General features: G+C 43.0%; 46 protein-coding genes and 1 tRNA gene (1 of these 47 running past the window's edge). 23 read left to right on the top strand and 24 right to left on the bottom strand.

Annotated elements, in window-relative coordinates; all coding sequences use genetic code 11:
* Window positions 1–270, top strand: partial view of a cysteine protease StiP domain-containing protein gene (locus tag JMY02_RS08565; RefSeq protein WP_201597186.1) — the 3' end only. Its footprint begins 912 nt before the window's first position; the window shows 270 of its 1182 coding nt (coding positions 913–1182); its start codon lies off the left edge, out of view; its stop codon occupies window positions 268–270.
* Between the two features lie 72 nt (window positions 271–342).
* A complete protein-coding gene (locus JMY02_RS08560; RefSeq protein ID WP_227678456.1) occupies window positions 343–1419 on the top strand; it encodes an HpcH/HpaI aldolase/citrate lyase family protein in 1077 nt (358 codons plus the stop codon).
* An 85-nt stretch (window positions 1420–1504) separates the two neighbouring features.
* Here the strand turns inward: JMY02_RS08560 and JMY02_RS08555 are convergent, their stop codons facing one another.
* A complete protein-coding gene (locus tag JMY02_RS08555; protein WP_201597185.1) occupies window positions 1505–2317 on the bottom strand; it encodes an alpha/beta fold hydrolase in 813 nt (270 codons plus the stop codon).
* Between the two features lie 325 nt (window positions 2318–2642).
* Between JMY02_RS08555 and JMY02_RS08550 the strand changes: the two genes are divergently transcribed.
* Entirely contained in the window at window positions 2643–3440 is a 798-nt protein-coding gene (locus JMY02_RS08550; protein ID WP_201597183.1) for an enoyl-CoA hydratase/isomerase family protein, read from the top strand.
* Window positions 3441–3559: 119 nt separating this feature from the next.
* Here the strand turns inward: JMY02_RS08550 and JMY02_RS08545 are convergent, their stop codons facing one another.
* The 3 genes from JMY02_RS08545 to acnB all read right to left on the bottom strand — a co-directional run bounded on the left by JMY02_RS08545 (window position 3560) and on the right by acnB (window position 7908).
* Window positions 3560–4003 (bottom strand): PACE efflux transporter, encoded by a 444-nt coding sequence (locus JMY02_RS08545; RefSeq protein WP_201597182.1) that lies wholly within the window; start codon window positions 4001–4003, stop codon window positions 3560–3562.
* Between the two features lie 289 nt (window positions 4004–4292).
* The gene (locus JMY02_RS08540) at window positions 4293–5102 is read right to left on the bottom strand and encodes a hypothetical protein (protein WP_201597181.1); all 810 of its coding nucleotides are present in this window, start codon (window positions 5100–5102) and stop codon (window positions 4293–4295) included.
* A gap of 202 nt (window positions 5103–5304) precedes the next feature.
* Complete coding sequence (gene acnB / locus JMY02_RS08535) at window positions 5305–7908, bottom strand: bifunctional aconitate hydratase 2/2-methylisocitrate dehydratase (RefSeq protein WP_201597180.1); 2604 nt, start codon at window positions 7906–7908, stop codon at window positions 5305–5307.
* Between the two features lie 622 nt (window positions 7909–8530).
* Between acnB and lipA the strand changes: the two genes are divergently transcribed.
* Together lipA and mtnP are read left to right on the top strand one after the other, a co-directional pair.
* The gene (lipA, locus tag JMY02_RS08530) at window positions 8531–9574 is read left to right on the top strand and encodes a lipoyl synthase (RefSeq protein WP_201597179.1); all 1044 of its coding nucleotides are present in this window, start codon (window positions 8531–8533) and stop codon (window positions 9572–9574) included.
* 303 nt (window positions 9575–9877) lie between these two features.
* The gene (mtnP, locus tag JMY02_RS08525) at window positions 9878–10771 is read left to right on the top strand and encodes an S-methyl-5'-thioadenosine phosphorylase (protein ID WP_201597178.1); all 894 of its coding nucleotides are present in this window, start codon (window positions 9878–9880) and stop codon (window positions 10769–10771) included.
* 175 nt (window positions 10772–10946) lie between these two features.
* Here mtnP and JMY02_RS08520 read toward each other — a convergent pair whose 3' ends face one another.
* From JMY02_RS08520 to JMY02_RS08490, 7 genes are all read right to left on the bottom strand, one after another.
* The gene (locus JMY02_RS08520; protein WP_201597176.1) at window positions 10947–11990 is read right to left on the bottom strand and encodes a methyltransferase domain-containing protein; all 1044 of its coding nucleotides are present in this window, start codon (window positions 11988–11990) and stop codon (window positions 10947–10949) included.
* A gap of 94 nt (window positions 11991–12084) precedes the next feature.
* Window positions 12085–12750 carry a TIGR04282 family arsenosugar biosynthesis glycosyltransferase gene (locus tag JMY02_RS08515; protein ID WP_201597175.1) on the bottom strand — a complete coding sequence of 222 codons (666 nt, stop codon included), beginning with the start codon at window positions 12748–12750 and terminating at the stop codon, window positions 12085–12087.
* A 216-nt stretch (window positions 12751–12966) separates the two neighbouring features.
* Complete coding sequence (locus JMY02_RS08510; protein WP_265087963.1) at window positions 12967–13686, bottom strand: TIGR04283 family arsenosugar biosynthesis glycosyltransferase; 720 nt, start codon at window positions 13684–13686, stop codon at window positions 12967–12969.
* A gap of 92 nt (window positions 13687–13778) precedes the next feature.
* A complete protein-coding gene (arsS, locus tag JMY02_RS08505) occupies window positions 13779–14774 on the bottom strand; it encodes an arsenosugar biosynthesis radical SAM (seleno)protein ArsS (protein ID WP_201597173.1) in 996 nt (331 codons plus the stop codon).
* An 87-nt stretch (window positions 14775–14861) separates the two neighbouring features.
* Window positions 14862–16901, bottom strand: coding sequence for a TRAP transporter permease (locus JMY02_RS08500; protein ID WP_021813882.1), 2040 nt, complete (start codon window positions 16899–16901; stop codon window positions 14862–14864).
* Window positions 16873–17415 carry a DUF1850 domain-containing protein gene (locus tag JMY02_RS08495; protein ID WP_040642128.1) on the bottom strand — a complete coding sequence of 181 codons (543 nt, stop codon included), beginning with the start codon at window positions 17413–17415 and terminating at the stop codon, window positions 16873–16875. The genes JMY02_RS08500 and JMY02_RS08495 overlap by 29 nt, the downstream gene beginning before the upstream one ends.
* Complete coding sequence (locus JMY02_RS08490; RefSeq protein ID WP_021813880.1) at window positions 17396–18406, bottom strand: TAXI family TRAP transporter solute-binding subunit; 1011 nt, start codon at window positions 18404–18406, stop codon at window positions 17396–17398. The genes JMY02_RS08495 and JMY02_RS08490 overlap by 20 nt, the downstream gene beginning before the upstream one ends.
* A gap of 653 nt (window positions 18407–19059) precedes the next feature.
* On the opposite strand from JMY02_RS08490, the gene JMY02_RS08485 reads away from it, so the two are divergent.
* From JMY02_RS08485 to JMY02_RS08460, 6 genes are all read left to right on the top strand, one after another.
* Window positions 19060–20010 (top strand): alpha/beta fold hydrolase, encoded by a 951-nt coding sequence (locus JMY02_RS08485; RefSeq protein WP_201597171.1) that lies wholly within the window; start codon window positions 19060–19062, stop codon window positions 20008–20010.
* A 148-nt stretch (window positions 20011–20158) separates the two neighbouring features.
* Window positions 20159–20980 carry a 2,3,4,5-tetrahydropyridine-2,6-dicarboxylate N-succinyltransferase gene (gene dapD / locus JMY02_RS08480; protein WP_201597170.1) on the top strand — a complete coding sequence of 274 codons (822 nt, stop codon included), beginning with the start codon at window positions 20159–20161 and terminating at the stop codon, window positions 20978–20980.
* A gap of 217 nt (window positions 20981–21197) precedes the next feature.
* Window positions 21198–21944, top strand: a complete 747-nt coding sequence (locus JMY02_RS08475; protein WP_201597169.1) for a radical SAM protein — start codon at window positions 21198–21200, stop codon at window positions 21942–21944.
* 54 nt (window positions 21945–21998) lie between these two features.
* Window positions 21999–23105, top strand: coding sequence for a multidrug resistance efflux transporter family protein (locus JMY02_RS08470; RefSeq protein WP_201597168.1), 1107 nt, complete (start codon window positions 21999–22001; stop codon window positions 23103–23105).
* Between the two features lie 15 nt (window positions 23106–23120).
* Complete coding sequence (locus JMY02_RS08465) at window positions 23121–23756, top strand: trimeric intracellular cation channel family protein (RefSeq protein WP_201597167.1); 636 nt, start codon at window positions 23121–23123, stop codon at window positions 23754–23756.
* 87 nt (window positions 23757–23843) lie between these two features.
* The gene (locus JMY02_RS08460; protein WP_201597166.1) at window positions 23844–24509 is read left to right on the top strand and encodes a trimeric intracellular cation channel family protein; all 666 of its coding nucleotides are present in this window, start codon (window positions 23844–23846) and stop codon (window positions 24507–24509) included.
* A 39-nt stretch (window positions 24510–24548) separates the two neighbouring features.
* Here JMY02_RS08460 and recJ read toward each other — a convergent pair whose 3' ends face one another.
* On the bottom strand, window positions 24549–26375 hold the full coding sequence (recJ, locus tag JMY02_RS08455) for a single-stranded-DNA-specific exonuclease RecJ (protein ID WP_201597165.1): 1827 nt from the start codon (window positions 26373–26375) through the stop codon (window positions 24549–24551).
* A 308-nt stretch (window positions 26376–26683) separates the two neighbouring features.
* Between recJ and JMY02_RS08450 the strand changes: the two genes are divergently transcribed.
* Window positions 26684–27199, top strand: a complete 516-nt coding sequence (locus JMY02_RS08450; RefSeq protein ID WP_021813976.1) for a DUF697 domain-containing protein — start codon at window positions 26684–26686, stop codon at window positions 27197–27199.
* Between the two features lie 188 nt (window positions 27200–27387).
* The gene (locus tag JMY02_RS08445; RefSeq protein WP_201597163.1) at window positions 27388–27777 is read left to right on the top strand and encodes a hypothetical protein; all 390 of its coding nucleotides are present in this window, start codon (window positions 27388–27390) and stop codon (window positions 27775–27777) included.
* A 148-nt stretch (window positions 27778–27925) separates the two neighbouring features.
* Here JMY02_RS08445 and JMY02_RS08440 read toward each other — a convergent pair whose 3' ends face one another.
* Both JMY02_RS08440 and uvrB read right to left on the bottom strand, forming a co-directional pair.
* A complete protein-coding gene (locus tag JMY02_RS08440; protein ID WP_201597161.1) occupies window positions 27926–28291 on the bottom strand; it encodes a hypothetical protein in 366 nt (121 codons plus the stop codon).
* 184 nt (window positions 28292–28475) lie between these two features.
* Entirely contained in the window at window positions 28476–30587 is a 2112-nt protein-coding gene (gene uvrB, locus JMY02_RS08435) for an excinuclease ABC subunit UvrB (protein WP_201597159.1), read from the bottom strand.
* Between the two features lie 428 nt (window positions 30588–31015).
* Here uvrB and dps point away from each other — a divergent pair, with 428 nt between their 5' ends.
* Window positions 31016–31498 (top strand): DNA starvation/stationary phase protection protein Dps, encoded by a 483-nt coding sequence (dps, locus tag JMY02_RS08430; protein ID WP_201597157.1) that lies wholly within the window; start codon window positions 31016–31018, stop codon window positions 31496–31498.
* Window positions 31499–31794: 296 nt separating this feature from the next.
* Here dps and JMY02_RS08425 read toward each other — a convergent pair whose 3' ends face one another.
* The 6 genes from JMY02_RS08425 to JMY02_RS08400 all read right to left on the bottom strand — a co-directional run bounded on the left by JMY02_RS08425 (window position 31795) and on the right by JMY02_RS08400 (window position 38318).
* A complete protein-coding gene (locus JMY02_RS08425) occupies window positions 31795–32340 on the bottom strand; it encodes an acyl-CoA thioesterase (RefSeq protein ID WP_201597156.1) in 546 nt (181 codons plus the stop codon).
* A gap of 118 nt (window positions 32341–32458) precedes the next feature.
* Window positions 32459–32869, bottom strand: coding sequence for a DUF2177 family protein (locus tag JMY02_RS08420; RefSeq protein ID WP_201597155.1), 411 nt, complete (start codon window positions 32867–32869; stop codon window positions 32459–32461).
* Between the two features lie 37 nt (window positions 32870–32906).
* On the bottom strand, window positions 32907–34379 hold the full coding sequence (locus JMY02_RS08415) for an SAM-dependent methyltransferase (protein WP_201597154.1): 1473 nt from the start codon (window positions 34377–34379) through the stop codon (window positions 32907–32909).
* A 93-nt stretch (window positions 34380–34472) separates the two neighbouring features.
* Window positions 34473–35468, bottom strand: coding sequence for a DUF1365 domain-containing protein (locus JMY02_RS08410; protein WP_201597153.1), 996 nt, complete (start codon window positions 35466–35468; stop codon window positions 34473–34475).
* 329 nt (window positions 35469–35797) lie between these two features.
* Window positions 35798–37507, bottom strand: coding sequence for an NAD(P)/FAD-dependent oxidoreductase (locus JMY02_RS08405; protein ID WP_201597152.1), 1710 nt, complete (start codon window positions 37505–37507; stop codon window positions 35798–35800).
* A 73-nt stretch (window positions 37508–37580) separates the two neighbouring features.
* Window positions 37581–38318, bottom strand: a complete 738-nt coding sequence (locus JMY02_RS08400; protein ID WP_201597150.1) for an SDR family NAD(P)-dependent oxidoreductase — start codon at window positions 38316–38318, stop codon at window positions 37581–37583.
* A 364-nt stretch (window positions 38319–38682) separates the two neighbouring features.
* On the opposite strand from JMY02_RS08400, the gene JMY02_RS08395 reads away from it, so the two are divergent.
* Together JMY02_RS08395 and JMY02_RS08390 are read left to right on the top strand one after the other, a co-directional pair.
* Window positions 38683–39885 carry a pyridoxal phosphate-dependent aminotransferase gene (locus JMY02_RS08395; RefSeq protein ID WP_201597148.1) on the top strand — a complete coding sequence of 401 codons (1203 nt, stop codon included), beginning with the start codon at window positions 38683–38685 and terminating at the stop codon, window positions 39883–39885.
* A 275-nt stretch (window positions 39886–40160) separates the two neighbouring features.
* Window positions 40161–40236 (top strand) — tRNA-Asn (locus JMY02_RS08390).
* A 106-nt stretch (window positions 40237–40342) separates the two neighbouring features.
* Here JMY02_RS08390 and icmH read toward each other — a convergent pair.
* The 4 genes from icmH to JMY02_RS08370 all read right to left on the bottom strand — a co-directional run bounded on the left by icmH (window position 40343) and on the right by JMY02_RS08370 (window position 44673).
* Complete coding sequence (gene icmH / locus JMY02_RS08385) at window positions 40343–41155, bottom strand: type IVB secretion system protein IcmH/DotU (protein WP_201597146.1); 813 nt, start codon at window positions 41153–41155, stop codon at window positions 40343–40345.
* 400 nt (window positions 41156–41555) lie between these two features.
* Window positions 41556–42902, bottom strand: coding sequence for a type VI secretion system baseplate subunit TssK (gene tssK / locus JMY02_RS08380; protein WP_201597143.1), 1347 nt, complete (start codon window positions 42900–42902; stop codon window positions 41556–41558).
* A 9-nt stretch (window positions 42903–42911) separates the two neighbouring features.
* Window positions 42912–43589, bottom strand: a complete 678-nt coding sequence (locus JMY02_RS08375; protein ID WP_201597142.1) for a hypothetical protein — start codon at window positions 43587–43589, stop codon at window positions 42912–42914.
* Window positions 43590–43632: 43 nt separating this feature from the next.
* Entirely contained in the window at window positions 43633–44673 is a 1041-nt protein-coding gene (locus JMY02_RS08370; protein WP_227678454.1) for a M15 family metallopeptidase, read from the bottom strand.
* A gap of 460 nt (window positions 44674–45133) precedes the next feature.
* Here JMY02_RS08370 and JMY02_RS08365 point away from each other — a divergent pair, with 460 nt between their 5' ends.
* The 7 genes from JMY02_RS08365 to JMY02_RS08335 all read left to right on the top strand — a co-directional run.
* On the top strand, window positions 45134–46783 hold the full coding sequence (locus tag JMY02_RS08365) for a hypothetical protein (RefSeq protein ID WP_201597140.1): 1650 nt from the start codon (window positions 45134–45136) through the stop codon (window positions 46781–46783).
* 70 nt (window positions 46784–46853) lie between these two features.
* Window positions 46854–50864, top strand: a complete 4011-nt coding sequence (gene tssM, locus JMY02_RS08360; RefSeq protein WP_201597137.1) for a type VI secretion system membrane subunit TssM — start codon at window positions 46854–46856, stop codon at window positions 50862–50864.
* Window positions 50861–51841, top strand: a complete 981-nt coding sequence (tagF, locus tag JMY02_RS08355; RefSeq protein ID WP_201597129.1) for a type VI secretion system-associated protein TagF — start codon at window positions 50861–50863, stop codon at window positions 51839–51841. Before tssM ends, tagF begins: the two co-directional genes overlap by 4 nt.
* Before the next feature lie 85 nt (window positions 51842–51926).
* The gene (locus JMY02_RS08350; RefSeq protein ID WP_201597127.1) at window positions 51927–52763 is read left to right on the top strand and encodes an OmpA family protein; all 837 of its coding nucleotides are present in this window, start codon (window positions 51927–51929) and stop codon (window positions 52761–52763) included.
* A gap of 74 nt (window positions 52764–52837) precedes the next feature.
* Window positions 52838–55516, top strand: coding sequence for a DUF2345 domain-containing protein (locus tag JMY02_RS08345; protein WP_201597125.1), 2679 nt, complete (start codon window positions 52838–52840; stop codon window positions 55514–55516).
* Window positions 55517–55525: 9 nt separating this feature from the next.
* Window positions 55526–56578: a DUF2515 family protein gene (locus JMY02_RS08340; RefSeq protein WP_201597123.1), complete on the top strand. Its 1053-nt coding sequence runs from the start codon at window positions 55526–55528 to the stop codon at window positions 56576–56578.
* Window positions 56579–56638: 60 nt separating this feature from the next.
* Window positions 56639–57671: hypothetical protein (locus JMY02_RS08335; protein WP_201597121.1), on the top strand; the 1033-nt coding region annotated here is incomplete at its 3' end.

Here is a 57671-nt window from a genome sequence, read left to right as displayed (position 1 = left end):
CGCTACCAAACCGCTGACTTAATAGATAAGCTGGCAGCAGAGTACGATATCACCAATCGCAACCGCATCAAGCCGACGATTGCAGAGGCAACACGAGCCATATTACGCCGCGATCCGGAACGTATCCTACTGGCCACTGCCAATCATCCTGATACCATACTGCTAAGACATTTATGTGCGCAGCGAAATATCACTATGAGTGTATTAGGTGATAAAATACTGCCTTATCAAGCCATCACGCTTATCAAACAGCGTACCAAAGACCATTAGTTTTTGCTATATTAAAATCAATGATACATATATTTTACCTTTTATAACCACTCACTATTCACGATGCCGACTATGTCAGATATGCTAAACCACGAATCAAACCTTTATCATTATACTCAGTCTTATGCACATCTGATTACTGAGCGTCATGAGATGGTCAAACTGCACACTCATCATCCTTATCAGCTTGGTGCTAGCCTTTATATGCCTGCGACTCGCCAAGACATTTGGCAAGTCGTTAAGCGTGACAAACTTCCGACGATTAATAGTATTATTATCTGTCTAGAAGATGCTGTCAGTCATAATGATGTCAATTTGGCACTTGCGCGCTTACAGACGCTGCTCCATACGTGGGCCGATCACGCCGACAGTATCAATGTGCCGTCGAGAAAAGCTGGACTTCAGCCAGAGCAGCAAGCCCACAATCCGACCCGTCCGTTAGTATTCATACGCCCACGCAATCCCGCAATGCTACAGCAACTGGCTGACTATGCCCACATTGATCTTATCGATGGTTTCGTCATGCCAAAAGTTGATATGTGCAGTTTATCTGATTGGCGAATGGCGTGTCAGAATCTAAGTAATGATCAGTTGCTCATGCCGACACTCGAGACGGCTGCATTCTTTAATCCGCATCACAACCAAGAGCTGGCCATTGGCTTTAAAGAAGCTTTTAGTCAGCCAATCTTTGCACTGCGTATTGGCGGCAATGACTTGTTTGCTACTCTGCGTTTGCGACGTCCTAAAAACAGCATCGTCTATGACACCCCTATCGGTACGCTTGCCTACCAGCTACTTGGCTGTTTTGTGCCGCATGGCTTTTATTTAACCGCGCCAGTTTTTGAATACTTAGATCAGCCCACGTTATTTATGCAAGAATTGACTCGTGATGTCAGCTTGGGGCTGGTCGGTAAAACCGTCATTCATCCCAGCCAAATCGCATTGGTACAACAAGCGTATTGTGTCCCATTAAGTACCTTAGACGAAGCGCAAGCAATCCTCCACAGTGAGGCCAAAGCGGTATTCAAATACAACAACACCATGCTAGAGCCAGCCACGCATCGCGCTTGGGCAGCAGAAATTGTCAATCGAGCGGAAGTGTTTGGAACCATTGATGATGGTAATAGTGATTACAGCTCACTATTGTAACGACCCCATAGTTAGTCACTATAATGACAAAAATTGTGCAAAAAAGACCGCCATCATGATGTGATAGCGGTCTTTTCATGTAAGGCTAAACGCAATTTTCTAAAAACTGACGTATCACTCGATTGACTTGTTCTGGCTCCTCGACTGTCGACGTATGACCAGCGCCTTTGATAACCGCAAGCTTTGAGCCTGCAATCGCAAAATGCATACGCTCAGACTTCGCGTAAGGCGTGGCTGCATCTTCATCACCCACGATGATGAGGGTCGGTGTGGTGATATCACCCAGCTGCTCATAAGTGCCTGACCGCTCAATGACACCCATCGTCGCCTGAATCACGCCACCTTTGCGATTGCCTTGTAGCATCGTGAGCCATTGTTTACGATCAGATTTACGCAAGTTATCTGCTAAAAAAGTACTGCCGAACATAATAGGCATAACCTTACTGCTCACGCGCTTAATACCCAACCAGCGAATGGCTTTGACCAGCTTGCGATATTGCGGCACGTTTTTGGGATCTTCGGGGTCAGCGGACGTTTCTAAAAGCGTGAGCGACAGCAGCAACTCAGGACGCTTAATTGCAATGCGCTGTGCGATAAAGCCGCCCATGGATAATCCAACAAAGTGACATTTATCGATCTCAAGTGCTTCCAGCAACCCCAGCGCATCCTCCGTTAATGTCTCCATGTCATAACCTGATTTGGTAATCTGCGACTGTCCTTGTCCGCGGAAATCAAAAGCGATACAACGATAGTCCTCTTGAAAATGCGCAACTTGCTTATCATACATCCGCGTGTTCCATAACAGGCCATGGGCAAACACCATCACTGGCTTTTGCAGCTCATTTGGCGCGCTGTCTTCATAATAGATATCGACATCGTTAATTTTTATCGTTGGCATAACCACTTCCTTGTTTGATTAAAGATTGACGCATTGCATGATGTCATTCTGTCACGCTCAGCTTGTCTATTAGCATAATCCATTAATACGCTACCGAATACCCTTTTTGTGACTCATCCGCCTTTAGTCAATTAATCACTATAATCTGTACTGCGATTTAAAGCATTTAAACAGCATTTTGATGTGCCTCAAGCGCCCACAAAACTCACTTTTATAATCATTGCAAGCTGCTATAGTAATCAGCATTGCGTTCTTTATTACCATCATTTTTTATAAAATTTAACACACGCATTTAAAACGGTCTTTCAAAATAAGGAAATCTACGATGTCACTCTCTCTAGTCGAGTATCAAAGCGAAAACCATATTGCCACCATTACCATGAACGATCCCAAGACGCTGAACGCCTTTAGCACGCCATTAAAAAATGCAATTATGGATGCCCTCGATCAAGCTGACAAAGATGCAGACGTGCGGGTTATCGTGCTACAGGGATCAAACAATAATTTCTCTAGTGGCGGTCATATCGGTGAAATGCTTGAAAACGGTATGTCGTCTGAGGCATTGGTGGCGAAGCTTGATTTTATGCTGCGTCAAGTAGCTGAAGTGAGCTTAAAGCTACGGCATATTCATAAACCGATTATTGCAAAATTGGAAGGTGCTGTCGCTGGTGCAGGTATGAATTTGGCATTGACTTGTGACTTTCGTATCGCTGCGGACAATGCAAAATTTGTCCAAGCCTTTGTCAATATTGGTCTGATACCAGATGCTGGTGGTATTTATTTATTGAATCAACTGGTTGGCGCTGCCAAAACGACTGAACTCGTCATGCTCGGTGACAAAATTAAAGCAGATGATATGGCACGCTTAAACTTAGTAAATACTGTCGTGAGCGCAGATGAACTAGACGCAACTGTCCAAGCATTAGCAACGCGCTTAAGCCAACTACCCGGTAAAGCCTTGGCATCAATGAAACATATGATTAATGTTCATGCCTTTGGTGGATTGAATGAAGCGCTGGACATGGAAGTTGAACAACAAAACATGATGGCGGCCACGGATGACTTTAAAGAAGGCATTACGGCGTTTATGGAAAAGCGAAAGCCAGTTTATCAGGGGAGATAACTGGGTAATAGGCTGTTCAATTTGGCCGCTGAACCTATTCTTAACCAGATAATTCACTATTCATAGCATCAAAAAAAGGGCTGCCAATATGGTAGCCCTTTTTTCGTTTATGTCTGTGGTTAAGAAGCAGATGCTGACTTATAGTGATAAGGTAAGGTAAATACCTTGTCAAAGATAAAGGTAAACACAAAGTTATAAATCAAGAAAAATACGAGTAAAGCGGCTTCCATTATAAATGCTTGGATCAAGCCAACATCATACCAAATCATGTATAGCGGTAAGCAGATCAACACCAGACCGACTTCAAATATCAACGCATGAACACTACGAATCAGCAGTGTACGCTCTGCTATCTGCCTGCGCTCTTCCCAAGTTTCAAAAGCGGTGTTGTATACAAAGTTCCAAATGATGGCAGCCAGCGATACCATCATAGCAACAGGTAAGGATTCTGCTGCATCACTATCGCTGAGCTTCATTAATACAAAGGTAGAAGAGATAATTGCGATAATCTCGAATACAATCACGTAGACAATACGACGTTTGAACGGTGATAAAGTAATCATCAACCAAAACTCCAAAGCACCTGTATTTAAACAAAAAAGTGCATATCAAAGTATCGGTCCGTCCCGAGATAGAAAAGAGAGGTAAAATGCAGAGCCACGGTTTCCGCCTGCATTTATATTATACAGAAGATCGCGTATACAATCAGCTTATAGCAGGCTACCTATTGAGCAAATAATTTTTAGTATTTCCATTTTCTATGGTGTTTCGTTACTCACTCTTACAAATTAAGATGAATATAAATTTTTTAGATGCTAACTATTAAAGTCAGTATTTCTGTCTCTAGCACTGCTAAGATTCGTTTAATTCTTTTATCGTTATATGGTTTGATAGCATTCTATTAAATATATTAAATCGGTAAGCCCTTTTGCTCTTATTACCATCAATATGGCATAGTAGTCTTTCGAAAGGTGGCTTTAATGAACTATAAGTAAATCCAATCATTGCAATAAAAACAATTGCGTAAACTACAAAAGTCAAATAGGTTATCGGATTCTCTACCGAGAACTCTTCAAAACTAATCCCATTTAAAATATTGACAGATATTATGATTGGGAATACTGATAAGATAACTTTAAAAAATGCGCTAAAGTGAGAGCTTTGAAATATCTTTCCTGTTGTGTGAAATTCGTTGCTATAAAATAGCAATAATCTATGAGTATTTTCCCAGTCAACTATTTTATCAATCAATATTTTTTTATTTATATTAGAAGGAAGGTTTTCTTTAATCCAAACCTGTTGGATGTCAACTAGTTTTTCTTTATTGTACCTCCTCTTCAGGATACCAAGTTTTTTATCTTCAATATGGATGAAGCATCCAACATACAACAGAAGAGATAAAATATAAACAACCCATATAATATAGCTTGATGCCAGAATATGAGTATTACTACCTGCTTCTAATAGGTTCATTGCATTTAAAATTATAATAAAAATACTCGATACAGCTAAAAAAGCACAAAAAATCAGAGCTAAACAGCTCCATAACCTTCCTTGTCTTAGCTTCCATATCCTAAAAGTACCAAAATATATTTTACTTGACTCAATATCATAATAATACTGGTTAACAATCTCATAAACCTTTCTGTCTTCATTGTTCACACAAGTATCCTTTGCAAAAATTTGGCTGTTTATTATTTTCCGAGTAGATGAAACATTTTGGCTCTAATCTTACTAATTTACTTCTTACCTAACAAGCAAACTAATATCTAATTTTTTAATAATTGACAAAAAACCCCGCATCACTATGATACGGGGTTTATTTTTAAGACTTAAAAACGTTTAACTTAAGCATCAATCAGGATTAGGTCAACTGAGCAACGTTAATTTTATCTGCTTCTTCAGTATAGTCTTCCATACGATCGAAATTCATATACTGATACACTTCCTCGCCCATGCTATCAAGCATGCCAGCGTACTGTTGATATTCTTCGTTGGTTGGCAATTTACCAAGTACCGCTGCTACGGCTGCAAGCTCTGCAGATGCTAGGTATACGTTAGCGCCTTGACCGAGACGGTTCGGGAAGTTACGAGTTGAGGTCGATACCGCAGTAGACTTCGGTGCGATACGTGCTTGGTTACCCATGCATAGTGAACAACCTGGCATTTCAGTACGAGCGCCGGCTTGTGCATAGATGTTGTAATAGCCTTCTTCCATCAACTGACGTGCATCCATTTTGGTTGGTGGCGCAATCCATAGACGAGTCTTGAGGCTTCCTGCTGGTACGTCTTGTAGCAATTTACCAGCAGCACGGAAATGACCGATGTTAGTCATACATGAACCGATGAACACTTCATCAATGGTATCACCAGCGACATCAGCCAAGGTTTTTGCATCGTCTGGATCGTTCGGGCAGCAAAGAATTGGCTCTTTGATCGTGCTCATATCAATCGTCATATCGATAGCGTATTCTGCATCTTCGTCAGCACGTAGTAGGCTTGGTTTTGCTAGCCACTCTTGCATTTGCTCAATACGGCGGCTGATCGTACGCGCATCGCCATAGCCTTCTGAGATCATCCACTTGAGCAACGTGATGTTTGAGTTTAAGTACTCAGTCACTGACGCTTCAGATAGCGTGATCGTACAACCAGCCGCACTACGCTCAGCTGAGGCATCAGATAGCTCAAATGCTTGCTCAGCGGTCAAGTCTTCTAGACCTTCGATTTCAAGAATACGACCATTGAACTCGTTGATTTTGCCTTTTTTATCAACGGTCAATAAACCTTCTTTGATCGCTTGATAAGGAATCGCATGGACTAGGTCACGTAGCGTGATACCCGCTTGACGCTCACCAACGAAACGGACACGTACAGACTCAGGCATATCAAGTGGCATCACACCAGTCGCCGCAGCAAATGCAACCAGACCAGAACCCGCTGGGAATGAGATACCCATTGGGAAACGCGTATGTGAGTCACCACCAGTACCAACGGTATCTGGCAATAGCATACGGTTCAACCATGAGTGAATGATACCGTCGCCTGGGCGTAAGCTTACACCGCCACGGTTCATGATAAAGTCAGGTAGCGTGTGCTGAGTCTCAACGTCAACTGGCTTTGGATAAGCCGCCGTGTGACAGAATGACTGCATGACTAGGTCTGCTTGGAAACCCAAACATGCCAAGTCTTTTAGCTCATCACGTGTCATTGGACCCGTTGTATCCTGAGAGCCGACTGTTGTCATCTTAGGCTCACAGTACATACCAGGACGAACGCCTTGTAGACCACAAGCTTTACCAACCATTTTCTGCGCTAGCGTGAAACCTTTACCAGTATCGGCTGGCTCTTCTGGCTTAGCAAAGATATCTGAATGTCCAAGACCCATATATTCACGAGCACGATTGGTCAAACCACGACCAACGATCAATGGAATACGACCACCAGCACGAACTTCATCTAGCAACGTTGGCGAGTTCAATTTGAACGTAGACAACACTTCATCAGAATCATGCTTAGTGATTTTGCCTTCGTACGGATAGATGTCAAACACATCACCCATGTTTAGGTTATCAACGGCTACTTTTTCAATTGGCAATGCGCCAGAATCTTCCATCGTATTAAAGAAGATAGGAGCAATATTATTACCCAATACTAGACCGCCGCCACGTTTGTTTGGCACGTTAGGGATATCATCACCCATGAGCCACAATACTGAGTTGGTTGCAGACTTACGGCTAGAACCCGTACCGACGACATCACCAACATAAGCCAATTGATGGCCTAATTTTTTCAGCTCTTCGATTTGCTTCATTGGGCCAACAACGCCTTCGTCATCAGCATTGATGCCGTCACGAGAGTTTTTGTGCATGGCTAATGAATGCAATGGGATATCAGGTCGGCTCCACGCGTCTTGCGCAGGTGACAAATCATCCGTGTTGGTTTCGCCAGTAACTTTAAACGTGGTGTACGTTGTTTTTTCTGGTACGGCAGCACGGTTCAAGAACCACTCAGCATCTGCCCAAGATTGCACGACTTCTTTTGCGATGGTGTTGCCCGCTTCTGCTTTTTCAGTCACGTCATTAAATGCATCAAATACCAATAGCGTTTTCTTCAATGCTTCAGCAGCGTCTTGTGCCACTTCTTTATCATCCAGCGCCGCAACTAATGGCTGAACGTTGTAACCACCTTGCATCGTGCCCAAGATTTGAACGGCTTTTTGCTTACTAACAAGGGGAGATGATGCTTCACCCTTTAAGATAGCTGCCAAAAATGCTGCTTTCACATAAGCCGCTTGGTCAACGCCCGCAGGAATACGGTTTTCTAGCAGGTTCATCAAAAATGCGTCTTCGCCTGCTGGTGGACTCTTTAATAGCTCAACCAATTCTGCTACTTGTTTTTCGTTCAGTGGTAGCGGAACCGTTCCTAGCTCAGCACGTTCTTCGACATGTTTACGATAAGCTTCTAACACAATAGTCGTCCTCGTCAGTTGGAGATTTAGCACATTACGTGGGTAGTCAGCATGACCGCCTGCGTCTGTGTACTAGATGAAATAATGATTCGTGCAATCATAGCTTAAAACACTCTAAATGTTAATGGCTAAGCCTTTAAAAGGCTCATAAAGCGGTTTTAAAGGGGGCATATTGAATATTTATTATATAAATAGTACCATCAATAATATCATTGCATGTGCTTTTTTAGCGGCTGGTCAATTGGTCTCTATTATCAACGAGCACTTGCTTTAAGCGTAAACAAACACCATATGAGGGTTATATGTTTCTCTAAAACACTCAAACACTGTTTTGATAAAATGGCTTGGTGACTCGATTTTAGGGGTTATATCCATAACGCCACTCTTAACGGGTCAAATGTTGCAGAGAGTCGAGAAGCATTTTGTGCAGCCATAGATATACTGAATGAGTTAAATATTGATATAGATATTTAAAACTATGGTCATCGGACGAATCGTAGTAGTCTTAACAATATTGATTAAAAATTGACGCCCACATTTCTGTTATAATACTTCCACTCATAAAACATTCTGATAATTCCATAAACCCTTATACCATAAAGGGTTAAGAGATAATTCTATTATGACAACTGCCGTACAAACCCATGTGCCTGCTGCTAAGGTCAAACCGAAAAAAGCCATTCAAGGCGAAAAGCTACGCGGCTACGATAAAGTTGCACGTATCCCAATTAAAGTCATCCCGACCGTCGAGGCCAAGAAAAAGCCAGATTGGATTCGGGTAAAAATGTCGTCACCAGCCGAAGTGGCACGTATCAAAGCCACCTTGCGTGAGCAAAAGCTCTATACCGTCTGTGAGGAAGCGGCTTGCCCCAACCTGCCACAGTGCTTCGCTGATGGTACGGCGACCTTTATGATTATGGGCGATATCTGTACGCGTCGCTGCCCATTCTGTGATGTCGGACATGGTCGCCCGAACGCGCTAGATGCTGATGAACCGCGTCATACTGCTGAGACTATTTTAGGCTTACAGCTTAAATATGCCGTCATTACTTCTGTGGATCGCGATGATCTCAAAGATGGCGGCGCAGCTCATTTTGTAGAAGTACTCAATGAATCAAGAGCCCTTAGCCCCAACTGCTTGATTGAAATCCTAGTACCAGATTTCCGTGGTCGTATGGATATTGCCTTGGATTTGCTGACAGAAACAGCGCCCGATGTATTCAACCACAATATCGAAACCGTGCCTCGTCTGTACAAGGCTTTTCGTCCCGGTTCTGACTATCAGCACTCACTTGACTTGCTCAAACTTTATAAAGAGCGCCGTCCTGACATCGCCACCAAATGTGGCTTTATGGTCGGCCTTGGTGAGACTGAAGAAGAGATCTATGCGCTACTCGACGATCTCAAAGCGCATAACGTTGATATGATTACAGTTGGTCAATATTTGCAACCAAGTAAAAACCACGCGCCTGTTGATCGTTATGTCCATCCAGATGAGTTCCAGCGTTATATGGATTACGGCAAAAAGATTGGTTTCTTTAGCATTTGGGCAGGCCCAATGGTACGCTCAAGTTACTTCGCTGATCGCCAGTACTATGGCGAAGATTGCCCAGCCCCAATCCGTAGCAAAAAGGCATTGGAAGCTGAAGGTAAACTTGGCTGTTAATTGATGGTTTAACTATTAAGCTCTTGGCTAAGAATATAGAGGGTGAATAACAGACATTGTTACTCACCCTTTTTTGTGATCTGTTAAAATCTCAATACCTAAAAATGAGAGTGTGTTGATTGACACAACAGAACTGAATTGTACTTTCCAATTGATTTTTATTACCATTCAAGTTCTGCTATATTTTGTCTCAGTTTTAACTTTAATAGCATGTCCTATAAAACGCACTCTAATTAAGCCAAAAAATACTTTCTTATATGAAAAAGCACCGTTGTCTTTTATGACCAAATTTGGATAACTCTTATGACAATATCTACAATAGAACCCTCAACAGCATTGTCTGCTGACATTGCTGTCATTGGCGGTAGTGGTCTTTATCAAATCCAAGCACTGACCAATAAACGCAGCGTGACGATACAAACACCTTATGGTAGTCCATCTGATGACATTGTCCTTGGTGAATTAGAGGGCGTAACGGTCGCTTTTTTGACGCGGCATGGTCAAGGACATAAACTGACCCCGTCTGAAGTCCCTTATCGCGCCAATATCTACGCACTAAAGACGTTGGGCGTACGTTACATTCTCTCAGTATCAGCGGTTGGATCTCTACAATCACATCTCAAACCATTAGATATGGTCGTTCCAGATCAAATGATTGATATGACCAAGCAGCGAGTGAGTACATTCTTCGGCGAGGGTGCAGTGGCTCATATATCGATGGCAGACCCGCTATGCCCTGCTCTCGCAAATATCCTAACACGCGCCTATGACAAAGCCGAGATTGATGAGGGAACCTGTCATCCGCAGGCGACCTATATTTGTATCGAAGGGCCGCAGTTCTCAACCCGGGCAGAGTCAAAGTGGTATCGTCAAATGCAGGCAGATGTCATTGGTATGACCAATATGCCAGAAGCCAAACTGGCACGCGAAGCCAGCATAGCTTATGCGACATTGGCCTTGGTGACAGATTTTGATTGTTGGCATCCTACCGAAGAAGCGGTTAGTGCCGACTACGCCATAAAAAACCTAATGAAAAATGCAGAAAACGCTCAAAAAGTCATTAAGGAAGCAGTTGCTTTGATTGCCGCTGAATCACCTGATTCAATCGCTCATAATGCTTTAGCACAAGCATTGGTCACGCCTATAGAGGCGATGGATGAGCATACCAAAATCAGATTGGCTGCATTGTTAACCTAAATAATAAAACCTGTTTTAATAGATACCAGCCTAAAATAATACAACAAGCCAAACTTTTTGTAATGTTAAGCCGTATATAGTGAGTTCAGTATAAAAACGAGCCAGCGGGACTGGAATGAATTTTTCGCAGCCTCTGTTTGCGAAGGCACAGCAAGCTAGAAAAACTTATACCAGTTTAACAACAACCACCCACACCAGATGCTGGCATCATAGTTTGACTAAACGGCATCAGCTCACCGCAACCTGCAAAAATGCCGTAGTGGCGGCTGTCATCACCGATAAATTCAAAATGCGGGGCAAAGCGGGATTCTTGTAGCATGCGAAAGGTATTACCACACACAGGAAATACTCGACCAGCCTCAATAGCATGGTGCTTATCGAGATCAAAACGGTGTGGCGACTGCTCAATAGATCCTTTATATATTACCGCTTGTCCATAGTCTTCACAGGCATCTTCAAGTGCTGCAATCTTAAATAAACGATAAGTAGCAGAGAAAAACTGTATATCACCGATTTTAGCCGCAAGCGCAGGGTCAGTAATTTCAAGCGGTCGATCTTCAACCAAACGCGGGTCTAAAAACTCTGCCCCTCTTGCCAGCCTGATAAAGTCTTTCCAGTACAACGCGCCGCTCAAACACTCGCCATACAATACCGGATCATCAATCAGATGTTGCGGGATACGGCGATCGGCATACACATCAGAAAAATAAAACTCGCCGCCCGGCTTAAGTAAGCGCTGCACACTCGCCATGACTGCCGCTTTGTCTGGTGATAAATTGATGACGCAATTGGAGACAATAATATCGAAGCTACCAGCAGCAAGATCTAATTCGTCTAACTTTTCGATATACCCATGCAAAAACGTCACATTATCATAGCCAAACTTATCGATATGATAGTCTTGATGCTGTTTGGCGACTGCCAACTGTTCATCGGTCATATCGACACCGACTACGTGCCCCGTCGCGCCAACCAATTGCGCCAGCGCATAGACATCTCGGCCTGAACCACTTCCTAAGTCCAAAATTCGGCAGCCTTCAAGCAGTGTAGGACACACCAGTCCGCAGCCATAATAACGGCTCAATACTTCATCATGGATATTTGCCAGTAGCGGCTTTAGCCACTCAGGCATATTGCTGATATCACAACACGCCGAGGTCTTTAGATCATCCGTACCTTGTAGTTCTTTACCATAGTAGTTTTGCACAACGTCATGCATAACAATATCCTTATTAATAGCAATATCCAGCTAAAATTTAGTAAATGGGCGTAAAAAACCATGCTGCGACATATGTTTGATTTATTTATTAAAATTATTTGTCAGTAATCTTATGCCAATTTACTGGTAAGTGCTGTAAATCTTCAGGCTCATCAATATCATGTAAGGGTGCTAATCGCGCTAGTGTCCAACCTAGTGCAGCAATACGCTGCTGCGTCACTGCAGCTACGCTAGCGGTACTCCAGCTGATGTTTAAAAAAAGACTTTCATCAACTTGTTTGAATCCGAGTAACACATAACCACCATCTGAAGCAGGTATCATGACCGCATCGTGTTGATCTAGCTCCCGTACCGCTGCTTGAATACGTTCTGTCGTGAGACTAGGACAATCAGATCCTATCAATACGACTCTTTGATATTTTCTAAATGCATTATGACTGGCAGTAAGTAGACGCATGCCTAAATCGCCCTCTGCCTGAGTAGACCATTGGAGCGAGTCAGGCAAATTAAGCGTTTGCCAGCAAGGATCTATTGGCGCTGGACTCACACATAGATCAATCGTAAAACCCGTTGCGACCGCTTGTTCGACACTATACAATAATAGCCGCTTTGCCATATGCGCGGCACCCTCCACACCCAGTGCTGGCTGTAAGCGAGTTTTTGCCATATCACGTGCCGGATATTTAGCAAATAATATAACACAAGTGCTTTTATGCCGCGTTTGTGGGTCAGTTGTCGCTTTGCAAGGGCTTGAATACATTATTACAGGTCTCTTTACTGACTTACTTTCGATATTTATAGGGCGTGTCTTTATCTTAAAAATGGTGATAACAATGAGATAAATTGCCATCCGAGGAAAATGGCTGGTTAATATCGAGATATTAACCAGCCATTTGGCAAAATTTAGCCATTTTTAACCTATTTAAATGACTATCGATTGAATTGAGGACGTGCCCTGTATTAAGTGCTTACCATTTCAATGCTTATAATAACGCTGCTTTAAGATGTCAGGCGCTACGCCGCGCCAATAATCAAAACGCAAATGCCACATCAAAAAAATTGTACGAAAATTGCCATGTTGCTGCCAACGCCGTGCTGACGTCGTCACTTTGCTATGTAAGCAAGCAGGCCGAGCAATATTTTTTAGGCGCTTGCACAGCTCAATATCTTCCATCAATGGCTGATCGGGATAGCCATCCAGTCGTTCGAACACAGATTTTTTGATAAAAATAGCTTGATCACCAGTTGCGATTCTCACTAGCCGTGAGCGCTTATTAATCATTATCCCAACAATCTTTAATAACGGATCAGGACTGTCCAAGCGCACATCAAAACGTCCCCAGTCATACTCAATCATTGCCTGCTTTACCTCATTTATGGCATCCATCGGCAACTGTGTATCAGCATGTAAGAATAATAAAACACCACCGGTCGCCAGCTTTGCACCTGCATTCATTTGCCGAGCCCGTCCAGCAGCGGATTCGACAACCTGCCAGTCAATCGCAGATTGAGCAGTCTTTAATGATTCTTTGAATAAATGGTTAGCCACAGTAACCGAACCATCCATTGACCCACCGTCAACCAATATGACTTGCTGCGGCGCTGGCTGAAGTGTTGTGACATGGGCAATTAGCTGGGGCAGGTTATCTGCTTCATTGAGCAATGGAATAATGATAGAGAGTTTCAATGAATACACCGTCACAATAGGTATCAGTCAGCCGATATTGATTAAAATTTTACCTTACTTCTGTACGCGTGTACCTATCTACATCGTCTTAACATGAACTACTAAACTGTCATGTCTTCTATCGTTTTCTCTGCCGACTCTTCTTCTAGCGCCCCACCACAACTACTTCCTTGCCCTGCTGTACAGCCATAACAATGGTCAGCAATGGCAATCTCGTCACCAGAAGGGTTTTGGGTCAGTAGATCACTTAGGTGTCGCCGTGACTTATTGGGTACAGGAATTTCTAGCTGCTGATTAAAGTCACAATCAAACAATTCGCCCAGCCAGTTGACACTAATAGTCGAGCGACACATGACCTCAGCTAAATTGGATGCCACATAGTTTTCTTTGAGCAAATCCATATACGAGTGGAATTGATTTTTAGCCAAGAGCACCGCGCCAAAACGCTGAATCGGCATATTGGTCAATGCAAATAGTTGGTTAAAATCGATATCAAAGTGTGCTTTTAACTCACGCTTGTAATCCGCTTCGAGCTGCTGCTGGTTGGGTGGCAGCGTTGCACCTTGTGGGTTATAAACCAAATTTAATGTCAAATTTGAATCAGCTTTGCCATAGCCCACGTTATTAAGCTTTTGCAATCCTAATATACTGTCATCAAACGCGCCCTTGCCACGCTGTTTGTCTACATTTTCTAAGGAATAACATGGCAAGGATGCCACTACTTCGACTTGATTGTCTGCTAAAAACTGCGCCATGTCCTCATAACCATCCTCCATAAGAATGGTCAAGTTGCAGCGGTCTATTACTTTGACGTTCAGTGCGCGAGCTGCTTTAACCAAATATTTAAAATCTTCATGCATCTCAGGCGCACCGCCTGTCAAATCAAGCGTATCGATATTTTGCGCTTGCAAAACTTTGGGGATCAGCTCAACCAACTCACGTGACATCATTTCCGTACGATAAGGACTGGCGGCTACGTGACAATGGACGCAAGACATATTGCATAAGTAACCCATATTGACCTGTAATATTGTCAATTGACGGCGTTTGATAGCCGGAAAGTCAGTATGCTCAAGTAATTCGATGGTCGATTTCATAGTGGTATAAAACCCTGTTAGTCACACAATTAAAAATACAATAGTACAAACATAACACATCAAAAAACAAAATAATGGACAAAAAAGTTAAGCATTCAAAGGCAGCGACGATTTACTCGTTTTTATATTGAACAAAGCAATAGCAATGACGATAACGCCCCCTACGATGCCAGTAGTGATCTCCGGATAGATCAACAACAAAGCGCCAAAAGCTAGGATAACGCGCGTCAGTGGATTCATATCACCTTTAAAATAGCCCTCTAATGCCGAGCTTAATGCGATGACTCCAGTAACCGACGTTACGACTACCGTGATGATGTCTAAAATAGGGGGCAGTGGGAAATCTTTCGCCGTTACCGCAAGACCCGTTGGATCGATCATCAGCATCGTTGGATTGTAAATAAACATAAACGGCACGATAAATCCGGCGAGTGCCAGTTTGAGTGACAAAAACCCTGTCTTCATCGGATCACCGCCAGATATACCCGCGCCAGCAAAAGCTGCCAAACATACAGGCGGTGTAATATTGGCAAAAATACCAAAGTAGAAAACAAACATATGCGCCGATAAAATTGGAATATCAAACCCTGCCAAGGCTGGTGCTGCCATTGTAGCCGTAATAATATAAGCTGGAATCGATGGCAATCCCATACCCAAAACCATAGATGCCAACATGGTTAAAATTAGGGTGAAAAACAGCGATCCTGCGCCAAGCGTCACAATAGATGATGTCATCACTGTCCCAAAACTGGTCAGACTCACCACCCCGATGATAATGCCGACGACCGCACAAGCTGCCATCACCGCCAATGACTGACGCGCCCCGTCTTCTAGCGCGCCCAAAATATCAGAAAAGCTCATACGGGTTTCAGCACGCAACATGCTTATCACAACCGTAAAGCCGATGGTATAAGCCGCTGCATAACCCACTGGCACATTTCGGATTAATAAGAAAACCAAGAAGACAATCGGTAGTAGCATATGACCGCGCGCTTTGAGCACTTCTTTGACGGCGGGCAAGCTTTCTTTAGCGATACCTTTCAAATCACGACGTCCAGCACGAAAATGTACCTGCGCAATGACACCCAGATAATACAATATTGCGGGTAATAATGCCGCCAATGCAATCGTGCTATAAGGCAGTCCTGTGGTCTCTGCCATAATAAAAGCACTCGCACCCATAATCGGTGGCAATATCTGTCCACCAACCGAGGCGCTGGCCTCGACTGCGCCCGCAAAGTCTTTGTGATAACCGACCTTTTTCATCAATGGAATAGTAAAAGCGCCTGTACTCACCACATTTGACAGCGCTGAACCGTTGATACTGCCCATAAAGCCACTAGAAATGACAGCCACTTTTGCAGGACCGCCTTTTTTGTGACCAGCGATTGCCAGGGCTAAGTCATTAAATAACTGCCCCATTCCTGAGCGCGCTAAGAACGCCCCGAAAAGAATGAACAAGAAGATAAACGTTACTGACGCACCAATCGCAACAGAATATAAACCTTCTGTCTTTAGAAATAACTGACCAAAGATATCTCCCATATCATAAGGGCGTGTCAGTAGCCTATCTGGCATAAAATCCAAATGACTGACAAACGGATAGGCCAAGAATATGCCTGCCAATATAGGCAAAATCCAACCGGTAATACGGCGGCTGCCCTCTAGCACACAGATAACGGTAATCAGTGAAAATATCACATCAACCTGATTTGCCATACCGCCACGCGAGGTGACAATATCTTGGTATTCGTATATCAGATAAGCCATCCCTGATAAGGAAAAAGCAAACCAAAGCCAGTCATACCATGCCACCCGCTTACGACTGCTTTTTTTACTTGCTGGAAAAATCAAAAAAATCAGGGCAAAACCAATACCCACATGCACAGAACGCTGTAGCAATGCTGGCATCGGATTGAAGGTAATATACAAATGAAAGAGTGAATATAAAATGCAGAGTCCAGCAATGATGTATTTGACTGGCCCTTGAGTGATGTGCCGCGTAATTGACTCTCGGTCGTATTTTTCTAATATTGCTCGATTGACAGCGTCAGCCTCAGCATCTTTATCAATATGAGCGTTTGGCAGAGTAGCCACGCTACCGTGATCCGTCACTTGGGAGTTCATGGCACAAGTCCTTTTGAAATCTATCAATGAAACCATACGCTTTGGGTATGATCGTTACTTCAGAATAGTCTGGTACCCATCGGTGAATGAGAATTCGATAGTTATCATAATCAATTTCGCCTTTAGTCAGCCTTGACACCACCCAATTGAGGCTGGGCAGCTTTTCATTGATTTGATAACCCAGATAGCCAGGTTTTTGTATGGGAGCAAGCGTTTCGGTGGAAGGTGTACCTGCACCAAACGCTTCAAAATATGTGGTGGTCAACAGCAGTCCATCACGCTGACGTTGGTACTGCTCCTCCCACCACTGCTTTTCTACCGAATGCATCCAGCGCAATTGAAAGTTAGGCTGACTGAAATAACAGACCTGATCGCTCGTTCCATCAGCGCCTGCAACTCGCACCTCAATCACAGGCTGACGGACAAGGAGCTGCCATAACATAACACCAACCAGCGCAGCAATCATTGCTGCACCAATGAGCAACCATACCCGCTTATTTGGCGGCTTGTTCATCGTAGTATTTCTTCGCACCAGGATGAATAGGCGCAACCATGCCCTCAGTAGCGGTTGCTAAGCTGATATCATTGGCCGCTTGGTGAGCGGTTTTTAAACCTTCCAAGTTATCAAATAACGCTTTGGTCAACTTATAACCATCTGTTTCGGACAAATCAGAGCTGACCAATAACGCATTCATGATAGCAGCCGTTGGAATTGCAGCGTCATTGCCATACGTGCCAGCAGGAATCTCAAAAGTTTTAAAGTAAGGCTTGGTTGCAATGATTTCTTTTAGTTTGTCTTGGTTAATCGTGACTATCTGTAAGTCTAAACCCTGTTCTAACTCCATCAATGACGAGTTTGGTAAACCACTACTAAAGAATGCCGCTTCGATTTTGCCTGCTTTCATGCCATCAGCCGCTTCAGCAAAACCCAAATAATCAACGGTCACATCATCATAAGTGATACCGAAGCCTTCTAGCAGGGTACGAGCATTTACTTCCGTTCCAGAGCCCTGATCGCCTACCGCAATACGCTTGCCTCTTAAGTCTTCAATATTTTTGATACCGGATTTTTGGGTCGTGACGATTTGCACCACATTGGGATACAAAACCGCAATCTGTTGAATATTGGTTATCGGTTGATCAAAGTTATTTTTGCCTTCGACCGCGTCTGTGACCACATCACTCAATGCCAACACCATGTCGACTTTGCCTTGGGTCAATAAGTTGACATTTTCTACCGAAGCGCCTGTGGTTTGTGTTTTAGAATTCACCCCAAAGGTTTTGACATAAACTTCTGATAATGACGTACCGATGATATTGTAAGGGCCAGATGCTCCGCCTGTGGCAATGGTCAGAAACTTGGTATCCAGCTTATCGGCAGCGGCAGCACTATCTGCTGACGTACTGTCAGTGCTTTCTGAACTTGGAGAGGAACATGCTGTGAGACCTAAAGTGGCACTCAGCAGCGCTGACAATAGTAATGGGGATTTAAAAGAGTTGATCATTGCATTCATCCTTGAAGTAATCGATTGAGTATGTCTGATGGCATTAATATGTAAATATTAATACGTTACATTCTGTAATAATATAGCAATTTTTTAGATAAAAAAACCTTCCCTACTTTCTTTTTACGCTCAAACCCCAATAGTTAACGTTATTTGCGTCAGAGAATAGCCGTTTATTTACTCTATTTAATTGCAATATACATCGTTTTAATTATGATATATCGTTCTGCTATGCGAAACAAAGTTTCATTAGTTAAACCATTTAAGCAAAATTTAAGTATGTTGTAAACCTCTATCAGTAATCAAATAGCAACCAGCTCATTTCTTGATAAACATTTATCTCAGCGAAGTGCTATTTAAGGTACGTTTGTTTTATTTTGAACGGCCTATCTCTTAAAATGCGTAAATATCTTAAATAGCATTGACCCCACAAGGCTTTGTCGCTAAATTGTTCCTACGTTTATTCCCTTAAAAGTGCTATTTTCATGCACATGGCTTACGACGATAAAAAAGCAAAATGATTTATCAGCATTCAATACCCTCACTTATGATGACAGCCGTATAATGAGCTAATTGTTTAAATGCTGTTTAAAATGACGATTTATCTTGCTCATAAAGATTACACACCATTAAAACCTTTCAAGGAATTGTATATGAACACCGATACAAGTAACGATCACATTCTCTCTTCCGATAACACTCACTACTTGCATCATGATTTTTTTGAACCAAGCAATAAAGACATTACTATAAAAGCGACTTTACTGATTGTGCATGGTATGGCAGAACATAGCGGTCGCTATGCAGATTTTGCTCAATTTTTGGCAAATAATGGCATCGCTGTGGCAACGTATGATCAGCTTGGTCACGGTCAGACTGTTAAAACCGAAGTAGACTTTGGGTTTTTTGGTGAGGAACATCCAGTACAGTCTCTCTTAAAAGACGTCATTGTCATGGCAGATAACGTAAAAGCACGCCATCCTAATGTTCCTCATTTTGTCATGGGTCATTCCATGGGTTCTTTTATTGTACGCAACGTACTCAAGCATCATGCGCACAATTTCACAGGAGCCATTCTAATGGGCACAACCAATGCCAATCCATTGACTAAAGTGCTACTTCCCATCAATAAAATACTGGCGACCGTAGCGTCCAGACAGCCAAATACCATGCTCGCTAAGGCTATGAATAAGGTACTCAACAGTAGACTTAAAAATCGCACCTCTACGTCACAATTTGCTTGGTTGAGCGAAAACGCTGCAAATATTACTGCTTTTGAAGCCGATCCAATGACAGGCTTCGAATTTACCAACAATGGCTTTATGACATTATTTGCTTTAATGGAAGCGAGTTTGCATAAAAACTGGGCGACAACGATACCCAAAAACTTCCCGATGCTCTTTATCAGCGGTAAAGAAGATCCCGTTGGTAATATGGGTAAAAGTATTCGTAAGATGGTCACGCGTCTCAATAAGCAAAACTTTAACAATGTAGATATTCAACTCTACCCAAACATGCGCCATGAGCCACTGCATGAAAAAGACAATCAAACCGTCTATCAAGATATCTTAGTGTGGATAAAGAGTCATCTTTCAGATAATTAAGATCAGCATCACGGTTTGCGTGTAACTTGTTTGCTAAAAGTCGCCAAATTAGCGACAATATGGCAAGCAAGTCTTTCGTACCTGTCAGACCAGCCATTTAACTATAATATTGAGCACTCTCTCCCTTTCATTTACTTTAGGAATTTTTATGTCATTACAACAAACAATCGAACAAGCCTTTGAAAATCGCAATGAATACAGCCCAAGCAATATGCCACAAGACGTGCGTGACACCATCGAACAAGTGCTTGAGCAATTAGATAATGGCAGTCTGCGCGTTGCAGAAAAAAAGGATGGCGAATGGGTCGTGAACCAATGGGCAAAAAAAGCTGTTCTACTTTCTTTCCGCCTAAACGACAACTACGTCATGTCAGCGGGCGAGCACATACAGTTTTATGACAAAGTACCGACCAAGTTTGCCAACTGGACCGAAGCGCAATTCAAAGAAGCTGGCGTACGCGTTGTACCGCCAGCCGTAGCACGTAAAGGCTCATACATCGCAGCAGGTGCGGTATTGATGCCATCGTATGTCAATATCGGCGCTTATGTTGATCAAGGTGCGATGGTTGATACGTGGGCGACGGTTGGCTCATGTGCTCAAATCGGCAAAAACGTGCATCTGTCAGGTGGCGTGGGTATCGGCGGTGTGTTAGAGCCATTACAGGCGAATCCTACTATTATTGAAGACAACTGCTTCATCGGTGCACGCTCTGAAATCGTTGAAGGCGTGATTGTAGAAGAAGGCGCTGTCATCTCTATGGGCGTCTACATCGGTCAATCAACCAAAATTTATGACCGCGAAACGGGCGAGATTCATCGTGGCCGTGTACCAGCAGGTTCAGTCGTCGTCCCAGGCAGCTTACCGTCAGAAGACGGCACACACAGCTTGTATGCTGCTATTATTGTTAAAAAAGTTGATGCGCAAACCCGTGCAAAAACATCTGTAAATGAGCTATTACGTTTGGCCTAAATACTTGGTAAAAAAAATTATTCTTGTTCCAAAAAAAAGATGCTGGAGAAGACTCCCGCATCTTTTTTGCAGCTTAATATCAGGGGTTACGTTATAATCCGCTTTTTATTGTGGCTTTATACAAACGTAAGATCAACTCCACTATAAACTGTCTTTTTTATTACGATTGATACCTGCTTAATCGCTTTATCAACACTTAACTGTATTTGAAAATATTATGAGCGAGTCACTATTACGCACCGCCGCTATTCCTGTTACTGATCCAGAAGCGGGTCTACGTTTGACAGAAATTTTTTACTCATTACAAGGTGAAGCACTGACGTCGGGCTTACCGACGATATTTGTGCGTCTCACTGGCTGTCCGCTACGCTGCGTTTATTGTGATACCGAGTACGCTTTTACGGGCGGTGAACGTCAATCATTAGAAACTATTATCACAACGATCAAAAGTTATCCTTGCCTGCGTATTTGCCTCACTGGTGGCGAGCCGTTAGCCCAACCAAATGCGATTGAATTGATGAAACGTTTGCTGAGCGATGGCTATGAAATCTCGCTTGAAACGGCAGGCGCACTCACGGTAGCCAATGTACCATCAGCAGTCAGCAAAGTGATGGATCTCAAAACCCCAAGTTCAGGTGAAGTCGATAAAAACCTGTGGTCAAACCTCGACTATCTGACTCAGCATGACCAAATTAAATTCGTCATTATGAACCGTGAGGATTACGACTGGGCAAAAGCCAAACTGTCTGAGCATCAATTAGACAAACGGGTCGGCACGGTTTGGTTTTCTCCGATGTTCAACGTCGCTGATGATGTCGATGAAGCGGCTAATAGAGAGATGAGCAGCTCCGATGTGCCCGTATTGGCGCGTGAACTGGCAGAATGGATATTAAAAGATGCCCTGCCCGTGCGCTTCCAGTTACAACTGCACAAAATTATTTGGGCGGATGCCAAAGGCAAATAAACGACTGAAATGCTGCATGAACTATCTGAATAAATAGCGAGCCAAGGATAAAGCATGATCAAACTCATTTTATTGGGCCTATTGGCAGGTGCGTTTTTTAGCTCAACGTTTGTGCTAAACGAGGTGATGAGTGCCGCTGGTGGACATTGGTTTTGGTCAGCCAGCCTACGCTATGCTTTTATGTGGCTGATTCTGACGGCTATCATTGTTATGCAACATGGCTTTGGGCGTATAAAATCGCTGACGGCTATCTTTTGTCAACATTGGGGCTTTTGGTGTGTGACCGGTAGTATTGGTTTCGGTGTATTTTATACAGGCATCTGCTACGCTGCCGATCATGTTGCAGGTTGGGTAGTTGCCGCTACCTTTATGTTTACCGTGGTCACAAGCCTGCTCGTATTAGTAGCGTTTGGACAGCGCTTTGACAAAAAATTCATCGTATATGCGCTCTTGGTTTTCATTGGCGTGGTAATGGTGAATGTTAGCGAAGGTTTGCACGCCTCTGCCATAGCCGATGTCAATGCCGTTCCCCTGGCTGATATGCTGCTCTATGGGGCACTGCCTGCACTCATTGCCGCTTTTAGTTATCCAATTGGCAATCAGCTGGTTTGGCAAGCCTCTTATAACGCCAAGCAGCACAAAATTAAACAACATGATAGTTCGCAAAAATCGCAACCCATGCGCGCTGAGACGGCACTATTAGCCACTGCTCATGATGCAATTGATAGTGCCATCACTACCCGTGACACTGCTAATATCTCTGCAATGCAAACCTTAATCGGGCGTATTCCTGTTATCGAGACAGACCTATTACACAATGCGTTTAACAAAGTATGGCTAATGACGCTTGGTAGTTTGCCATTTTGGCTGCTGTTAGGTCTCATTGTGCGTCCTGATATGCCTGACACTTCACAGCTATTTAACACCTTACTTGTCGCTTTATTGGCTGGTGTGGCGGCAACCAGCCTCTTTTTGTATGCCCGCGAAAAAGCAGAAACGTCAAGTGAAGTGGCTGGGGTTGATGCGACGCAAGCCAGTGAGGTGATATTTGCCTTGATTGGCGGCATGATATTGCTCAATAACGCCCTACCTTCTGCCATGGGCTTGATGGGTATCGGACTGATTATCATCGGGCTGATATTATTTGCCAAAGATGGATGAGACCAGAATATTACTATGATGACTAATTTTATTTTTCCCGATATTCTGCTGTATTTGCTTGATATGGTTGGCATAATTGCTTGCGCTATCGCAGGCACCTTGCTCGCCCAGCATAAAGGTTTTGATATTGCTGGCTGCATCTTAGTTTCAATGGTCAATGCCATTGGCGGTGGTACGCTACGTGATATGGCGTTAGACCGTCATCCATTATTTTGGATGACTGACCTCAATTATGTAATCGTCATTACAGTGACGTCTCTTATTTTACAAATATTTTTTCACCTATATCATAAGATTGATAATGCGCTTAAGTTATTTGATGCGATCGGCTTGGCAGCCTTTAGTGTTATTGGTTTTAAGATAGCATTGACCCAAGATGTGTCGCCTGTAATCGCCATTATGATGGGCGTTTGGACAGCCATTATTGGTGGTATGTTGCGTGATATTATTTGTAATGAAATACCTCTGGTACTCCAACGCGAGATTTATATATCTGCCAGTATTGCCGGATCTGTCACGTATTTAGTTCTACAGCACTTTGGTGTCAACGCTGGTATTAATGAGTTCATTATGTTGTTTGTTATCTTTGCTATACGTATGCTGGCGCTTAAGTTTGATTGGCACTTGCCTTCTATTCGCCTCGTTGCGTAAATCGAGTTGACGACCATTTTAGAGTTAGTTTAGACTTAGCACGCTCCATATCGATTGACAATAATTCACAGTTAGTGAGACTTGCGTATGTTGGCTATCGCCTTGGACCCTACGGTATTGATTACCACTTTTAACCCGCGCTCTTTGATATATTTGCTGGATATGATCGGTATTATCGCTTGTAGTATTTCGGGTACGATACTGGCCAAGCATAAGAACTTCGACGTGTTTGGCTGCTTGCTGGTATCCATCGTGACAGCTATCGGCGGCGGCACAGTCCGTGATGTCATTTTGGATCGTCATCCCTTGTTTTGGATGGTGGACATGAGTTATCTGACCGTCATCACCATCTCTTCGCTGGTCATGCAGATATTTTTTCATCCCAACTCTAGACGAGTCGATAGATTCCTAAAACTCTCAGATACGATTGGGCTGTCCGCTTTTACATTAATTGGTATCAAAGTCGCTGATAGCATGGGCGCAAATGTACCCGTGGCATTGTTGCTAGGTGTTATCACCATCATAGTCGGTGGCATTATTCGCGATATGATTTGCAATGAGATTCCGCTGGTGCTACAGCAAGAGATTTATATCAGCGCGGCATTGACGGGCGGTATTCTCTACTTTGCGCTAAGAAACTTGGGCGTGACAGACTGGGTAGTTGATATCGCTACTATGAGTACGATTTTTACCTTACGCATGTTAGCGATACGTTATGACTGGAAGTTTCCGACACTTGAGTGGAAGTATTAGAAGTACGAAAGGCATTTCATGTTCAAAATATTTAACATATCAACTGTTTTCTACTACCGCCAAATCCTTGACCATGAGCTGCAAACTTTGTTTACCATTCCACTCATTGATATCCAACTGAAATAATACATGCACTTGCTTGGCACGGTAATCCCAAGCGCTGCTATCAAAATTAAAATAAATCGCCTCAATTGGATACTGCACGTCAGGATAGCGCAGTGACAACTTGAGATGCTTGTCCTTTAATACCTTAAAGCTCAACACCTCAAATATGCCATCAAATATCGGCGGCGCGAAGCCATGACCCCAAATACTGGCCTCAGCCAAATGCTCAGCAAACCATAAGCTAAAATCACTCGCCTGCAAAGGCCCGTCCGTGAATTTTTGCTCGGCAAACACCGTATGATCTATCTGTGCCATGACGTCATCAAACGCTGCCTCAAATGCCTCAAAGTTATGACGCTTGAGCGTCAAACCTGCTGCCATCGCATGTCCACCAAAGTGGCTGATAAGGTTAGGATAACGCTCAGCAACTTGCTCAATCGCATCACGAATATGCACACCAGCAATCGAGCGGGCTGAGCCTTTGATAGCATCCTCATCGCCAGTTTTCTGTGTGTCCGCTGGGGCAAAAACAATGCTGGGCAAATAGTGACTTTCCTTCAAACGTCCCGCAACGATACCGATGACGCCTTGATGCCAATCGTCTTGATATAAAACAATACTGCGTTTATGGTCGTTATCAGTAGTTTTCTCAGACTGATTATGAATAATGATATCACTACTTTCACCAGCCCTAGTACTAGCATCATCAGCATTAGCATCAACCGCCAATGTCTGCACAATACTATCCGCTTGTGCGCGCATCTCGCCTTCTACCTGACGACGGGTACGATTGAGCTGTTCAAGTTCCTGCGCCAAACGCTGCGCGGTGCTCCAATCCTCTGTCAATAAACACTCAATACCGATACGCATATTGTCCATACGTCCAGCGGCATTAATACGTGGACCTAAGACAAAACCAAAATCCTGTGCGTGTAGTTGTTTAGGGTCACGACCTGCTTGCTCTAGTAAGGCTAAGACGCCCAAGCAACAGCGCCCTTGACGGATAGCAGCCAGTCCATGATGCACCAAAATACGATTGTTTTTATCGAGCACACCCACATCGGCAATCGTTCCAAGCGCTACCAAATCCATATACTGACTAACCTGTACCGTAGACTTGCCAGCCTCACGGCGCAATTTTGCCAAACGTCCAAGCACATAAAATGCCACGCCCACCCCGACCAGCGCTTTACTGGTAAAGTGGCAATCAAGTTGATTGGGATTGACCACTGCTTCCGCAGGTGGCGTCTCTTTAGTCGTGAGATGATGATCTGTGATAATAACGGTAATGCCGTCAGCCTGCGCTCGTGCTACACCTTCATGACTGGAAATACCATTATCTACCGTCACGATCATTTCTGGCTGATAGGTCTTGATCCCCAGCTCAACAATCTCTGGCGTCAGCCCGTAGCCATATTTGAAGCGATCCGGCACTAAAAAATCGACCACAGCACCCATCTTTGTGAGTGCACGCATCATCAGCGCTGTGCTGGTCGCGCCATCACAGTCAAAGTCACCAACGATCAAAATGCGCAGGCCGTCATCAATAGCCACATCAAGCAAACGTACCGCTTCTGCGACACCGTGCAATTGCTCAGCAGGTAATAGGCCGGACAACCCTATATCAAGCTCAGCAGGCTCAGTGATGCCGCGTGCCGCATATAAGCGAGCAAGCGTTAGTGATTGGGCAGCGAGAGGTTGCAACGCGGTCGGTAACTCGTCGATGCAAGTTTTTGTATAACGGGGGGTTAAATTTAGCATGGGCGTATTCTACTGGCTTTAGGAGAGGCTCACAATGACAATTTTTATTGCCTCAGTTTATTATTTGTGATTTTGCCCTCATATTTTAGATACAGCGGTTCAGAATATATTTCGCTGAATTTGATAAATAAAGTGTGAAGTCCACCATTAAATAACGTTATATTTACAAAAACGGTGCACAGTAAGCGTAATTTCCTGCATTTTGCTACAAAGCACTAATTGTATGCCGCTCATAAATCCATAAAATAGTAGCCATCTGAAATACTTGTTATCCAACTTAATCCATTTATGATTTATAAGGAATTTTTATGAAAACGACACCTCTTGCGGAAAAATTACCAAATACTATCGATCCAAATTTAGACCTTGAACAAGTTAAAAAAGAATGCCAAAAATTGGTAAAAAAGCGTGCCAGAGTATCTGCTGGTGTGGCTATCGTTCCTGTACCCTTTTTTGATGTGGCCGTTGATGCCGGTATGCTCACTCAGCTTGTCCCTGAAATTAGTGAGCGTTTTGGTTTGATTGAAGATCGCAAATCAGCAATCGACTTACAATCAAAAGAAATACATTGGAGTGCGGTTAAAGATCGTACTGTCGACTTTGCTGGCCTAATGGCAACACGTGGTCTTGTCAAAAAAACCATTCAAGGTTTTGGTGGTCGTATTGCCGCCAAACAAGTCACAAAATTTATCCCGTTGGGTGGTCAATTGGTGGCAGCGACCTTGGGTTACACGATCTTTAAGAAAATCGCGAACGATCATATCAATGAATGCTATAAATTGGCCAAAGACATTCAACAAAAACAACATGGCAAAAACGTCTAAAAACGGTCAAACAATCTTGTATACCTGTAGCCAGTTAAGACATTATGTTTTAACTGGTTTTTTTTGGTTCAAAATACGACTACCTTCATTAAAAATATGCAATAATCACCAGCCAATCAGGCTAGTAGCACTGCTGGTCATACCAACTCTTATATCTATCGTAATTAACAAACTTAAAGGATTAACCCATGAAAAAATACCTTGCTTCAACCGTCATGCTTGCGACCTTGGTTCTAGCTGGATGTACAACCACTGGTGGTGCCAATACCACAACAGGCAACGCTATCGGTACGGCAAATGAAATTGGTATGAATGTCTTTAAGTCGGCGATTGATAATCAGTGCCGTAGCCAAATTGAGAAACAGAGTGCTTGGCGCATTGCCAGCGTGGCGATGACGGAAACCCAACAAGAAGCGGTAAAAAGTAATGTTTGTGGCTGTGTCAGTGAGCAAGCACCGCAACAGGTGACGCTCGTTGAACTGGGTAATGCCGCCATAGATTCACAATATCGTACACAGCTGGTCGCCAAAGTGGTCGCAAAATCTTTACAAAGCTGTTATGCAAGTTTTACCAAATAAGCCATTAAATACATATTATTGAATGACTTATTGAGCGCTGATAGGCTAAAAATATAAGACCAAAAAAGGGGACAACATATATAGTGTCCCCTTTTTTTATTTCTGAGATTTTAATGTAGACAATATTATAGACCCGTCTACAATCTACTCATGATAAAGGCCTAGACGGTAACGATGGCGCAGAGGACAATGTTTTATTTCGACGAAAGTATTTCGAAGAGCTATCGATAATTTTACTGACTTCTTTGACCAAATCATCAATCACATCATCGTACACCCCATGATGTAATTCGGTTTCGAATGACGTGAATGGATGCTTACGTGGGGCGGAGCTCACTTCTGTCACACCTTGCTTAGTATAAAAGATATCGACCCGACCATCACTATTTAGCACACAATTTAATGAACCACCATCAAGCTCCATTTCTAACCGTTCAGGCATAAAGATATAATCGTCAACATCCATGAGCTTTTTTTCTACTTCTCGTTTAAAAAATGACTTGATATCAAACATAAAAAATCCTTTAACGTAAAATTTATAACATAAGTGAGCACGCCTGACTTTATGACCATCGCCTAGCATTTATCTATATGCCTAATAGGTCGTGCTTTATTAAATTATTCTACAAGATACGCTGACCATTTTTAAGACGGGATATGTAAAACTGCGTTTGAGGTTGGTAAAAATGAGAAGTGGTTTAGATTAAATGCGCTTTTAGCTCTAGCACTCTATCACGCGTTTTTGCTGCCTCTTCAAATTTTAAATCACGCGACATTTGCTGCATTTGTTTCTCAAGGCGCTTAATTTCTTTGGCCAGCAAATCGGGACTGCGCAATATATTGATATCCACATCCGGCAAATTACTCTTGATTGGGATCACTTGATTGTCATTGGCATTATGGTCATCACCTGTATCAATCTTATCAGTGATACTACGGCGCGCGCCTTTGGGCGTAATGTTATGCTCGATATTAAAGGCAACCTGCTTTTCACGGCGACGGTCTGTCTCATCTATCGCTTTTTGCATACTGTTGGTAATACGATCAGCATAAAGAATGGCCTTACCATTTAAGTGACGGGCAGCACGACCAATGGTCTGAATAAGCGCACGCTCAGAACGCAAAAAGCCTTCTTTATCTGCATCAAATATGGCGACCAGTGAGACCTCTGGCATATCGAGACCCTCACGCAATAGATTGATACCCACCAAGACATCATGGACGCCAGTACGCAGCTCATGAATAATCTGCATACGCTCTACCGTATCGATATCTGAATGCAAATAAGCGACTTTGACATCGTATTCTTTAAGATAACTGGTCAAGTCCTCTGACATACGTTTGGTCAAGGTCGTAATCAACACACGCTCATCTTTTTCGCGGCGCTTGGTAATCTCCGATAGCACGTCATCGACTTGCGTCAATACAGGACGTATCTCGATCTCAGGATCAATCAGACCCGTTGGACGCACAACTTGCTCAACCACTTGCTCGCTGTGTTCTAATTCGTACAACGCAGGCGTGGCACTCACATAAATCGTCTTTGGTTTGATGCGCTCCCATTCTTCAAACTTCATCGGGCGATTGTTCATCGCACTTGGCAGACGAAAACCATAATTGACCAAATTTTCTTTACGTGATCTATCGCCTTTGTACATCGCTCCAATCTGCGAAACGGTCACATGCGACTCATCAATAAACAGCAGCGCGTCTTCTGGAATATAATCAAACAAGGTCGGTGGAGCCTCCCCTGACGGACGACCAGAGAGGTGCTGTGAGTAGTTTTCGATACCATTACAGTAGCCAAGCTGCTGAATCATCTCTAGATCATACTGCGTACGCTCTTTAAGACGCTGTGCTTCAATCAGCTTGTTGTTGTCGCGAAAATACTCTAAACGTGGCTCTAACTCAGCGCGAATTGTATGGCTGGCAGCTTCTAGTTTGTTGCGCGGTGTCACATAATGCGATTTTGGATAAATGGTAATACGCGGTACGTTGCGCACCGTTTTGCCCGTTAAAGGGTCAAACCAAGTGATCTTCTCCACTTCATTGTCAAACAGATGCACACGTACTGCCAGTTGTTCAGACTCAGCAGGATAGATATCCAGCAGCTCACCACGCAGGCGATAAGTACCACGGCCAAAATCCAGCTCGTTACGTGTGTATTGCATTTCAACCAAACGCTTAATCGTCGCAGTACGATCGATTTTATCGCCCACGACGACATGCAACAGCATTTTTAGATAGCTTTCTGGATCACCCAAACCATAAATACACGATACTGAAGCCACGATAATCGCATCACGACGTTCTAACAGCGCACGCGTGGCTGATAAGCGCATTTGGTCAATATGGTCATTGATGGCACTGTCTTTTTCAATAAAAGTATCGCTGGCAGCCACATAAGCTTCCGGCTGATAGTAGTCATAATAACTGACAAAATACTCAACTGCATTATTAGGGAAAAATGATTTGAACTCGCCATATAGCTGCGCAGCAAGCGTCTTGTTGTGCGCCATAATAATCGTCGGGCGCTGAGTCTCGGAGATAACCTTAGCCATGGTATAAGTCTTACCAGAACCCGTGACGCCCAGTAACAGCTGTTCGTCCATACCAGAATTGATACCGTTTACAAGCTTTTTAATTGCTTGCGGCTGATCGCCTGCTGGCTCAAAGTCTGTCACCATCTCAAAGGCACGACTCGAAATTTGCGTCCCTGACGCATTGACACCACTAATTTCAGCTTCGCCTTGGAGCTGGGTGGCCAATTGATTTAACTGACGCGATGAACGTGGTTCAGGCATTCGCATAATGGCTTTCTTCTTATTGAGGTTTATTACAGTATGGGGTTCAAATTCGTAATTTTAAAGGATGATTGCTGGTTCTGTCTTATGATTATAGTCGACAGTGCAACTTAAAATCTACGCGTATAACCCCTCTATTTACCAACACATAATTGGTGAATAAATCTAAAGTGGTTATAAAAAACGCACACAGTATCCGTTAAATTTACAAAGCTTTTCATGATTAACAAACTCATTACACGACCACTCAATAAAGCCTAACGCTTTAGGGTTCCATCTTCCTTTTAAGCTGCTATCATCGATACTGAATTAACAAGCTGTAATTTAATAAGCACTTACCAAGCAAAATATTAATAACAATGCATATAAAAAATGTAGTGACAAAATAGTTATTAAAGACCATATTTAGTAAAAACAAAATAACGGAGTAAAATATGAGAGAACGTTACGCAAGTGGCATATCAGACGACACTGCCAAAAAAATGATCGAACTGTTAAACGCAAACTTGGCAAATGTTATTGATTTAACGCTAGACGGTAAGCAGTGCCATTGGAACTTACAAGGTAAGGGCTTCATTGGTGTACATCAGTTATTAGATGATACTGCAGATCGTATTCGTGAAGTATCAGACACCATTGCTGAACGTATTGTGATTTTGGGTGGCCAACCAAACGGGCTAGCAAGCCGTGTGGCAAAAGACTCTATTTTGGATGACTATCCAACTGATATTACTGAGGTCGATCAACACGTTCGTGAAATCACTGATCGCTATAAAAAAGTCGCTGAAACGCTACGTAAAGCAATTGATACTGCGGGTGACGCGGGTGATGAAGATACCGCTGATTTGTTGACAGAAGCCAGCCGTATCATTGATAAAGACGCTTGGTTCATCGGTGCCAATGCACCAAAGAAATAATACCTTTATGATTTAGTGTATTAAAATCTTAAAATTATAAACATCACGTATAACAAAAAGGCTACCTATATATAGGTAGCCTTTTTTATGATATAGAAATAAGCAAACGTATATTATTAATCAGATCTATGAATATAATGCTTAGGCTAAATATTCCTAAACCTCTAACCTTAGTTTCGTGATTTAGTGATCAGACAAAACAAGTATCTCTGCATTGGGTATTGATAGCGTCAAATCGCCTTAAGTTTGACACCACTACTCATACTTTCAGGTTTACTATTATTTTTTTACTCAGACTATTCTTCACCATTATTAGGCAGCTCTCCATCCATCTCTTCTATATCGCAGCTTGGACGATATGAGCTTTCCATACGCAAGTTCTTGCGCTCAAGCGCTGCATCAGCACGGCACTGCTGCATTTTATTTTTGATATTGAGAGGCGGTACAGGCGTTGGCTTGCCATTATCATCAATAGCAACCATCGTAAAATAGCAACTGTTGGTATGGCGCACGGTACGGGCACGCACGTCTTCAGCTTCGACGCGAATGCCTATCTCCATTGAGGTGTTTCCCACATAATTGACACTTGCCGCAAAGGTAACCAATTCACCAACATAGATAGGCTCACGGAACATCACTTGATCCACAGACAGTGTCACCACGTAGTTGCCACTATAGCGGCTGGCACACGCATAAGCGACCTGATCCAACATCTTCAACAAATCACCGCCATGCACGTTCCCGATGAAGTTCGCCATATCAGGCGTCATCAGTATCGACATATAAAGCTCGTTCTTTAGAGGCGCTTTTTTGGCGGTTGAACTGGTATTGTATTGCGGCATAACATTCCTTACGATTGTGTAAAACTCATATTCTGACTGTCATTTATACAGTCGAGTCAAAGCATTTGTAAATAATCTAGATTGTGTAAATGGACAACTTGATAATGACGCTAACCATTTAACTCAACCAATGAAAACGATAAGCGAGCCATGCGACAATGGCACTCACAGAACCCGTCAAAATCCCGCCCCAAGCAAAATCAACCAATGCTGTATCTAACGTAAAACCCTTGTACAGTGCCAAATTGGTAAAGTCATAAGTGCCATAAGCCATCAGTCCGATTAAGCCGCCGAGCAAGAAAATATGGCCAACCGATGCGCCCGCTTTGATTTGCGGATATAGAATCAATATACAGAGTGCCAAGACATAAAACATATAAAATACGCCAGCAGCCATCATATTTGGTTCATCAGCCAATAAATGGCCGATACGCGACTCATAAAAAGCCCCTTTCATGGTCGTTAGCCAAACGGCATCGACACCCAAAAATATGACCACAGCAGCAAGATAGATAAATACATAACCCATAACGAACTCCTTTTATTTAGATTGTTTCGATCACAGCTTATGAAGACATGGTGTGGTTTCCACACGTACAATCACCGTTATCATGCATCAAATCGTCAATCAAATGGCTGCTTTGCGCCTCTGGTAGACTGTCATTGGATGGCAAATCAGCGAAGTGCATCGTGTCAATATTATTTGGCTTCACAGCTGTCAATTGTACCACCCCAATCGTCCGCTCCAAAAAACCACCTTCACAGTAACAGAAGTAAAAATCCCATAAGCGAATAAAGGCATCATCATAACCCAGTGCTATTATCTCCTCGCGCTGTGCCATGAATGCAGCACGCCAATCTCGCAATGTATGGGCATAGTCAAAGCCATAATCATGCAATTGCTTGATGACCATATCCGTCTGCTCAGCAAACTGCGTATTTAGCTCTTGATTTGAGAGGAGACAACCGCCAGGGAAAATGTGCGTCTGGATAAAATCGACTGAATTTACGTATTCTTGATAATTTTGGTCATTAAAGGTAATCGCTTGCAGTACCATCAATCCTGTGGGTTTGAGCAAGCTATTACACTTAGCAAAGAAAGTCGGTAAATACTCGTGCCCTACCGCCTCAATCATCTCGATACTGACCAATTTGTCATAGTGGCCTGTCAGCTCACGATAGTCTTGCTTAAGTAGTGTGACTTTATCAGACAGTCCAGCCGCTTCGACTCGGCGCTGTGCCTCATCATACTGCGCATCAGATATGGTGGTGGTGGTCACATGGCAGCCATAATGCGTGGCAGCATAAATAGCAAAACCACCCCAACCAGTGCCGATTTCAATCACCTGATCCTCAGCAGTCAGTTGCAATCGCTGGCAAATAAGCGCCAATTTATGCTGCTGCGCCTCACTGAGCGACACATCTGGCGTACGATATACCGCCGATGAATACATCATCGTATCGTCCAAAAAACGCTGATACATGTCATTACCCAAGTCATAATGCGCCAATATATTGGACTTAGCGCCAGACTTATCATTACTACGGAGCTGGTGTTTTGCTTTCTCAAAGGCCTTACTCACGCCAGCAAAACGATTTTCTAGTTTGTTCAGAACCGCCAAGTTGCGCGCTGCCAACCGAATCAATCCAGTCAAATCATCTGTTTCCCACTCACCATTGATATAGCTGTCTGCTAGCGCAATAGAGCCACCAAGCAGCAATTGACGATAAACCGTACGATCATGGATGATCAACGTGACCTGCAATGAATGTCGACCAACTGCCGAGCTACTCTTGGTCTCGCTAGATTGGCTACCAAAACGACGGGTATAAGATGACTGCTCGTCAAACGCTTCGATAATAGTGAGGCTACCAAACTGAACATGTGTCAAAGCGCGAAATATGAGTTTTCTTGCCAAGTGATTGACACCCTTGCCCACGGGTTGCAGAATGGTGCTCTCATTGACCACCTTATTCATTCGTGCCGTCAACTTTTCTAATGTGGAGACTGGTGCTCGGTCGGTCGGTCTTGCTGACATCGTATATTTATCCTTGTCTAAGTGCTCTAAGTTTTCTAAGTTTTCTAAGTTTTCTAAGTTTAAGGGGGCAAAATTACGAAATTTTCTGAACTTTTAATCGTCAGAGCCTGTCTTTTTGAGTGCTTTTGGTTGCTGCTGGCTATCGGCTAGCTTTTCATCATAATTGATATAGGGCACTTTTTTGATCGCATAGAGCTTAAACGCATGCCAATAGATACGCGTTACAGAAGTCAAATTCATCAGCGGATTTTTCTGCAAGCTGTCACGAACAGATGCATCCGTCATCGGCACGCCAGTCATTTTTATGCCCGTTTTTAACACATCACCGCGCTCATCGCTAATATCAATCGCAATACGAACCTGCAAACATCTATCTGACTGCTCTTTCGCCTCTTTTTGCGACGTATTCTTCGGTGTGTTTTTGCTCGTATTTTTTATCGTAACCTGCCAACGATATAACTGGTCGATAGGATTGAAAGGTGATACATGAAAATTTTTGTCATGACAAAACTCAGTGTTCGTCCCATTGAGTAAAAACCCATAATAATGGCGTTTGTTCCATGGCGTATTGGAAACCTCAGCCAATAAATGAGTCGGCATCTGCTGTTTATCAAAACCGATATAAAAATTGACCGGACTAAAGTACATACCAGCATTACGGCAAACCAGCAATCCAAGCATATCACCTATTGGCGCGCTACCAGTACGGTCAGTAAATACTTGGTGTAAACGATGGTTAAGTGCTTGAAAGCTATTCAATCCGTCTTCTTTATTATTGAGGTTATTTACATTGTTATTTTTACTTAGGCTATTCAAACCCTGCAAATAATCATCAGGACAAAACTGCTGTAATGCCTTTCTCTTCGCTGAAAATAACTGTACTTTCCCTAAAATTTTATGTTTACCAGAAGTTGCCACGCTGACTTCAGGAAGTGTCTGTCCTGCCGCCAAGGCACTAATATTGACGCCCCAATAACGATATGGATAAACGAATTTGTGTACATTTGGCAACAGCCGACTGTGCCATGTTGTCCCATGGAATAATTGATGCGGTAAGAAGCTATTAGACGAATCTTCTTTGATAGGCATAGCACGCTCTTCGTTGGGGTTGATGTGTTTTTATGACAACATTACTTAGGGCGTGTTGAACATTCAACCATAGCACTGACAGAGACTATTTTTTAGGCGATTCGCAGGTAAAAATAGTGAGTATCGTTATTCTATACGGCTATTTTTAGCAATGAAACGGCAAAAAAGAGTCCTGTCCTTTCAGGCTGATGCTAAAACTGCCCCATACTGCGTTGCAAGTCTAGTTAAGGTATTAACATTATCGTCGACTTGTGCCTTGTCTGGAACAGTTTTAGCTATCAGCAGTACCTATTTGTGAATGTTCAACACGCCCTAAGCTCATGACAATATCACTTGTTTTTACGACGGCCAAATAAACCGAGCGTTTGCTTTGTGCTTGGCGCTGTTTGTAATTGCTCAACGTATTCAATAAGTTCCTGATTGGTGGTCGCAGTCGTCACTTGACGTTGATTCAATTTGCGCAGTTTGATGTCTGCTTTAATAGGTAAATCCTTGTAGCGAAATGGCGTATGAGCGCTATCAGCATCCGGCAGATGGATCGGATCAACGTCGTCTTTTATATCGATATCATGCCCTAATGATTGACACACACGTAAACCACTTCGCACCCCATCTTCATGGAAACCATTAAACCAATAAGCCCCGCAAAAATGCGTGTGCAAGCCGTTACCAGAAATACTTGGCCAGTTGCTCTGAGCGGCTATCATTGCTTGATCAAAAACAGGATGACTGTAGTCAATGCTCTTGATGACTTGCTGTTCATTGATATCTTGGTTGAGAGTGACTAGATAGTTATGTTTTTTGGTGAGTCTTTGCAAAATATTCATATGATACGTCAGCACTGGTTTTGTGGGACGCTGCGTCTCTTCAACCGTGTTTTGGGTGTGTGCTTTATCCAAAGGCTTGTCGTCTATCAGGTAGTTCCAGCTTGCCCATGCCAGTGGCTTTTTGGGTAATACACTGGTGTCGGTATGCAGGACGGCGGTATTTTTGGTAAAACGGAAATGACTCAGCACCTCAGTTTCCTCTGCACTGGCATCTTTTAGAATATGCAGCGCGGTGTCAGCATGACACGCAAAGATAACCTCATCAAACACGCGCTCTTCAGACCCGCCATTAGTGCTATTTTTATCCTGAATCGTTACTGTCACATTATCAAGCTTATCATTACGAATCACAGACTGCACGGGGCAATTTACTTGTATGTCACCGCCAGCTTTGACAAAGCGAGTCACCAATTTATTGACGTACTGTTTTGAGCCACCCTTGATCGTAAACCACTGCAGACGGTTGACCACATCAAGCAAACCATGGTTGTCAAAAAACTGTGCAAAAAACACCAAAGGAAAATCTTGCACGTCGCTCAAACTGGTCGACCAAATCGCAGAAACCATGGGCAGCAAATAGTTGTCTACAAACAAATTGCCATAGCGTTTCTCAGCGAGATAGCTACCGAGTGTTTGCTCGGTAAAGACGCTAACGTCTTGGCCTTGAGCTCGTGTGGCCTCATAGTCTTGACGCAGTTGCTTTATGTGCTTATTAAACTGTAAGACATCTTTGATAAACTGCCAAAACTTAGGATTGAGAACGTTTTTACGCTGTGAGAGTAAGGTATTTAGCGTATGACCGTTGTATTCAAAATGACGCGCCGTGTTCTTTACCGAAAAGCTCATATCAGTCGCTTGAAACGGTACTTTTAAGTCATAAAGCAAGCGGAAAAAGTTAGGATAGGTACGCTCATTAAAAACAATAAAACCCGTGTCTATCGCACTACTTTCTACTTTGCTATTTTTGGCTTTTTTGCCGTCTTGCAACGTCACATCAATAGTATTTACATGCCCGCCAATATAATCGTTGGCTTCAAACACGGTCACATCATGGTGCGCCACCAAGTAATGCGCACAAGTCAGTCCTGACACCCCCGAACCGATGATCGCAATACGCTTTTTAGTTTGAGTATCGTCAGAAATTTTTGCCTTGCTGGTGTTGTTTTTAGCTGGCGTTTGCTTGCTAGCACGCTGGCGGCGAATAAACGGCATAAAACGATTCCTTTCTATTTTCTTTGGTGGACTATTTTCTTTAGTAGACTATGTTTTTGATAACGATGATGGCTTATTTTTTATTAAGTTTTCCACTCACCTGCTGCCAAACCAAATCTGGCAACGTACCCAGCGCCTTTAACGGTAAGGTAAGTTTTTTGGGAAATTCAATCACATCGTGGCCGTTTTTTATACCATCGCGAATCGCTTGACTTGCCTGCTCTGGCGTTTGAATAAATGGCATTGGAAAATCGTTTTGTTTGGTCATTGGGGTTTCGACAAAACCAGGCACCACCAAGCTGACTGACACCTCATGCGAGGCCAAGCTAATCTGCAAGGTTTTCATCAGATAGTGAATAGCCGCCTTTGAGCTGCCATAGGCCTCAGCCCGCGCAAATGGCACGTAAGCAGAAGCTGAACCAATACCTACTAAACGGCCTTTTGAAGCGATGAGCTGTGGCAATACGGCTTCGATGGCATGTGATAATGTGCCCATGTTTACTGACATGACCTTCATAAATACCGCACTATCAAAGTTTGGCATGTCCAAATACTCACACATACCCGCGCCACAAATCGCCAAATCCACCGTTTCGATTTCGCTGAAAGCAGCAATGACCTTGTCGCGATCCATCAAGTCTAACTCAATGGTTGTTGCGCCTAACGACTTGAGTTCGGCCAAGGCTGCATCATCACGGCCGACAGCATATACATGATGGCCTTCTCGTAGATAATCTTTTGTTAATTGATAGCCAATACCAGAAGTTGCACCAGTAATGAGAATATGTAATTGCTTAGCAGAGTCTGTCATCGTAAATATCCTTTTCATCATTTTAGTCAAAATTTGTGGTAAAAAACGTGCCATTCATGCAAATTTTCAATGAGACATTGTTCTTTCTATGCGACTGATTGTTCTTTTTATACGCCTGATAGTATTCATTGGATTTTATTAAGGAATCATTCATTTTATTTATTAAATCTAAACAATAATAGCGTAAGGCCATCGATTTATTGTTGTGGTTTCGCAATTATTTATCGACTGAATCTATCCGATGGATTCGTCATTCTCTGTTACCACCTCTATAAGACAGCATAATAAGCGCGTGCTACAATGCAAAAAGAAAAATCACCGATACTTTCACCACTTCTCATTACCACATAAAAAAGGATCTCTTATGAGCGAGTTGCAACTGTCAGACCGTGTCAACAGCATTAAGCCCTCACCTACACTAGCGATTACCAATAAAGCCAAAGAGCTAAAAGCCGCGGGCAAAGACATTATCGGTCTAGGCGCAGGCGAACCTGACTTTGATACTCCAGAACATATCAAAACAGCGGCAATTGAAGCAATCAATAACGGCTTCACCAAGTATACCGCTGTCGATGGTACGCCAGAGCTCAAAAAAGCCATTATCGAGAAATTCAAGCGCGACAACGATATCAGCTATGAGCCAAATGAAATCTTGGTATCAGTCGGTGGTAAGCAATCGTTCTTTAACCTTGCCCAAGCTTTTATCAATCCAGGCGATGAAGTCATCATTCCAGCGCCGTATTGGGTCAGCTATCCTGATATGGTTATCATTGCTGAAGGCGTGCCAGTCATCGTCAAATGCCCTGCCGAGCAAGACTTCAAAATCACGCCTGAGCAGTTAGAAGCCGCCATCACTGACAAAACCAAAATGTTGGTATTGAATAGCCCTTCTAATCCGACTGGTATGATTTATACGCTAGATGAGTTAAAAGCCATCGCTGAAGTATTGAAAAAACACCCACAAGTCTATGTGGCCTCAGACGATATGTACGAGCATATCCGCTGGACGGGTGATAAGTTCTACAATATCCTAAACGCAGCGCCTGAACTTAAAGATCGTGCAATTATCTTGAACGGTGTCTCTAAAGCCTATGCGATGACAGGCTGGCGTATTGGCTATGCTGGTGGCCCCGCTAAATTGATCAGTGCAATGAAAAAAGTACAGTCACAATCTACTTCATGCCCAACCTCTATCAGTCAAGTTGCTGCAGAAGCTGCTATTAGTGGCGATCAGAGCGTATTAGAGCCAATGGTAGCGGCATTTGAGCAGCGTTGTGATCTCGTCGTCGATGGCCTAAATGCCATTAAAGGTATTACTTGTCTGCGTCCTGATGGCGCGTTTTATGTATACCCAGACATCAAGCCGCTGATCAAAGCCGCCGGCCTCTCGTCTTGTACTGAGTTTTCAGAATGGTTATTAGAAAAAGTGGGTGTTGCAGTGGTGCCAGGTGATGCCTTTGGTCTTGGCGGCTACATGCGTATCTCTTATGCCACCGATGAAGCCACGCTCAAAGATGCCTTATCGCGTATCGAAAAAGCGGTTGCTGATTTGGACGTTGCTGAATAATCGCTAACGAGCGATTGGTCTAAACCGTGTTTTAATAAAGAACCCCTGTTTTGATAAAAAAGACGCCTCATATCATTTATGGGGCGTTTTTTTGCGAATATTGAGTCATGTTTTGGCAAAAACCTGCTATCTCATCACTAAAACGACAAATTTTGCACATTATGCAAAAAAACGCTTGACGTATTTTTTATCTTTGCTAGAATACGCCCCACTTAGCAAGAACTCGTTAGAGGCTGCTAAGGCTCGTTGTAAGAGATTAGATACTTACAGCTTATTCTCCAATAGCTCAGTTGGTAGAGCAACGGACTGTTAATCCGTGTGTCCCTGGTTCGAGCCCAGGTTGGAGAGCCACATTTTAGTTGTAAATTTTTTGAGTCATCTTAGATTCAATTATGGCATTTGCCAAGACCCTCATCACTTTGATGGGGGTTTTTTTATGGCTAAAATAAATGATAGATTAGGGCAAAAATATAGAAATATGGGCTTGTTCTTTATTTTCTTGAATCACATGATCGTATGCTGAGAGTTGATTGTCAGAAAAGCGATTGGTGACCTGCCACATGGTTGCAAATATCGCCGTCAGTAGCCCTAAGATTACCACGAGGATAATCCACAGCGGCGTTTCACTCGTAAGCGTGTGTTTGATTTGATCGGGAATCGCCCAAAATGGCGAAAATTCGTTTTTATTGCCACGTAGATGCTCAATCTCATCACCCAAGCGCGCGATCAGATAGCGAATTTTTTCAGGTGCTTCCAAGCGATACTTTCCTTGAAAACCAAGCAGCATGGCATAATGATAAACCTCTAGAGCCGGTAGACGCTTCTCACCTTGCTCACGTAAACCATCTAAACGCTCAAAAAACTCGTTTCCAGCGACTTGTGAGCCAAACAAATCCAGCTGCAAAGGGTTTAGCTCCCATGCATCTTTTAGCGTTTGGAACATCGGCTCTTGCGACGTCATGATGGTCTCATCAATCAATGCGCAGTAAGCGTACTTGGCTTCATGAATATCTTCTGACAAAAATCCTTTTTTGCGAGCATTGATCTCAAACTTATCTAAAAAGTCATATATTTTTTGCCGAAAATTGCGCGGCTCAGTACTGAAATAGTGATTACGTAGTAAAAATACCAAATAAAAACCGTCGTACATAATATCAACCAGCGACTGGCTGCTGATACGTTTATCAAGACCGTTTGCTGAGACCTTAGAGGCTACCTCACCTGAATCTAATAATGAGGGCGCAGAACCCATTGAGTTATTCCCTGACATGATTGTTCCTAATGCGAATTTTTTAAATATGACCACATATAGTCGATACTAGGGCGTGTTTGATAATTCAGCCATGGCACTGACAGAGACTATTTTTTAGGCGATTCGAAGGTAAAAATAGTAAGTATAGTTATTCTATACGGCTATTTTTAGCAATGAAGCGGCAAAAAAGAGTCCTGTCCCCTGCTTTTTGTCATTGGGGCTGATGCTAACACTGCCCCATACGGTGTTGCAAGTCTCGCTAAGGTATTAACATTATCGTCGACTTGCGCCTTGTCTGGAACCGTTTTAGCGATCAGCAGTGCCTATTTGTGAATATCAAACACGCCCTAAATAAGATACATACATAACATGATGACGCGAGACTGCTATAAATCTTTCTACTTTGAAGTTTCAAAAACTACTGGACGATAGCCATCAACTCAATTTTTAAGTCATCAAAGCCATTCGGCACATAAATGCAGATAGATTCAGACTTTATCATCTCGTCATACAGCTCACCCACAGGCTCGATGGTGAAGTAGCTAAATCCGGGTCTCACAGGAATGGCACTAGGCACTTGCGTCACATGCGAAACGGGTGAGCCTGGAAGCGCTGATAATACACGTTTCTCTACTGAGTCAGGGGTTGCAATCTTAAAGCGTCGCGGTACGATATCGATGAGCTCATGCATCGGTAACGAAGAGCTGACTGACAGATACAGCTGTGAGCCACGAGTAATCTTGTCACTACTCAGATCGCCCATATAGTAAGAGGGTTTGTTTTGACGTAACGGAATTGAGATAAAATTGCTGGCAATCACGGTGTTAAGCAGCTCACGAATAATGAGAATGATACTAATAAATGACTCATTCGCATTGTCATGATGATAAGCAGGCAGATCACCCACTTTATACAATGAGCTAAAAGTGGCTAACTGACTGGCTACATTTAATAGCGCCTCATAAAGACGTTCAGGATGTAACTTCGCATTGTTGTACAAATGGCTTAACTGAGCGTATGCGGTGTTCAGTGTATGCAATAGCCAAAAAGAGGCAATATCTGACGAGCGAAACTCTAGTAAATCATTGTTAGACTGACGATGATGGTCGTACAAAGAGGTGGACTTGGTATTAATCATGGTCATCAAACGATAGACCTGAGTGACGAGCGCGGGGTTGCTCATAATATGGACGCTTGGAACAATGTAATCCTCGTCTACTTGGTAAATGCCTTGCGTGGTACGCACCAGCTTGGCAACCAATAAAGACACGGTATCTTTACTAGGTGCTTGCGCAGAATGGCTGAGCTGCAAGCTTGGTGACAGTTTAATGACATCAATAACGGCTTCAGCCGCTTGACTATATAAATCTTGTGCTTGTACGGCGGCTCTTACATAACGTGCTGGATTGTCACTATGGTCTGTCTGTATATTGCAGCCACCACTGTGCACTATCTCTAAGCTCAAAAATACAAAAATTTCATCACTATTGTCTCGCGTATCTAGCGTAATGGCTTTTGGTAAGGCATCTGTACGAGGCGCTTGATACAATGTGCCATCTGGCAATACCGCATAAATGCTCTGAAAACTTAATATATGACTTTCTAAAAGTTGTTGATCGATCTGAACATCAGATACTCCATACGCATAGGGATGCATCAGCGTCATACTTAGCGCCCGCTGCGAGTTATGATAACTGTCTTGAATCTGAAAATGCTGAGGTCGCAAAAACAACCCTTCTCCCCATAGTACTTTATGTTTACTCAAGACAATCTCCTACGAACAGCTCACTAATGGCTGCTGATAATATTTAAGTTTGGTGGTAAATGTAGGCGCTCGCTCTGGGTCGATACCGCTTATAATACTGACATCACATGCGCCAATATTCAGTACAAGTGGCCCATCAAAATTGAGACTATCAAGTGGAATAAGCAGCTGTGAGCGTTTTTTGGTATATCTTAATCCCACTTTAATGGCAATAAAACGTGTATCTTGTGGAATAGATAACGTCACACTGGTCTCACGATTGGGAATAACACTGACTTCTTTAGCCGCCAGTGTTTCAAGGTCAGTGAACTGATTTTCTTCTTCCAAAAATGCAATATATGCGGTGCTCGCTGTCCCTTGCGCGGTACGTCCAGCATTGGCGTTGGCCATAGGCTTAATATTTAGTGTCACTCGCTGCCGCTTTAATTGCTCTTGCAATGCCTGCTGCTCTGCATTCATCATCTCCAGCTGCTGTTGCTGCTGCTCTAATTGAGTTTTAAGATTTTGCAAATCGTCATGACTATTTTTACCATTGTCGATGACATTTTTTATGGTATCAGCAATGGTAGACTCGCCTGCCAGTGTCGAGACGTTACTATTTGCTTGGTTCAATTTTTCCGTGCTGCACCCTATTAGTGCACCGCTGAGTAAACAGCTAGTGACCATTAAGCCTATCGGCAATGTCATACATCTGTCCATAATTCTAACTTATCCTAAAAGATTATAATCATTATTGACTGGTCAAAATTTCTGCCATTTCTGGACGGCCGAGCACCCCTTTTTTGCGTAGCTCCACATGCCCAAGATCCATCATACGCCAATCACCACCCCACACAAGTCCAGCAGATTTGGCTACTTTACCATATAATTTATAGCCTCGCATCGCCCAAGGATCCTTTTCAGTTATGACAATTTTGCCATTTCTGATAAAAGCACTATCAGCTGCCAAACCAAACTGATGATAACTCTTGTATGATCCAGCTTTGGTTACATGTGTTCCTTTTTTCAGCAATCTTGCCTGCCTTGCAGGACTACGGTAGCCTTCTAGAAGCACCATGTCATAACCATATTGATCACTCATTACTTTGTATATGACCAACAACCGTTGAACAAAATCCGAATTCATTTTTTGCCAGTTACGGTCTGCATTTTTAATATTGATGTGACCATTATGTAGATGCGAAGCCAGCATATCGCCTGAATAGCCAGCAGTGTGATCTTGCGCATTTAAATCCGACAAATCAGGCTCAGGTAGCATCAGGATTCTGTCATCTTGAGGTACAGTCGTTTGAGTATCTGGCCAATAGCCATCTTCTATTTTGCCCGCTTGATAGCTGGCAATCTCAGCATCAAGTTCAGCGAAAATCTCTGCTGGTGGCTGTGGTGGTGGCCGCAGGTGTTCTCCTATCAGTAATTGGCTGATTTGGGTATTTGCAGTACTGACGACCGCATCTTGAGCATGATGAACCTCAAGAGAGTTATTGGTAATCAAGGCATAGCAAAGCCCAGCCGTACCCATGACAATCAATAGCGATAATGCTGATATGACTGGAATGCGAGAAACATCCAAACGTGATATCAGTTTTCTACATTTTTTCATACAAGCGCAAAGCAACTTTGCGGGCGCTACTGTGAATGGACGACTGATATTAAAGCCAAATAACCGCTGATAGCTGATCGCTGCTTTATCAAACAGTCGCCCATATAATTGTCTATCAAAAAGCATGACAATGATGATGATAGCAACAAGCGTAAAGACAGAAACAGTCACGTAAAGCATAAGTAAAAGGGCTGACAATTAAGACGACGACGTAAATAAAACGAACAGGCGTTTATCATTGATATTTTGCAAGTATTATATAGACAAATCTTCTCTATTTAAAATAAAGCTTACTTAATTTCACTAATTTATTATATATTCTTCAGCTATATCCTTAATAAGTAGGCTTTTTTTCTTTAATATCGTCAATTCTTATCTAAAAACCTCAATATTCCTTGCTATATATAGTGATTATCTAATGGTATAAAACCTTTAGGTTATGACCGCCATTCATAACCTAATGAAACATTAGTAAAATAAAGTCCTTAAATATACTAGAAAGAATCATGCGAATACCATAAAATACTGTCTAATGATAATGGTCGTATTAAAAATATAGTAATAAAACCAAACAAATAAGAGGTTTTTATAAGTGGGCGCAAAAAAAATACTGTCATATGGCCGCTTTGTTTTGATGATACTTTTAGTGTTGTATCTCATATTGGTTTGGATGTACTTCAAAGACAATACACCACAGCTTACTGCATCTAGCCTACTACTGTGGTTTGTGACGATTCCCTTGCTATTACTTGGTTCCATCATGATCCTTTTATGGTGGCAAAAAAGATCAGACAATCAAGACGTAAATACATCAGATATTGGCGGTGAAAAATTTGGTGAGCAAGAAACTATCAAGCAGCCAGTGACGCACAAGTTATTTATATATAGCCGTGTTTGTTTACCTGAGGGAAACTGCTGGTCCGAGGTGATTGATAATGATGAGGACTTAACAGTATTGAGTGACGATTTGGTGGACATGGATGGATTACCGATATTAATAAAACCGATTGACAATTTACCTGATGCCGCCTCTTTACCGTATGAATATATGATTGATGCGGATACAACTGATTCAGATCTTAATGACAACTCCCCCAATAGTACAACCTTGCGTTTGTACTCATTGATCCACGAGCTGCTTAGTTTGAGCGATGATGTATGTTCCACCCTCGCCGAACATTTCGATCAGTATTATAAACAAGACGATACTCAGCCCAACTCAGCTCTACACATTCATCCTGAATGGCAGCAACATTATTTGGTTAGCGCAAATGAAGAAAGCAGCCGCATGTCTGTTTGTTCTCACGCCTCACTGTCCGCACTACCCGTCTACCTATGTATACCAGCCAGCGCTGATTCGTCAGTACTTATCACGCTGGTAAAAGCGCAATTGGCCAACTATGGTATTCCGGAATCTCTACTCTCCATTACGCCTATTGTGAGCAGTGGTACCGACATAGCAGACGATACAGAGACTGATGATACGTCTGAATTCATCCATGAACAATTGATACCATTGTCTCAATCACCTGTCCCTGAGCTGTGTTTAATACTCATTGCAGACTCACAAATCAAGCATGAATGGTTAGATGCTCACTTGTACTCAAGCAATGGTTCTAACATCATTCCTACCGAAGCTGGCGTGCTGCTGGTATTTTTTAATCAAGCGGCTCAAGATGTGCTCGACATCGATACCAGCTCGCGTATTTTATTGACTGAAATTGGCACGCCTAGTAATAAAGACAATACGAGTAAGAACAATGGACATGATCATCACGCCAGCCATGACCTTGATACAAATACTGGCACACCTCTCTATTCTAATCCTCATGAGCACCTCCGTAACAGACATCACTATCTTGAGCATTTAACCGCTATTCAGAATCTACTAATGGATAATAATCTGTCATTGTCACCCATAAATGCAGACGAGCAGACAATTACGACACAAGCCACCAAGGCTATTCCCAAAACTAATGTCGCTCTATCAGATAGAACGATTACAGCTATATCGGACATTAATCCACTAAATCAGCTTTATGATGTATCAGTGTATTTACGTTTTCTTGAAGCATTTATAGTAAAAGGTGCGCTGGTAAATGAACATCATTTAGGGCATTATATGCCCTTGAACCAGTGGCTAAAACCATTTATCAGCTTATCACTATTCGTTAATTCAGCTGAAAATAGCAAACAAGAGTCAGAATTAATATTTTTAGTTACCCAACATAAGCGTTGTTCCATACTTTGGTTAGCTGATTCACCTAAGACATCTGACTGATCGCTTTTGATAACACGTTGTCGTTGCAAATACTCATTTTATTATCTTAAAATCACACTAGGTAGCACGCATGTTTTCAAGGTTTTTTCATCTTATCTACAATCCAAGAGTGTTGGTAGTTTTGGGTATCCTAGTCGCTCTAGTCTTGTTGTATGACTATGTGACGATTAAAACCTTTTTCACTATTATCGGTATCCTTATAATAGGTGCAATGCTCAGCGCGCTTGCCTACTACCTGTGGAAAAAACGTAAAGCCGCCTCAGACGAGCTGGCCAATCTAGTCGAAGATAATGGTAATGAAAGCCACAATAAAGACACGCCTGTAGCAAAAGATGAAAATGCTCAAGAGGTACAAGCACTACGTCAGCAAATGCAAGATGCCATCAAAACCATACGTAAATCCAAAATTGGTGACCAAACGGGTAAAGCAGCACTATATGAGCTGCCGTGGTATATGGTTATTGGTAATCCTGCGGCGGGGAAAAGCTCGGCAGTGCTACACTCAGGCCTAAAATTTCCCTTTATGGAAAAAACCAATAAACTATCGGTAAAAGGAGTTGGCGGTACGCGTAACTGCGATTGGTTTTTTTCAACCGAAGGAATCTTACTCGATACCGCAGGACGTTATTCTGTTTATGAAGAAGATCGCTCAGAGTGGCTGTCCTTTTTAAACCTGCTCAAAAAGAATCGACCTAAAGCGCCAATTAATGGCATTATCATTGCTGTAAGCATCGCCGAACTCACCAAAAATGATCCAAGCTACGCCTTGGATTTGGCCAAAAACCTACGCAGTCGAGTCCAAGACTTAACCGAACAGTTAGAGGTCTATGCGCCCGTTTACGTGGTCTTTACCAAGATGGATTTGGTCTCAGGCTTCCGTGACTTTTTTCATGACTATGAACCAGAAGAGCGTAATCAAGTATGGGGCGCAACCATTCCCTATCCCGAAGATCCTGAAAACATCAATATTACCGATGTGTTTGAAGAGCATTTCGGCATATTGGTCAATGGCCTAAAAGACTTGAGCACGACTAAGTTATCTTTGCGTCATCAGCGTACTGTATCTCCGAGTCTCATGACGTTTCCTATGGAATTTCAATCGCTACGTCCAATGATACGGACGCTCATGCATGCCTTGTTTGAAGACAATCCTTTTCAGTTTAAACCCATACTGCGTGGGTTTTACTTTACAAGCGCCTTGCAAGATGGGCAAGTTAACAGCCAAATGACCCTGCAAATGGTGCAAAACTACGATTTACACTCGCCAGCTATACCGCTTAATGCACAGCAAGAAACCGCAGACAAGCCCTACTTTTTGCAAGACCTATTTTCAAAAGTTATTTTAAAAGACAAGCATTTGGTTAAGCAGCACAAAAATCGCAACAAACGCAGTCATCGCGCGCTTGCCACTCTAGCCGCTGTCGTTACTTTGTGCACGGCTGTTGGTCTGTGGACATGGTCATATGCCAATAATAAACAACTGACAGAACGCGTAGTGGCTGATTTACAACAAGTTGCCCAGCTGCAAAAGAACGCCAATGGTAATCTACAATCTCAACTTGAGTCACTCAGTATCTTACAAAGCCGAATAGAACAACTAGAAGGCTATGAAGAAGACAAACCACTGGCTTTAAGCTTTGGCCTCTATCAAGGCGATACCCTCAAGCAAAAACTGCTGGCAGAATACTACAATGGTATCAACATCATCGTCTTAGCGCCTACGACACAAAACATAGAGAAGTTTTTGACAGAGGTCAATACAAACGCCGATCAGTTAGAAGTACGCACAGACGAGTCAAAAGTTGACGAGGCGTCTGAGGCTGCCATTATTGACACCTATATTCAGTCCGACCCTACCGACGTTGAAGACGCTTATAATGCGCTCAAAGCGTATTTGATGCTTGGCAATCATGACAATTTAGAGACCAGTCATTTAAGCGATCAGATGACACGGTTTTGGCGTAACTGGCTTGAAGCCAATCGTGCGGATATGCCGCGTGATAAAATGATTCGCCAAGCTGAGCGCATTTTGAGCTTCACACTGGCTCATGTCGATGATCCCACTTTTCCACTTATCCAAAATGACTTAGGGCTGATAGACAAAACCCGTAGCAATCTGTCTAAAGTCAGCAAAGGCCAACCTGCGCGTGAGCGTGTTTACTCTGAAATTAAAATGCGCTCCTCTGCCCGCTTTCCCTCAGTCACGGTGGCTCAGATCACTCAAGACACTGCTAATGAAGCACTACTTGGCAGTTATGTCATCTCAGGTACTTTTACCAAACAAGCATGGGAGTCTTTTGTCAGCGATGAGATTGACAAAGCTGCCACTTCAAGAGTAGTAGCAGATGATTGGGTACTGGCAACCAGTAGCCAAGACGACCTAACTTTGACAGGCAGTCCTGAACAAATCAGGCAGTATCTGGTCAATCGTTATAAACAAGAATACATCAGCGAATGGCAACGGTTTTTATCACAAGTTTATGTTCGTGATAGCACAGGATTCGATGACCATGCTGTCTTATTAAACCAGCTATCGAACGCTACAGAGTCACCGTTAAAAACTCTATTCGAGACCGTTGATCGTCAAACCCAGTGGGACAATAAAGCCGCCATGCAAACTTCTACCAGTAATGGCGAGTCTCGGCGCTCATTTGTCAATTGGTTCAAACAAACCATACTTCGTCAAAGCCCAGCAGAACTGCGACAAGCAGAAGCGGCCATGAATAACGCCAGCAGCTCTAACCCTGCTGCGCCTGCAACGCCAGCACAATCAGGTGTGATAGCACAAGCGTTCGCTTCTATTCACACATTAGTGACACCAAGAGAGGACAACCAAAACCTATCCTTATTAGACAACTATTTAACAAGCTTGGGAGATATCAGAACTCGCTTTAATAATATTGCCCGTAGTGCTGACATCGGTCCTGATGCTTTATTATTTGCCTCACAAACGCTCAGCCCCGAAGGATCAGAATTAACCAAGTCTCTACAAATATTAGATGAACAAATACTCAGTCAAGCCAACTCTGACATAAAACAACTCGTGCGCCCGTTATTAAGTGAGCCGCTGACTCGCTCATTCAATATGCTTTTGACCCCAACGAAAGCGGAGATTAATAAAGTTTGGAAAGCACAAGTACGCAAACCTTTCCTCGATACTTTAGAGAAAAAATATCCGTTTACTGCCAATGCCAATTTAGAAGCGACACCAACAGAAATCGGCCAATTCTTTGGGGAAGATGGCTACGTGGCGCGATTCGTCAACGAGACACTGTCACCCTTTATCATTCGCCGCGGCGACCAAATCTCAAGCAAGATATGGAATGGCGCAGGTTTGGGTCTGAGTCCGCAGTTTGTCGCTGACTTTGGCCGATATTTTGTCAACTATACTGGCAGCAATAGTGCTGGCTCGGGTTCAACTGGTACTAATGGCGCTTCCAATAAAACGACCTTTCAGATTATGCCATTGCCAGTCAGTGGCTTGACCGAATATACGATTGTCGTCGATGGTCAGCAACTGCGCTATCGTATGGGCACGCAAGCATGGACAACGTTTGTGTGGCCCAATCCAAGCAGCCAACCGGGTGCGAGCATTAGAGCTAAAGATTATGATGGCAAAGACTTTATCGTTTTTGAAGAAGCGGGTAGCTTTGGCGTCGAACGTCTTATCAATAGCGCACGTCGTACTGAGCTTGGTGACGGTATCTTTGAGATGGCTTGGTCAGGTGATGGTATCACTGTCTCTGTGCGCTTTAGAATCATCAGTGGCAATAGCAATACTGCCAGTCAAGGTCGCTCCACCAATCCATTTACGGGTATGAAATTACCGGATGAGGTCATCGCCCTTGGGGTCACGCGTACGGCAAAACCCATCACTGATAACAACGCTGACAGTAATAACCTTCCTGCTAGTAATAACTCGATCACTCAAATTGATGAACAAAGCCGTACTTTACCGCCAACAGGCGAGCTAAATGTCACCGCCAATACTACTGACAGCAATAATACGCAAGTCAGCGACCCTGCCACCAATACTGATAATGATGCAGCGAACACAGCACAGCAGGAGCAGACACCATGACTCCTGAATGCTTACCTTTAATATATTTTGGTAAACTGCCTGCGCGTGGAGACTTTGTACGTGCACGTGCTCATATATCAGAGACCAATGCCATTGATGAATGGGTCAGTCAAGCTCTCGCCATTTCGGAAAAAATATTCAGTGAAAGTCTAATAGATAAGGCCGATACCAATAAAATCGACTGTTTAAATTTTAGTCATGTAGATACCAGATCTCATGAAATCATCACTGGTGTTCTTGTTCCGAGTCACGACAGTAGCTATAGAAACTATCCATTGATAGGTTTTGGGGTGTTGCATTCTGATAAACCCAAAAACTGGATGAACTATTTGCCAATCAAGTCGTTCGCCCTTTGGAATGATACTTACGAAGTGTTAAGTACGGCCAAGTCTAAGACTGACAGCGCCCATCTCATGGAATACCTCAATCATAGCCAGCTTACTATCGATAATAGTGCTAGCACTTACTATTATGATTTTATCAACACCACAACTTTGCATGACATATCGGTGTTAATGGACATCGATAAATCGCAACTGATACAACAAATTATCGCTACCGGCTTGTTATTCTTACCCACTTTTACCAAAGGCTTTTATGGTCTTAATAAAGTCATTTGCTGGTCTCTCACTTCTGACAAAGAAAGCTCCATCTACTTAGCAACTTTTTGGCATGATTTGATTACTGGTTTTTATCAGCCGCATCAGCTTTATCTGAACACCTATCTGTACCGAGTGGCTAACGGTTATCGTCTGCTATTGAGCTTTACTAAGCCCGATGGACGGATACTTGAACAAATATCAAAAAATGAAACCAATTATCCTGAGGATTGGGTGGTCATCGCCAATAGTGAGTGGACTCAAGGCTATATCGATGAGGATATTGGATTGTCCCGTTTCAATAAAATATTGTTGCAAGACAACCTCTATCTATACGACACAAGGCAATTGTTCAAAAAAACATTTTTGGCACAATAGCTTTGATAATAACTACTTATAACTAGGCGTCATACACGGCGATTAGTCACTGCTCAATCACATTAAAATTAGAAAAGGTGCTTGAATGAACGTCCTCTCCATAACGACAACACCCAAGCTAACAAGTCACATAAGACGCTTGCTATTAACGGCTGCTATTACTCTTCCTATTAGCGCTGCTGTCTTTGCAGAACATAACGATGCCCATGTGACAAATGGCTCGCAAAATGTGCCTGTTGTTATTAAAGGTGTGGTCGCTACCAGCTCAGACAAGCAGCAGATTCTCGAAAAGCTCAAAGCGCAATATCCCGACAAACCTGTCAGAGATGAGATTGAAGTGCGCTCAAACATTAGCATACCAACCAACTGGCAGCAGATCACCACAGCCATTATCGATAGTGATATCTCCAACATTCGCCAAGGCCGTATCGACATCCATGGTACAACCATTAGCTTACATGGCAAGGTAAGCAGTCTTGAACAAAAACAAGCGATCCAGAATCGCATTCACTCGCGTCTCACCGATCTCTATCAGTTAGAAAACCAGCTGGTCGTCGTAGAAGGTGAACAACGCCTCATAGATGAGACCTTAGGCAATCGTATTGTCGAGTTTGAATCTGGTAGTGCCAACCTCACACCTCTGGGACTAGGTATCTTAGATGACATGGCAGGTGTCTTGCGCCGCATCAGTGACAAACCCGTTCTTATCACTGGTCATACCGACAATGTCGGCAACCCTACAGCCAACTTAGCCCTATCAAACGAACGGGCAGAAGCGGTTAAGCAATATCTGATAGGTCGTAATATCGATGCTGCCCGTCTCAGTACTACTGGCAAAGGGGACGCTGATCCTATTGCCAGCAATGACAATGAAGAAGGGCGCACTCGTAACCGCCGTATCGAATTCACCCTTAGCAAATGATGCCCTGTATATAACGATAGTGGCAGGTAAAGACTTGCCTTCATAAAGCCATTGTTCAAAATAGAGACTTTACTATGTTACGCGTGACCAATACCGTGCTCCCCATGCATCCTGATAGGCTCTATGCCAGTGAAGGTAGTACTCAAGCGCCTTATCCAAGTGCTCGACAAGACCTCAATGCTCATCAAGCGTGGCAACATAGGCTCATGCAACAATCTTGTGAAGCCGATATTATTGATCAGTTAAACCCCAATAGTAGTCAGCAACATCAGCAGCACGGTATCGATGCTTATGTATTACACGTCTATATTCATGAGCGTCATCATCCACCTTTTACCTCGCTGACTCCTTTGATCGGTAGTCCTTTGACCTTAAGCTTCGACACGCCAAGTGGCTTACGATATCGCCATCTATATGTGACGGGTGTGCATCAACTCGATCATGATGGTAGCTTTGGTTATTATCGTCTGCTCGCACAGCCCATCACTTATCGCTTGCATCAGCATTTGCACTGTCATGTAGATACAGATTTATCCGTACAAGCCATGGTCACAGAACGCACAGCACCTTTAGATATAGAGGTAATCGATGATAGCGGCAATGATAAAAATGAGGCTAGCTGGACACCAGCGCGTATGACCCAATGGCAAATGAGTGATTGGACACATATTTGCGAGCGACTCTCACGTCAAGGGCTGACTGCGTACCTGCGGCATGAGCAAACTGGCGAGCATCACCCACCAAAACTCATTATCACCTCAGCATACCCAAGCGATATCGATGACATCAGCTCAAACATTGGTGCTTTACGCTATCAGCAAGTGTTACACGACCGCGTCCATGCACCAGTTTTAGCACTCAGTGAGCAGATTCACACCCAACCAAAATTAGTGACGATGCAGCGTTTCAATAGTGCAAGTGTCGCACACCCCACACAGTCCGCTGACGTTGTTACTAGTATTAATGGTAAACAAGAAGAAAATCAAGCTCTTACTAACACGCTTACTTCACTAACACTGGATACTCCTGCTGCGTTTACTCCTGTATCAGACACGGATACCATCGATGAAGCGGCTATCGTAGCAAACAGTCATCAAAGTCATTATCGTCTCTATCATGCACTAACTCATGCCACAGATTTGAACGTTGCTGATACCTTTATGCTTGTCGATCACAGTGCGTTAAATGCTAACTACCGCGCTACTCATATCGTTCATTTGGCTCGCAATAGCCTAGCGCACATGACAGGATTGACCGTAAGCCGTCGCCATCATGAACGCCATGCTTCTTCGTTAGAATCTGGCAGTCATCTCACCCAGCTGCGTCTTATTACCGCGGACACCCCATGGGTTGGTAGCTTATATAGCAAACATGCACTACCACCAATGACGGGAATCACTGAGACCCAAAGTGACGCTGATAGTCGTAATCATATGACGCCTACCAAAAGCCACCTGCTTGACCATCCAGCCCAACCCATTAACCGATTAGAGGCGCAAGCAGGTGTCAACTACGGCACTCACTTCACTCATAGAGCGGATGATCAAACACTCATGCAATCTATTGGCGATAGTGAACACCTAATAAATACGGGTAGCTTATTGTCACAAAGTCGCCCTAGCCTATTCGCCACAGACAACGAGCAAGCTGTAGAGAGCGGTTATCGCAACACAGAAAACGGTCTCACAGAATGGATCAGCGATCACCGTACAGAACATGCTTACTCACAGCTAAAAGTAGACAGTGCTGACGTTTCTGCTAGTCTAAAAATGGGCATTATCAATCCAGCGAAAGACAGTGCCAAACGTCAAGGCATCAGTGCCACTACCAATGCCCAAATTAATATTAAGTCTGGTGAAGCACTTGTCCTATCGACCCAGCCGCAAACTCACATACAGTCTGAACAACACAATTACCAGCACCATACCCCGACGTTAACCCAAACCAGCCTTGGCGGTCAGCACTTGGCAGAGCGTTTAACACAATTGGCAACAGGACTCGGACGTAATGTCAACGACAATCAAGCCATCAAATCCCAGCTTGAGTCCATTGCATCGGAACAGCAAACCGAAACTCATCAAACAACGCCCTACACGCTGATCGATAGCGCGGCTGATAATAGTTATATCAGTGAAGATATGATTATTCAGCGCTCTATGGGTGAGATGATGACCACGACCCAGCAAGATATGACAATCAGTAGTGGCGATAGTCACAGCCAAGTCAGCAGCGAGTCACTCAATATAATCGCTGATGGTCAATTTAGTACGACCAATGCTAAGGACAACATCACACTCTCCGCCCATACGGGTAAATTAGATGCCACGGCAAAGCAAGATATCAACATCGCCTCCTCCACCAAAGAAGTTGAGATAGTGGCGACCAATAAGATTACGCTGACGGCTGGTGGTGCGAGTATCACGCTTGATGGCGCTGATATCACCATTAGTGCAAAATCGTTTACGGAGAAAGGTGGTAAGCATAGTAAGGCTGGGGGCGATTTGGATAGTAGTTATTTATCGCGTTTGCCTTTCGATAAATTGATGGAAAAAGAGTTTTTTGATGAGCAGATACAGTTAGTTGACCCCATGGGTAATCCTCTACCAGATATGAAATATCAGCTAAAAGGCAAGAATGTAAATATCAAGTCAGAATCAGATATTGAGGGTAAGACACCTCGTGTAGATTCAGGTGATAAAGAAGATGAACTAAAGATGCAACTGATCTGGTCTACTTTCTCAAAGAAAAAATAGGATAAAAGTATGGTTACCAAGGCGAAAACCAACACGACTATAAATAGCTGTACACCGAAAACCTGTACCTGTGCAGAGTTATGGTCTGTCTCTCAACAGTTTTGTCTAGAGCGTATGAGCGAAGAGGTATCGAGCAACACCTACGATTTTGTGGACAGTTATAGTGTAAGAGCTCGTCGAATAGCAGGTACATATGCTAGATTTTATTTAGAAACTGAAAAAAACGGAAGCCCAAATAAAAAAGGACGCTTTTATTGGATGGCGCTCGGTGCATTTGCTAGTAAGACGGTAGCTTGCACTTTGGAACATTGGACTCTTACAGTAACTAAACATGGTATTGCAGTCACTGCAAGTGACTGGTTTGGACAAGGCAATTTCTGGCTTTTTCAGGATATTGCGGGATGGCATCATTATTACAATAAGTTTGGATCGGCAGTTTTCTTTAACTGTATAGACAAACGTAATGCGAACACACTTGTACCTCAGATAAAATCAGCTATCGATAAAGCAGACTGGGCAGCAGACTCGTTGCCAAAAATCAATAACCTAAAAAGTAATAACTACATAAAAAGGGGCTTTAACGAAGTTAAGAAATTTGAGAAAATTCCTTCAAAAAACACATCTGAGAGAGCAATAGCACAACGTCAAAATGTCCTAATAATTGCTCAGCACGAACAACACGAAGTCCTACAACCCTTAATTTATAAGCAAAAGCGACATCAGCTTGAAATCGATGCAATGGGATTGGCAGGAGGTCTTGCACCTGAGGTTAAGCTCTTCTTCTCAAGTAATTGTAATGTACCGCAAGTCACGGTACAACCAAAGTATCGTTATCGTGGCAATCACGCTACTGTTAAAGATGACCCTAAATATGATAAATATGTCTCTAAACCAGAATCAGATATTCTATTGTATGACTATGAAAGCCGCATGAATTGGATTAATAACGCTGCTGAAAAGTTTCATGGACTGATGCAAAAAGAAGAGAGATATATGCTAGGCCAACTTCAAGCGATGGCAGGTTGGTATAACAAACCTGATAAATTTTATCCATTCAACTAAAAGAAAAACACGATGAGATATTATCTGCAACTTGCTTACGTTTTGTTTTTAAGCCTCTTTATGACCGCTTGTAACGCCCAAGATAAGGTAACCCCCATAATGCCTGAAAAACCATTGTATATTGAACTTAATACTACTTCCAAAGAACTTTACAGCGCCAATCCTGAGTATAAAGCTTTTCAAGAAGGAGACGTTCAACCTATGGGAGCCACTTTCCAAGGGTATGACTTTCCAAGATACAAAGAACCAAATGCCATTATCAAATATCCTAATGGTGAATTTGCTATCAATGGTGTTATGTCAGTCTTAGCTTATGAGGATAATAAACAAGAAAATTATAAACTCTCTAGAATCAATCTTAGTTTTTTATTCAACCACAAAGTAAGTGGTATATCAGACAAAGATGCTTATAAAAAAATGATGTCTTTTTTTAAAGAGCTACAGAATAAAAATTGGACGCCTACAAAAACTTTAAGTGAATCTCGTTTAAGTCCCAAAGGCAGCTTTACATTTGCTACCAAAGAAGACGGAAATACATACAATCTTAACTATACTTATCCATTAAGTTTTGAACAGTGGTTGCAGCTCGATGATCTTCAAACATGGCAGCTTCGACATGGTGCAGATACCTTTTTAAATATTAGAATGAATAGACAAACAGATTCATCCACAGATAAGCGTCATTACCTGATTAGTTTAGAGGTTTTCAATGAAGTGGAGCTACTTCAACAAATCGTTCCGAATGATTATGACGAACCCTTGACTAAAGAATATAGTAAGCTTTACAGCGAATTCCCTGAATTCAGACTCTTTTCCGAAACTGCTGCCATAAAAATGGGATTAAAAATTCAGCAAAGCCAACCTGATTATACGCTACCACTCGTACTTAAAGAGACAGGCATTGATACCAGCAGGTTTGTCTCAATTGACCCCTACAAAATTACTTATGAAGAATTTATCGAACGTCAAGAAGCTGGCGAAGATATGACTCCTTACTACGAAGATCAGCCGAAGATTAAACCCGAAATCACCAGTCAAGTCCAAGGCCGTTGCCAAGCAGGACAACCCTGCCCTAAATCTGGTTATTGGTTTA

Origin of the sequence: Psychrobacter vallis, assembly GCF_904846715.1 — a bacterium.
In the GTDB taxonomy this organism is placed as follows: Bacteria; Pseudomonadota; Gammaproteobacteria; order Pseudomonadales; family Moraxellaceae; genus Psychrobacter; species Psychrobacter vallis.
The sequence above is the reverse complement of the archived record's forward strand: the minus strand, read 5'-3'. Positions and strand labels throughout refer to the sequence as shown.

Excerpts from the sequence above, each read along its gene's own strand:
- JMY02_RS08560 (WP_227678456.1), top strand. The coding sequence starts at position 343 with ATGTCAGATATGCTAAACCACGAATCAAACCTTTATCATTATACTCAG.
- JMY02_RS08555 (WP_201597185.1), bottom strand. The coding sequence starts at position 2,317 with ATGCCAACGATAAAAATTAACGATGTCGATATCTATTATGAAGACAGC.
- JMY02_RS08550 (WP_201597183.1), top strand. The coding sequence starts at position 2,643 with ATGTCACTCTCTCTAGTCGAGTATCAAAGCGAAAACCATATTGCCACC.
- JMY02_RS08545 (WP_201597182.1), bottom strand. The coding sequence starts at position 4,003 with ATGATTACTTTATCACCGTTCAAACGTCGTATTGTCTACGTGATTGTA.
- lipA (WP_201597179.1), top strand. The coding sequence starts at position 8,531 with ATGACAACTGCCGTACAAACCCATGTGCCTGCTGCTAAGGTCAAACCG.
- mtnP (WP_201597178.1), top strand. The coding sequence starts at position 9,878 with ATGACAATATCTACAATAGAACCCTCAACAGCATTGTCTGCTGACATT.
- JMY02_RS08520 (WP_201597176.1), bottom strand. The coding sequence starts at position 11,990 with ATGCATGACGTTGTGCAAAACTACTATGGTAAAGAACTACAAGGTACG.
- JMY02_RS08515 (WP_201597175.1), bottom strand. The coding sequence starts at position 12,750 with ATGTATTCAAGCCCTTGCAAAGCGACAACTGACCCACAAACGCGGCAT.
- arsS (WP_201597173.1), bottom strand. The coding sequence starts at position 14,774 with ATGAAATCGACCATCGAATTACTTGAGCATACTGACTTTCCGGCTATC.
- JMY02_RS08500 (WP_021813882.1), bottom strand. The coding sequence starts at position 16,901 with ATGAACTCCCAAGTGACGGATCACGGTAGCGTGGCTACTCTGCCAAAC.
- JMY02_RS08495 (WP_040642128.1), bottom strand. The coding sequence starts at position 17,415 with ATGAACAAGCCGCCAAATAAGCGGGTATGGTTGCTCATTGGTGCAGCA.
- JMY02_RS08490 (WP_021813880.1), bottom strand. The coding sequence starts at position 18,406 with ATGATCAACTCTTTTAAATCCCCATTACTATTGTCAGCGCTGCTGAGT.
- JMY02_RS08485 (WP_201597171.1), top strand. The coding sequence starts at position 19,060 with ATGAACACCGATACAAGTAACGATCACATTCTCTCTTCCGATAACACT.
- dapD (WP_201597170.1), top strand. The coding sequence starts at position 20,159 with ATGTCATTACAACAAACAATCGAACAAGCCTTTGAAAATCGCAATGAA.
- JMY02_RS08475 (WP_201597169.1), top strand. The coding sequence starts at position 21,198 with ATGAGCGAGTCACTATTACGCACCGCCGCTATTCCTGTTACTGATCCA.
- JMY02_RS08470 (WP_201597168.1), top strand. The coding sequence starts at position 21,999 with ATGATCAAACTCATTTTATTGGGCCTATTGGCAGGTGCGTTTTTTAGC.
- JMY02_RS08465 (WP_201597167.1), top strand. The coding sequence starts at position 23,121 with ATGATGACTAATTTTATTTTTCCCGATATTCTGCTGTATTTGCTTGAT.
- JMY02_RS08460 (WP_201597166.1), top strand. The coding sequence starts at position 23,844 with ATGTTGGCTATCGCCTTGGACCCTACGGTATTGATTACCACTTTTAAC.
- recJ (WP_201597165.1), bottom strand. The coding sequence starts at position 26,375 with ATGCTAAATTTAACCCCCCGTTATACAAAAACTTGCATCGACGAGTTA.
- JMY02_RS08450 (WP_021813976.1), top strand. The coding sequence starts at position 26,684 with ATGAAAACGACACCTCTTGCGGAAAAATTACCAAATACTATCGATCCA.
- JMY02_RS08445 (WP_201597163.1), top strand. The coding sequence starts at position 27,388 with ATGAAAAAATACCTTGCTTCAACCGTCATGCTTGCGACCTTGGTTCTA.
- JMY02_RS08440 (WP_201597161.1), bottom strand. The coding sequence starts at position 28,291 with ATGTTTGATATCAAGTCATTTTTTAAACGAGAAGTAGAAAAAAAGCTC.
- uvrB (WP_201597159.1), bottom strand. The coding sequence starts at position 30,587 with ATGCGAATGCCTGAACCACGTTCATCGCGTCAGTTAAATCAATTGGCC.
- dps (WP_201597157.1), top strand. The coding sequence starts at position 31,016 with ATGAGAGAACGTTACGCAAGTGGCATATCAGACGACACTGCCAAAAAA.
- JMY02_RS08425 (WP_201597156.1), bottom strand. The coding sequence starts at position 32,340 with ATGCCGCAATACAATACCAGTTCAACCGCCAAAAAAGCGCCTCTAAAG.
- JMY02_RS08420 (WP_201597155.1), bottom strand. The coding sequence starts at position 32,869 with ATGGGTTATGTATTTATCTATCTTGCTGCTGTGGTCATATTTTTGGGT.
- JMY02_RS08415 (WP_201597154.1), bottom strand. The coding sequence starts at position 34,379 with ATGTCAGCAAGACCGACCGACCGAGCACCAGTCTCCACATTAGAAAAG.
- JMY02_RS08410 (WP_201597153.1), bottom strand. The coding sequence starts at position 35,468 with ATGCCTATCAAAGAAGATTCGTCTAATAGCTTCTTACCGCATCAATTA.
- JMY02_RS08405 (WP_201597152.1), bottom strand. The coding sequence starts at position 37,507 with ATGCCGTTTATTCGCCGCCAGCGTGCTAGCAAGCAAACGCCAGCTAAA.
- JMY02_RS08400 (WP_201597150.1), bottom strand. The coding sequence starts at position 38,318 with ATGACAGACTCTGCTAAGCAATTACATATTCTCATTACTGGTGCAACT.
- JMY02_RS08395 (WP_201597148.1), top strand. The coding sequence starts at position 38,683 with ATGAGCGAGTTGCAACTGTCAGACCGTGTCAACAGCATTAAGCCCTCA.
- icmH (WP_201597146.1), bottom strand. The coding sequence starts at position 41,155 with ATGTCAGGGAATAACTCAATGGGTTCTGCGCCCTCATTATTAGATTCA.
- JMY02_RS08375 (WP_201597142.1), bottom strand. The coding sequence starts at position 43,589 with ATGACATTGCCGATAGGCTTAATGGTCACTAGCTGTTTACTCAGCGGT.
- tssM (WP_201597137.1), top strand. The coding sequence starts at position 46,854 with ATGTTTTCAAGGTTTTTTCATCTTATCTACAATCCAAGAGTGTTGGTA.
- tagF (WP_201597129.1), top strand. The coding sequence starts at position 50,861 with ATGACTCCTGAATGCTTACCTTTAATATATTTTGGTAAACTGCCTGCG.
- JMY02_RS08350 (WP_201597127.1), top strand. The coding sequence starts at position 51,927 with ATGAACGTCCTCTCCATAACGACAACACCCAAGCTAACAAGTCACATA.
- JMY02_RS08345 (WP_201597125.1), top strand. The coding sequence starts at position 52,838 with ATGTTACGCGTGACCAATACCGTGCTCCCCATGCATCCTGATAGGCTC.
- JMY02_RS08340 (WP_201597123.1), top strand. The coding sequence starts at position 55,526 with ATGGTTACCAAGGCGAAAACCAACACGACTATAAATAGCTGTACACCG.